Origin of the sequence: Sphingomonas sp. NFX23, assembly GCF_049887795.1 — a bacterium.
GTDB lineage: Bacteria > Pseudomonadota > Alphaproteobacteria > Sphingomonadales > Sphingomonadaceae > Sphingomonas.
The window spans coordinates 563,876-620,478 of record NZ_JAGEKH010000003.1; the positions used below are offsets into that span (position 1 = coordinate 563,876).

Below are 56,603 nucleotides of genomic sequence, written 5' to 3' on the forward strand. Positions count from 1 at the left end.
TCCTCGGCATAGGCGCGCGCGGTGGTCGCCAGCGTATCGCTCCAGGTGAGCGGCGCCACGCCGACGGCGGCGCGCGCGGCATTGTGGCCGTCCATCATCGCGGTCTTGAGCAGGCTCGCACCGCGCGGTGCCGGCGCCATCGTATCGCGACGCTCGACGACACGCTCGGGGCCCTGCGCGCAGCCTGCCATCAACAGCGCCCCGGCGATCGCCAAACCCATCCGTGCCGTCATTGCGCTTCCTTCGGCCGCCCCGTGCGACCATATGCGCGAGATAATGCCCGTCTTCGAAACACCAAGCCCCCGGTCCGATTCCCCCGGCGACCTCGCGCTGTACGTCCACTGGCCGTTCTGCGTGTCGAAATGCCCGTATTGCGACTTCAACAGCCACGTCCGCGAGGAGGTGGACCAGGCAGCGTGGCGGGAGGCGCTGCTCACCGACCTTGCGCATGAGGCGCGGGTATTGCCGGGGCGCAAGTTGCAGTCGATCTTCTTCGGGGGCGGCACGCCGTCGCTGATGCCGCCGTCGACGGTCGCGGCGGTGCTGGATGCGGCGGAGAAGGCCTGGGGATTCGCCGAAGGGATCGAGATCACGCTGGAGGCGAATCCGTCTTCGGTGGAGGCGGCGCGGTTTGCGGATCTGGCGCGTGCCGGGGTGAACCGGGTGTCGCTGGGGCTGCAATCGCTCGACGATCAGGCGCTGAAATTTTTGGGGCGTTCGCATGACGTGAACGAGGGACAAGCCGCACTGGCAACCGCGCAGAGCGTGTTTCCGCGCGTCAGTTTCGACCTGATCTATGCGCTTCCCGGCCAACGGCTCAACGATTGGCGCGCAGAACTGGCGCGCGCGTTGAGCCTGGGGACGGAACATCTCTCACTGTATCAGCTGACGATCGAAGCCGGCACACGGTTCGCGACCGAGGCGCTGGCGGGGCGGATCGTGATCCCGGATGGCGATTCGGCCGCCGATCTGTTCGAGGCGACGCGTGCGGATACCGCCGCGGCGGGTCTTCCCGCATACGAGACGTCGAACCATGCGCGGCCGGGGTCGGAGAGCCGCCACAACCTCGCTTACTGGCGGTACCAGGATTATGCTGGGATCGGGCCGGGGGCGCATGGGCGACGCGGCGGGCTGGCGACGGTGCGGCGGAAGAAGCCGGAGAACTGGCTGGCGGCGATCGAGCGTAACGGCCACGGAATGGAGGTGGAGGACCCGCTGACGCCCTCGACCCGCGCGACCGAGGCTTTGCTGATGGGGTTGCGGTTGGCGGAAGGCGTCGATCTGGAGCGGATCACGGCGTTGAACGCGGGCGTGGTGCCGGTGGATCTGGCGGCGGTGGCTCAGCTGGAGGAGCTGGGGCTGATCGTGCACTCCCCGGGCCGATTGCGGGTTACCGAAGCGGGGGCGCTCCTACTCGACGCGATCCTGCCGGAAATCGTCACCGCGTAGGCTGATCTTCGATCATCCCCCTCCCTGGAAGGGAGGGGTTAGGGGTGGGTCGGCCAGTTGGCTATCGGTGCGCCCGCCCCATACCGACCCACCCCCTACCCCTCCCTTTCAGGGAGGGGGAAGCTTACTTCCCGAACCCGGCCGGTGCGGGCGAGACCACCGTGGTCGTGCCGCCGCGGATTTCCTTAACCTCGAGCGCGCGCTCGGCGACGCTGTCCTTGCCGAAGCGGAACGCCCCATCGATGCCGGCGAAGCCATCGCCGTCGCGCAGGCGGTTGACCGGGAACGGCGTACCGGGCTTCCAGTCGCGCGCGATGCGGACCGTCAGCAGCACCGAATCATAACCAAGGCTCGACAGACGGTATGGCCCTGCCCCGAACCGCGCGCGGTATTTGGCGGCATATTGGCGGTACAGCGTGTCCGAAACGCTCGCATACCAGGCGCCGTTGAGCGCTGCCTTGGCGGCGATCGCGGTGTCCGAATTCCAGAGTTCGGTGCCTAGGATACGCGTCGAAGCGCCGCTGCCACGCTTGACCATCGCGGCCGCGGAGGCTGCGTTGGCGCCGCCATCGGCGATCAGGACCGCGTCATAGGGGGCCTTCGCCGCAAGCCGCGTAACTGCGCCTGAGATACCGCCGGGGCCCCGCGCGTAGGTCTGGAGCGAGACGACCTGACCGCCCGCGCCTTCGACTGCGCGAAGGAACGCGGTGGACGCACGCTCGCCGTACAGGCCGTTGGGGACGAGGCCGGCGAAGTTGCTGACGCCGCGCTCCTTGGCGAAATCGACGACGCGCGCGATCGACTGGGTCGGGACATAGCCCATCAGGTACGTGCCGCTGCCCGCCACGCCGAGATCGTTGGAGAAGCTCAGCACCGGGATGTTCGCGGCGCGCGCAATCGGCGCGACCGCACGGACGTCGTCGGCGAGCAGCGGCCCGAGGATCAGCTGAGCGCCCTCGGCGATCGCGCGCTGCGCGGCAGCGGCGGCACCGGTCGCGGTGTCGTAGTTGGTAATCCGGACGCGCTGGTTCTGCGTATCGAGCAGCGCGAGCATCGTCGCGTTGGCGATAGAGGTGCCAACGCCGGCATTGCTGCCCGACAGCGGCACGAGCAGCGCGACCCGGTTACGCTCGGCATCGCGCGGGATGCCGGTCTCGACGCCGATCTCGGGGCGATCGACGGGACGCGTGGTCGGGCGCTGCTGCGTCGGCTCGACTGGACCACGCGGGACGATTGTCTGGCACGCGCCGAGCAGGCACGCCGCGACAAGGGTCGCCCATCGCCCTGCAGTACGTGCGGATTGCCCTATCGTCGTCGCGTCTGCCATGACCGTCCCCATGAACCCTGAAACTCTTCTCGATCCCGGCCTCTACATCGTCGCGACCCCGATCGGCAATCTTGGCGATCTGTCGCCGCGCGCCGCCGACATCCTCCGCCGCGCGGACGTGATCGCGGTCGAGGACAGCCGCGTCACCGCCGGTCTGCTCCGCCACATCGGCACGAAGACGCCGATGGTGCCGTATCACGATCACAGCGCGGAAGGCGTGCGCCCGGCGCTGATCGCGCGTATGGCGACGCAGGCGGTGGCGCTGGTGTCGGACGCGGGGACGCCGCTGATCTCGGATCCGGGGTTCAAGCTGGTGCGTGATGCACGCGCGGCGGGGCATCTGGTGGTGACGATCCCGGGGCCGTGCGCGGCCGTGGCGGCGCTTACGCTGGCGGGGCTGCCGACCGACCGGTTCTTGTTCGTGGGGTTCCTGCCGTCGAAGATGCACGCGCGGGCGGAGGCGATCGCGGAGGTGGCCACGATCCGCGCGACTCTGGTGATGTATGAGTCGGGGCCGCGGCTGGGGGCGTGTTTGGCGACGCTGCTCGAAGGTCTCGGCGACCGAGAGGCGGCGGTGACGCGCGAGATCAGCAAGAAGTTCGAGGAGGCGGTGACGGGGACACTCTCGACGCTCGCCGCGCGTTATGCGGATGCGCCGCCGCGGGGGGAGATCGTGATCGTCGTCGCGCCGCCGGGGGAGGCGCCGCCAGCGAGTGCGGAGGATGGCGATGCTGCGCTGGTGGAGGCGTTGACGCGCCTGTCGACCGGGCAAGCTGCGAGCGAGGTGGCCAAGAAGCTCGGGCTCGACCGCAAGGCGCTGTATGCTCGGGCGCTGGAATTGAAGCCCAAGCCCTGATCTCCCCTCCCGCTTGCGGGAGGGGTCGGGGGAGGGCATGCCATAGACGTGCCGCCCCCGCCCTCCCCTAGCCCCTCCCGCAAGCGGAAGGGGACACACGACCGAAAGGCTGCGGAGGCGACCGGCCGTCGCGGCGAGCGGATGGCAGGGTGGTGGCTCCGCCTCAAGGGCTGGAGCATCCTCGATCGCCGAGTCCGCACGCCCGCCGGCGAGGTCGACCTCGTCGCCCGCAAAGGCAACCTCGTTGCCTTCGTCGAAGTGAAAACCCGCGCGACCGCCGCCGAACTCGACTTCGCGATCGACGAGCGCCGCCTCGCCCGCGTCGCAGCAGCCGCGGAGTATCTGATGCCGCGCTACGCCGGACCCGGCGACGACATCCGCGTCGACGTCATCCTGCTCGCCCCCGGCACCCGCCCGCGCCATATCGAGAATGCCTGGATCGGGTGACGCCGCCCGGTGACTTCGCGCCCGCCCGCGCCTACATGCGCTCGACCGAACAGAAGGAAGACGCATGAGCCTCACCGTCGCCGTCCAGATGGACCCGCTCGACAGCATCAACATCGCCGGCGATTCGACCTTCGCGCTGATGTTGTCTGCGCAGGACCGCGGGCACACGCTCTTCCATTACTCGGCCGAGGATCTGAACTACCGCGACGGCCGGGTCTGGGCGAAGGCGCATCCCGTCACCGTGCAGCGCGTCGTCGGCGATCACTTCAGCGTCGGCGAGCCCGTGAACCTCGACCTCGGCGACGAGGCGGACGTCGTTCTCATGCGCCAGGATCCCCCGTTCGACCTCGGCTACATCACCGCGACGCACCTGCTCGAGCGGATCGCCGACAAGACGCTGGTCGTGAACGATCCCGCGCAGGTGCGGAACGCGCCCGAGAAGGTGTTCGTCCTCGATTACCCGCAGTTCATGCCGCCGACGCTCGTCACCCGCTCGCTCGACGAGGCGCGGAAATTCCTCGCCGAGCACGGCGCGATCGTCATCAAGCCGCTGCACGGCAATGGCGGCAAGGCGATCTTCAAGGTCGAGTCGGACGGCGCGAACCTGTCGGCGCTGATGGAGGTCTTCAACATGACGTGGCGCGAGCCGCACATGGTCCAGGCGTTCCTCCCCGACGTGGCCAAGGGCGACAAGCGCATCGTGCTGATCGACGGCGAAGTCGCGGGCGCGATCAACCGCCTGCCGGGCGAAGGCGAGATCCGCTCGAACCTCGCGGTCGGCGGCTCGGCGGAGAAGTCGGTGCTGACCGACAAGGAGCGCGAGATCTGCGCGGTACTCGGGCCGGAACTGAAGAAGCGCGGGCTGTTGTTCGTCGGGATCGACGTGATCGGCGGCACATGGCTGACGGAGATCAACGTGACCTCCCCGACCGGGATCGTCGCGATCTCGAACTTCGATGGAACGGATCTGGCCGCCATGATCTGGGATGCGATCGAGGCGAAGGTCGCGGCGCGGTAACCGTCCGAATCTGTTCGGCACTTACCCCCTGAAACAGGGGAAGCTTGTTTCCCCGCGAAGGCGGGGACCCAGACTGGGCTCCCGCCTTCGCGGGAGAACAAGGAAGTGCAGACGGTCATTCAACTATTGTCGGTGATCGATCATGCGGAACGGTGGATGCCGGAACACATCCGGCATACCGGCAGTATGTGATACCCATGACTGAATTCATCCTCGATCTCATCGCCTGGGGCGGATATTTCGGTATCTTCCTGTTGATGGCGCTCGAGAATATCGTGCCCCCGGTGCCGTCCGAGGTGATCATGGGCCTCGGTGGCATGGCCGTCGCGCGCGGCGACATGAGCGTCGTGCCGCTGATCGCCTGGGGCACCGCGGGCTCGGTCGTCGGCAATTACTTCTGGTATTATATCGGCCGCAACATCGGCTACGAGCGTTTCCGTCCGTTCATCGAGCGCAACGGCCGCTGGCTGACGATGGAATGGTCGGACGTCGAGAAGATCCACCGGTTCTTCATGAAGCGCGGCGGCTGGGTAATTTTCGTGTTCCGGTTCATGCCGACCTTCCGCACCGTCATCTCGCTCCCCGCGGGAATGACGCGCATGCCGATCTGGCAGTTCGTGATCTGGACCGCGGCGGGCAGCGCGATCTGGAACACCGTGCTCACCTATGCCGGCATCCTGCTCGGCTCGCATTTCGAAGAACTCGATCGCTATGTCGGACCGGTCGCGGTGGCGACGTTCGTCGTCATCATCATCGGTTATGGCTGGCGCGTGCTGACCTGGAAGCCGAAGGGCTAGACGCCGCCATGCGGGTGGGCGTTGCGATAGACGTCCATCAAATGCGCGGCATCGACCTGCGTGTAGACCTGCGTCGAACTCAGGCTCGCATGGCCGAGCAACTCCTGTAGCGCGCGCAGGTCCGCCCCCCGCCCCAGCAGATGAGTCGCGAAACTATGGCGCAGAGCATGCGGCGTCGTCCGATCGCCCAGTCCCAGCCGCGCCCTCGCTGACTGCACCGCCCGGCGGATCATCACCGGCGACAACGCCCCGCCCTTCGCCCCGCGGAACAGCGGTTCGCCGCGCGTAACCGGCCACGGCGTCTGCGCGACATACGCTTCGATCGCCGTACGAACCTGCGGTAACAAGGGCACGACGCGCGTCTTGGCGCGCTTGCCCGTCACCCGGATCGTCTCGCCGAGCGGCAGGATATCGCCCCGCAGCGTCAACGCCTCGCCGATTCGCAAGCCTGCGCCGTACAGCAGCATCAACACCGCCCAGTCGCGCGCGCTGATCCACGGCTCGGCCGCATCGTCCGCCACCTCCTCCGCCAACGCGACCACCTCGGCCGGCGAGATCGGTCGCGGCACGCCCGCCTTCACGCGCGGCCCCCGCATCCGCGGCTGCTCCGCGCCTTCGTTCGCCCAGGCGAGAAACCCGCGCACCGCGGACAATTCCCGCGCCGCCGACGCGTTACCCAACCCGGCTTCTCGGCGTTGCGCCAAATACGCTCGCAGGTCTGTCGCGGTTACTCGTGCGAGCGCCCCGCGCGTGATCCGCTCCCCCCAATGTCCGACCAGGAACGCCGTCAGCCGTTCGGCCGACGCCCGATAAGCCCGGATCGTGTGGACCGATCGCCGACGATCGCGCTCGAGGTGCTCCGCCCAGAGCATCGACGGCGGCAGAATTTCCAGCGTCTGGTCTTTATCGGTGGGCATGTGTGGACAGTAACGCCCCGAACAGGCAAAGAAAATTAACCCAGCCGCTATATTCGAGTTTCATGTCGCCTGTCGATCTCATCACAGACAACTTTTCAGACGAAGCACGGCGCGTGGCTGCGCTTCAGGCCTTGGCGTTGCTCGATAGCGAACCCGAGCTTGAATTCGATGCATTGGTCGCGTTGGCCGCAGAAATGCTGGGTTGCCCTAACGCTTTGCTAACACTCGTCGACAGCAATCGGCTCTGGATCAAGGCGGCGAGCGACGGCGAACGCGGTGAGATCTCCCGCGAAATCGGCATGTGCAATTACACGATCCTCGGCAAAGAACCGATGGTCATCGAAGACGTGTCGAGCGATTTTCGATTCGCGGCCAATCCTCGGACGCAACCGCCTGACGGTATTCGGTTTTACGCTGGCGCGCCGGTTAATGCGCGCGACGCGAGCGGTGAATATTATGCGATCGGCTCGATCTGCGTCGTCGATACTGTACCGCGCTCGCTGAACGATGCCGGGCGCAAGGCGCTGACTCATCTGGCGACCCTGGCAGAGGCGATGATCGCCGCGCGGTCCGCTGCACGCGAGGCCATCGCGATTGCGACGACCGCGGATCGCCAAGCGGCTGCGCTGGCCCGTCAGGACCGCGTTTTCCGGCAGGCGGAACGGATGGCGGCGATCGGATCGTGGCGCGTGTCGCTGGCCGACGACAAGCTGCAATGGTCGGACGGCGTCTATCACATTCACGGCCTGCCGATCGGCGACCTGCCCGAGATGCCGGTGGCGATGGAATTCTATCCGCCGCATGCCCGCGACGAGATGAACGCATCGCTTCGGCGGACGATCGAAACCGGTGCGCCGTTCGATATCGAAGTCGATTTCAAGAACGCGCAGGGTGAACAGCGCCGTGTCCGCGTGCTCGGCGAGTGCGAGACCGTCGACGGCCAGACCATAGCGTTGGTCGGCGTCTTCCAGGACGTAACGGAACGCCACGCGCTCGAGGTCAATTTGCGACGCTCGGCGAATACCGATTCGCTGACCGGCATCGCCAATCGGGCGGCGTTCGATCGTACGCTCGATGCAGCCATGACGCGGTCGCATGCCGACGGCACGCCGTTGTTGCTCGCGCTGGTCGATCTCGACGGGTTCAAGGCGATCAACGACACACTTGGCCATACCGCGGGCGACGACGTGTTGCGCGGCGTCGGCCGGATCCTGAAGGCTCCCTGGCTCAAGAACAGCTTTGCCGCCCGCGTCGGTGGTGACGAATTCGCGATCCTGATCGAGGATCCCGGCATGGCCGCGAACCCTGGCTATATCTCTGCCCGGCTGGAGGAAGCGTTACGCTTTCCGATCGCGCTGAACGGCCTCGCGATGGTCAGCGCGGGCACGGTCGGCATCACCGCTTTGGACCGCGACTGCCTTTCGGTGCGCGATTTCATCCACCGCGCCGATACGATCCTGTACCAGGCGAAGCGCGCGCGTGTCGGCGAACGACGCCGTCCGAACCGCGACGCTGCGTAAGGCGGCATCGACCGACCCGACGTAAGCGGTTCACGCGGAGTCGATCTGTCCCCATATACCGACACGATGTCGTCCCGCGCCCGTGTCCTGATCCTCAACGCCGCCCTCGGGCCGCTCGACTACCGCGTGCCCGCCGGCATGAGCGTCGAGCCGGGCTCGATCGTGGTCGCCCCCCTCGGACCGCGCCAGCTGCTTGGCGTGGTGTGGGAGGCGGAGCGGATGCCATCCGATGCGGAGGTCGGCGACAACCGGTTGCGCAACCTGCTCGCGGTCGCCGACGTACCGCCGCTGGGAGCGCCGCTACGGCGACTGGTCGAGTGGACCGCGGACTATTACCTCGCGCCCGCGGCGTCGGTGTTGCGGATGACGCTGGCGTCCACCTCGGCGCTGGAGGGGGCACGAACCGCTGTCGAGTATCGTTCTACCGGGGTCGTGCCCCCTCGCCTGACGCCACAGCGCGAGCAGGCGCTGGAGCGGATCGGTGACCGCCAAGGCCTCATCCGCGAACTAGCAACGCTGGCGGAGGTCAGCGACGCGGTGATCCGCGGGCTGGTGAAGGTCGGCGCGATCGAGGCGGTCGAGGTCAGCATCGACGTCCCCTACCCCGTACCCGATCCGCAGCATCATGAGCCGACTTTGTCAGAGGACCAGCGGGCAGCAGCCGATGTCCTGGTCGCTGGCGTCGCAGAGCACGCGTTCCACCCGACGTTGCTCGACGGCGTTACGGGCTCGGGGAAGACCGAGGTGTATTTCGAGGCGGTGGCCCAGGCGATCCGCGACGGCCGCCAGACGCTTGTCCTGCTCCCCGAGATCGCGCTGACCGAACCCTTCCTGAAGCGCTTCCACGACCGCTTCGGCTGCGAGCCGATCGCGTGGCATTCGGGGCTTCGATCGACCCAGCGGCGGCGCGCGTGGCGCGCGATCGCGAGCGGCGAGGCGCTGGTGACGGTCGGCGCGCGGTCGGCGCTGTTCTTGCCCTACCACGACCTCGGGCTGATCGTGGTCGACGAGGCGCACGAGACCAGCTTCAAGCAGGAAGAGGGCGTGCATTATCACGCGCGCGACGTGGCGGTGATGCGCGGCAAGTTCGAGGGGTGCCCGGTCATCCTCGCCTCCGCAACACCGGCGATCGAGACTCGGCAACAGGTCGCGACCGGGCGCTACGCGGAGCTGAAGCTGCCCGGCCGGTTCGGCGCGGCGGAGATGCCGACGATCGAGCCGATCGACTTGATCAAGGAACCGCCGGAACGCGGCCGCTGGCTGGCCCCGCGCCTCGTCAAGGCGATGCAGGAGACGCTGGAACGGCGCGAGCAGTCGCTGCTGTTTCTCAACCGGCGGGGCTACGCACCGCTGACGCTGTGCCGGACGTGCGGGCACCGGTTCCAATGTCCGAACTGCACTGCCTGGATGGTCGAGCACCGCCTCACGCGCCGCCTCGCCTGCCACCATTGCGGCCATGCCGAGCCGACGCCGCGCGTGTGTCCCGAGTGCAAGGGCGAGGATACGCTGGTCGCCTGCGGGCCGGGTGTGGAGCGGATCGCCGACGAGGTGACGGCGCTCTTCCCAGAGGCGAAGACGGCCGTCGTTACGTCCGACACGATCTGGTCGCCGGCCAAGGCGGCGGAGTTCGTCGGGCGGATGGAAGCCGGTGATATCGACATCGTCGTCGGCACGCAGCTCGTGACGAAGGGGTATCACTTTCCAAACCTCACCCTGGTCGGCGTCGTGGATGCGGATCTAGGCCTCGACGGTGGCGATCTGCGGGCGGCGGAGCGCACGTTCCAGCAGATCCGGCAGGTGTCGGGGCGCGCCGGGCGTGGCGAGAAGCCGGGGCACGTGTTCATCCAGACGCATAGTCCAGGGGCACAGGTGATGCAGGCGCTCATCACCGGCGATGCCGACGCGTTCTACGCCGCGGAAACGGACGCGCGAAAGGATGCAGGCGCGCCGCCGTTCGGTCGGTACGCAGCGATCGTGGTGTCGTCGGAGGACCAGTCCTGCGCGCACGAGACGGCCAAGCTCGTCGGGCGGAGCGCACCTGAAGTCGACGGCATGCACGTCTACGGCCCCGCCCCCGCCCCGCTGGCGATGCTGCGCGGCCGGCATCGCTACCGGCTGCTCGTCCATGCGCGGCGCGCGCTGGATGTGCAGGACGTCATACGGGACTGGCTGGGGAAACTGGAATGGCCATCCAAAGCGCGCGTGACGGTGGACGTCGACCCGTATAATTTCCTCTGATCGTGCGGGCAACGCGGCCTTAACGCTCGGCCCGGTATGCGTGCCGGATGACGCCGTCCCGCATCGCACCCATCCAGTGGCTTCGCGCACTCGCAGCCACGCTCGTGTTGCTGATGCACGCGTCCGACATGATCGATTCCGGGCCGGTCGCGCTAACCGGCAAGTTCGTACCGTCGGTCCCCAATCTCTCGATGTTCGGCGCGAGCGGGGTCGATCTGTTCTTCGTCATCAGCGGGTTCGTCATGGCGCAGTCGCTGGCGACCGCGGACGCTGATTCGTGGCGGTTCCTGGCAAAGCGATGGTTGCGGATCGTACCGTTGTTCGCGTGCGTCAGCGCAGTCTACATGCTGATCATGCACGACCCCTTGACCGTGCCGGCGGCGTGGATGTCGATCACCGTGCTGCCCGTTCTCGACGGAGCGGGCTACCATGTTCCCGCGCTGTATCCCGGCTGGACGCTCGGGTTCGAATTCGCGTTCTACGCCATCGTGGCGGTTGCCATGCGGGCGCCGCAGCGCCGTGTTGAAATGCTGCTAGCCCTCACGGTGGCGCTGGCGGTGATCGGCAGCGTCGTTCATCCCGGCTGGGCACCTTTGAGGCTGCTGCTGAACCCGCTCCTGCTCGAATTTGCGCTCGGCGTAGGTGTGTGGATGGCTTGGCGCAGCGGGATCAGCGCACGTTATGCGACGCCTGCGCTCGTCATCGGGACCGTGCTGCTCGTGGTCGGGATCGCCTTCGGACTGGGCGTGCCGCTATCGCTTCAGATCGAGGTTGCCGTTGCCGGTACCTCGGGCCTCGCGCGGACCTGGACGTGGGGCATTCCCTGGGCACTGGTGGTAGTCGGGGTGATCGACACATCGGCGGACGGACGGTTCGAACGGATTGTCGCGCGCGTGGGCGATGCGTCCTATTCGACGTACCTGACCCATCCCTGCCTGATCGCGCTGCTGTGGATGGTCGGAGGCTATGCCCCAACCATGTCACCCTATCTGTTCGCGCTGGCGTTCATCGTCGCATCGACGATGCTGGGATTGGCGGTGCATCGGTGGATCGAGCGGCCGCTGCTGGCGCGGTTGCAGCGTCGGCCGTCGGTATCGATCGGGCGAGCACCGGCGCTCGCCTGACAGGCGTTACTCGCCAGCATGTTCGGCGAGGACGGTCAGGCCCTTGGCGTTGACCTCGGCGAAACCGCCCTTGATCGCGATGATCTCGGGGGTGCCATTCTGCGTGCGGAAGATCTGGACACCGCCGTCGCGGACCGTCGACATGAAGGGGGCGTGGCCTTCGAGGACGCCGAAATCGCCTTCGGTGCCGGGGACGACGACCATGTAGACCTCCTCCGAGCGGACGAGCTTTTCTGGCGTGACGAGTTCGAAATGCAGCATGTCTATCTTCTCACTCCCTCCCCTTCAGGGGAGGGTCGGGGTGGGGGAGTGCGGCAGGCGCGACGCGCGCAGTCAGGCCCCACCCCAACCCTCCCCTAAAGGGGAGGGAGCTAAGCTTAAGCCTCGGAAGCCATCTTCTCGGCCTTGGCGACGGCTTCGTCGATGCCGCCGACCATGTAGAACGCCGCCTCGGGGAGGTGATCATACTCGCCCTCGACCACGGCCTTGAACGACCGGACCGTATCCTCGAGCTGGACGAACTTGCCGCTGATGCCGGTGAAGACCTCGGCGACGTGGAACGGCTGGCTCAGGAACTTCTGGATCTTCCGCGCACGCTGGACGGTGAGCTTATCCTCTTCGCTCAGCTCGTCCATGCCGAGAATCGCGATGATGTCCTGCAGCGACTTGTACTTCTGCAGCGTCGACTGGACGGCGCGTGCAGTGTCGTAATGCTCCTGGCCGACGACGCGTGGCTCGAGCAAACGCGAGGTCGAATCGAGCGGATCGACGGCCGGGTAGATGCCCAGCTCCGAGATCGCGCGGTTGAGGTTGGTCGTCGCATCGAGATGCGCGAACGACGTCGCCGGGGCCGGATCGGTGAGATCGTCTGCGGGAACGTACACGGCCTGCACCGAGGTGATCGAGCCCTTGTTGGTCGACGTGATGCGCTCCTGCAGCGCGCCCATGTCGGTCGACAGCGTCGGCTGATAGCCCACCGCCGACGGGATACGGCCGAGCAATGCCGAAACCTCTGCGCCCGCCTGCGTGAAGCGGAAGATGTTGTCGACGAAGAACAGCACGTCCTGGCCTTCGACGTCGCGGAAATACTCTGCGATCGTCAGGCCCGACAGCGCGACACGGGCACGCGCGCCTGGCGGCTCGTTCATCTGGCCGAACACGAGCGCGACCTTCGAGCCTTCCGACTGCGGATTGCCGTCGGCATCCTTGGCGATGACGCCCGCGTCGAGGAACTCGTGGTACAAATCGTTGCCCTCGCGGGTACGCTCGCCGACGCCCGCGAACACCGAGGTGCCGCCATGGCCCTTGGCGATGTTGTTGATCAGTTCCTGGATCAGCACGGTCTTGCCGACGCCGGCGCCGCCGAACAGGCCGATCTTGCCGCCCTTCGCATAGGGTGCGAGCAGGTCGATGACCTTGATGCCGGTGACCAGGATCGCGCTCTCGGTCGACTGGTCGACGAACAGCGGCGCCGAGGCATGGATCGGGGCGGTCGTCTCTGCGCCGACGGGACCACGCTCGTCGATCGGCTCGCCGATGACGTTGAGGATGCGGCCGAGCGTCTTGGGGCCGACCGGTACGCGGATCTGCGAGCCGGTGTCGGTGACGGTCTGGCCGCGGGTCAGGCCCTCGGTTGCGTCCATCGCGATCGTGCGAACGGTGTTCTCGCCGAGATGCTGCGCGACTTCGAGGACGAGCCGGTTGCCGTTATTGTCGGTTTCGAGCGCCGACAGAATCGCGGGCAAATTGTCGGGGAAATGCACGTCGACGACCGCACCGATGACCTGCGAGATGCGGCCGGTGTTGTTGGTGGCCTTGGGGGCGAGCGTGGTTCCGAGGGTCTCTGGGGCGGTTGCCATTGTCTGCTTCCTTGGACTTACTTGAGCGCTTCGGCGCCCGAGATGATTTCGACCAGCTCGGTCGTGATCGCGGCTTGGCGGGTACGGTTATACTGGATCGAGAGGCGCGTGATCATGTCGCCAGCGTTGCGCGTGGCGTTGTCCATCGCGTTCATCCGCGAGCCCTGCTCCGACGCCGCGTTTTCGAGCAGCGCGCGGAAAATCTGGATCGCGACGTTGCGCGGCAGGAGATCGGCGAGGATCGCTTCCTCGTCGGGCTCATACTCGACCACGGCTTCGGCGGGCGCACCCGGCTTGGCTTCCGCCCCGGGGATCGCCGAGAGCGGAATCGGGATGATCTGGATGCCGGTCGGGACCTGCACCAGCGCCGAGACGAACTTCGCGTAGAACAGATGCGCAACGTCGAACTGACCTTCGCCGAAGCGCTTGATCAAGTCCTCGGACACGGCCTGCGCGTCGCTGAACGCGAGCCGTTTGATCTGCCCCATCTCGTGATCGGCGATGATGTCGTTCGGATAGAAGCGCTTGATCACGCGCCCCTTCTTGCCGGCGACATAGAACTTCACGGTCTTGCCGGCCGCGATCAGTTCCTCGGCCTTGCGACGCGCCGCGCGGACGATGTTGGTGTTGAACGCGCCCGCGAGGCCACGCTCGGACGTCGCGATGACGATCAGGTGGACCTGGTCCTTGCCAGTGCCCGCGAGCAGCGGCGACGCGCCCGGCGCGATGCCGACGCGCCCCGCGAGGCTCGCCATCACCGCTTCGAGACGCTCGGCATACGGACGCCCGGCAACCGCCGCGTCCTGCGCACGGCGCAGCTTCGCAGCGGCGACCATCTTCATCGCCTTGGTGATCTTCTGCGTCGACTTCACCGAGCCGATGCGGATCTTGAGGGCCTTAAGTGATGCCATTCTAGTTCGTCACCGTCCCTAAACCGTCATGCCGGACTTGTTCCGGCATCCACTCCTCCACCAGTCCTACGGGATCTGAGGCACGGTGGACCCCGGAACAAGTCCGGGGTGACGGTGTGTGTATGTCGTTTTCTACGCAGCTCAGGCGAAAGTCTTCGCGAACGCTTCGAGCGCTGCCTTCAGCTTGTCCTTCGCCTCGTTACCCAGGTCGCGGGTATCGCGGATCAGCTTCAGCACGTCGGCATGGTTCGCACGCATGTCGGCCAGCAGCGCCTGCTCGTAGCGGGTCACGTCGGCGACCGGCACCTTGTCGAGATAGCCGCTGGTACCGGCGAAGATCGACACCGTCTGCTCTTCGAACGGCAACGGCGAGAACTGGGCCTGCTTGAGCAGCTCGGTCAGTCGCGCACCACGGTTGAGCAGCTTCTGCGTCGACGCATCGAGATCCGACCCGAACTGCGCGAACGCCGCCATCTCGCGGTACTGCGCCAGCTCGAGCTTGATCGAGCCCGACACCTTCTTCATCGCCTTGGTCTGTGCCGCCGAACCGACGCGCGACACCGACAGGCCGACGTTGATCGCCGGGCGCACGCCCGAGAAGAACAGGTCGGTCTCGAGGAAGATCTGGCCGTCGGTGATCGAGATCACGTTGGTCGGGATGTACGCCGAAACGTCGCCCGCCTGCGTCTCGATGATCGGCAGTGCGGTCAGCGAGCCGCCGCCATTCGCGTCCGACATCTTCGCCGCACGCTCGAGCAGGCGGCTGTGGAGATAGAACACGTCGCCCGGATACGCCTCACGGCCGGGAGGGCGACGCAGCAGCAGCGACATCTGGCGATACGCGACCGCCTGCTTCGAGAGATCGTCGTAGCAGATCAGCGCGTGCATGCCGCGATCGCGGAAATACTCGCCCATCGCGACGCCGGTGTAGGGCGCGAGATACTGCAGCGGTGCGGGGTCCGACGCGGTCGCGGCGATGACGATGGTGTATTCCATCGCGCCATTCTCTTCGAGCGTCTTGACCAGCTGTGCGACGGTCGAGCGCTTCTGGCCGATCGCGACATAGACGCAATACAGCTTCTTCGACTCGTCGTCGCCGGCGTTGGCGATCTTCTGGTTGATGAACGCGTCGATCGCGACGGCGGACTTGCCGGTCTGGCGATCGCCGATGATCAGCTCGCGCTGGCCGCGGCCGACGGGAACGAGTGCATCGATCGCCTTGAGCCCGGTCTGGACCGGCTCGCTGACCGACTGGCGCGGGATGATGCCCGGCGCCTTCACTTCGACGCGGCTGCGCTCGGTGGTGTGGATCGGGCCCTTGCCGTCGATCGGGTTGCCGAGGCCATCGACCACGCGGCCGAGCAGCTCCTTGCCGATCGGCACGTCGACGATCGTGCCGGTGCGCTTGACGATGTCGCCTTCCTTGATCTCGGAATCGCTCCCGAAGATCACGACGCCGACGTTATCGGCCTCGAGGTTGAGCGCCATGCCCTGCACGCCGTTCGAGAATTCGACCATCTCACCGGCCTGGACGTTGTCGAGGCCAAAGATGCGCGCGATGCCGTCACCGACGCTCAGCACCTGGCCGGTCTCGCTGACCTGGGCCTCGGTGCCGAAATTGGCGATCTGATCCTTGATGATCTTCGAGATTTCTGCGGCGCGGATATCCATTAGCTTAGCCCTTCATCGCGTGCGCGAGAGTGTTGAGACGCGTCTTGATCGACGAATCGATCATCTGGCTGCCGACGCGGACGACGAGTCCACCCAGCAACGATGGGTCGACGCTGAGGTCGACGGAAACTTCACGGCCGACCCGCTGGCGGAGCTGATGCTTTAGCTCGATCACCTGCTCGTCGGTCAGCGGATGCGCAGACGTCACCTCGGCGGCGATCTCGCCGCGATGCTGCGCGGCAAGTGTCCGGAATGCCTTGATGATCTTCGGCAGCGCGCCGAGCCGGTGGTTCTCGGCGAGGACACCGAGGAAGCTCTTGGTGGTCGCATCGACACCGAGCTCGTCGGCGACCGCTGAGACAGCCTTCACGGCCGCGCCACGCGACACCATCGGGCTGGACGTCAGCGTGCGGAAGTCCTCCGACTGCGCGAGCGCGTCACGCACGTTCGCCAGGCTCGACTCGACCGCGTCGATCGTCTTCGCGTCACGCGCGAGTTCGAACAGGGCCAGCGCGTAACGCCCGCCTAAGCTCGCTTGAATACCGCCGGATGTCTCCACGGACCTGTCAATCCTCGCCTGAAACCGAAATAGTGCCGTCCCACAGGGGAAGAGGGCGCGAAAGCACCTCTCATGGGACGCGGCGCGGGTAGCATCGGGTTCGCGGATTGGCAACCCGGCGGGAAGGTCGTGGGGACGGGTTTGTGACTGTTCTGTCATTGATCAGGGGTTGAAAGGCCACGATTCCTCTCCTCTCCGTCATCCGCGCGCAGGCGGGGATCCTTATCTCCCGGAATCGGCGCTTTCCCCGCACGGCCTGCCACTATGGGTTCCCGCCTCCGCGGGAATGACGGTATTGGCAGGCGTTACGACCAATCGACGAGGACGAGAGAATGACCGGCACGATGGAAACGATGACGATGTCCGACGGCGCGACCGTCGCGGTCTATCACGCGCAGCCGACCGGCGAGCGCCGCGGCGGCCTCGTGCTGGTGCAGGAGATCTTCGGCGTGACCGACCATATCCGCGACCTCTGCGACGAGTACGCGGCCGATGGCTACGAGGTCCTGGCCCCCGCGCTGTTCGACCGCGAGCATCCCGGCTTCGAGGCGGACTATTCCGGCGAAGGCCTAGCGCGCGGCGTCGAACTCGCGCGGCAACTTCACCCGTTCGACCTGTCGCTGAAGGACGTCCAGACCTGCATCGACACGCTCGCCCCCGCCGGGCCGGTGTTCGTGGTCGGCTATTGCTATGGCGGCTCGGTCGCGTGGTTCGCCTCGACCAAGCTCACCGGCGTCGCGGCGGCGAGCGGCTATTATGGCAGCATGATCCCGGCGGCGGCGGACGAGGAACCGAAGGTGCCGGTGATCCTCCACTTCGGTCGCCACGACCATGGTATCCCGATGGAGGGGGTCGAGCAGGTCATCGCCAAGGATTGGCCGAACGCGACGGTGTATGTCTACGAGGCAGGGCACGGGTTCAATTCGGACCGGCGGAAGGATTACCACGAGCCGAGCGCGGATTTGGCGAAACAGCGGACGCTGGACCTGTTCCGCGCCAACGGGGGCTGATCGGCCCCTTCCCATTTGCACCACCCCGGCGAAGGCCGGGGCCCAATTGGAAAGGTGGCAATAATTGAGGGATGCGTTCCGTTAGCAACGTCCCCCAATTGGACCCCGGCCTTCGCCGGGGTGGCGGCTTTGGTAGAAGGCCTCACGCAGGCTAGCGCTGTAGACGTGAAGCCAACCTCTGCTCCCTTGTTCTCCCGCGAAGGCGGGAGCCCAGTCTGGGTCCCCGCCTTCGCGGGGAAACAACTCTCTCTCGCGCTGCTCCGAGATTATTCCTCCGGAAAATCCGCCCCAAGGCTATCCGCCTTGTGCGCCTCAATCTCCTTCAGCCGCTCAGCCAGCTTCTTCGTCACAGCATCATACCCCCAGGCCCCCAGCACCAGATGCCGCGGCGGGTTCGCATCCTCGGTCAGCGCAATCATAGCTTCACCGGCCCGCACCGGGTCACCCGCCTGCGTCCCGCTAACCTCCCGAGTACCATCCAGCCGCTTGCCCGCCGTATCGGCGTAGTCCGCGATCTTCACCGGCGTCTGCTTCAGCGAACGCCCGGCCCAATCCGTCCGGAACGGCCCCGGCTCGACGCACGTCACGTCGATCCCAAGCGGCTTGACCTCGGCAAGCAACGCATCCGACCAACCCTCCACCGCATGCTTCGACGCGGCATAATACCCCGAGCCCGGAAACCCGACCTGACCCGCGACCGACGTAATATTGATGATGTTGCCGCTCTTCTGCGCACGCATCACCGGCAGCACCGCCCGCGTCAGCGCGAACAACCCGAACACGTTCGCATCGAACTGCGCACGGATTTCGGACTCGACGCCCTCCTCGACCGATGCCTGATAGCCGTAGCCCGCATTGTTCACGAGCACGTCGATCCGACCGAACTTGGCCTTGGCTTGCGCGACCGCATCGTCGATCTGCGCCTGCTCCGTCACGTCGAGCGACAGCGCGAGCACACGATCCTCGGCGCCCTCCGCCAGATCGGCGACGCGATCCGCATCCCGCGCGGTCACCACCGCACGCCAACCGCGCGCGAGCACGAGCTTGGCGAGTTCGCGACCGAAACCGGTCGAGCAGCCGGAAATGAACCAGACGGGCGTGTCGGAGGCCATGAGACATCTTTCGTTAGGGGGTATGCACAAGAGAACGGCCGGGTCGGCGATTGGCTCCGCTTTGACCGCAAGCCACGGGATGCACGCGCGGCAACAGGGCCTATAACCACGCGATGACCACCGCCCCTGCCCTCGACGACGACATCGCCTGGACCGCGTTCGAAGCCCGCGACCGCGCGTGGGACGGCCGGTTTATCGTCGGCGTGAAGACCACCGGCATCTACTGCAAGCCGAGCTGCCCCGCGCGGCACCCCAAGCGCGAGAACGTCACCTTCCACCCCAACGCGCCAAGCGCCCGCGCCGCCGGGTTTCGCGCATGCCTGCGCTGCACCCCGGACGAAGTCGGCCGCGACCGCATCGCCGTCGCCGCAGCCATTGTACTGCTCGAAGCCGCCGAAGATCGCCTTGCGCTGGACGAGGTCGCCGCCAGAGTCGGCTACGCGCCGCATCATTTCCACCGCCTGTTCAAGCGCGCCACCGGCGTTACCCCCGCCGCCTATGCCCGCGCTTTGCGCACCGGGCGGGCGCGCGACGCCTTATCGGAGGACTCGACCGTGACCGAAGCAATCTATGACGCCGGCTATTCCGCTCCCAGCCGCTTCTACGAAGCCGACGCCAAACGGCTCGGCATGGCCCCCAGCGCGTGGGCGCGCGGCGGCGAAGGCGTCACGATCCGCTGGACCATCGCCGACACGAGCCTCGGCGCCCTGTTCGTCGCCGCCACCGACAAAGGCCTGTGCCGCGTGTCGTTCGACGAAGACGCGGACGAACTCCGCCGCCGCTTCCCCAGCGCCACGATCGAGCCGGGCGACGAAGCCCTCGCGGACCTGGCAGCGCACGTCGTCGCGGCCGTCGAATCCCCCGACCGCGACCAAGACCTCCCACTCGACGTCCGAGGCACCGCGTTCCAGGAAGCGATCTGGCAAGCCCTACGCACCATCCCGATCGGCGAAACCCGCACTTACAGTGAACTCGCAGCGCTCGCCGGCCGTCCTGCCGCAGTCCGCGCCGCCGGCACCGCGTGCGGCCAGAATCCAGTGTCGATCGTCATCCCCTGCCACCGCGCGCAGCGGATCGGTGGCGCGCTCGGTGGCTACGCCTACGGGCTGGACCGCAAGCGCGCGCTACTCGCCTCCGAAGCTCAGCGCGCCGACTTGCAGGAATAGACCAGCTTCTCGTTCGGCAACGGTGGCAACACCGCACGCACCGCAGCCTGCTGCCCCGCAAGCCGACTCAACGCCGCCTCATCCATGTTGCACACGTTCGGCACGACGCCGCGCGCGGTCCGCGCTGCCTCCATCCCCGCCGCCGACATCAGATAGCGCGTGTTCGAATAGACGCGCGTCGCCGGGTCGAACGATAGCACGGAGACGGTCTGCTCGACGTCGGGCACCAGCACGCGGTCCCAGCGGCCATTCGCTCCTACATATTGCGTCTTGCCGTTCACACACCCCTTCGCGCCCCAGTCGATCGGCACGTCCTCGCTGGACGAGATCGTAATCCGGCTGCGCTCCGGGATCAGCGTGCACATCAGCTTGCCGAGCGCCGCATCGGGCGTCGATATCCGCGTCTTGGGCAGCGCGGACAGCGGCACGTCGACCTCACCCGACGGGCGCAGCACGAACACGACAATCGCAACCAGCACGCTCAGGCCGCCGATACCCAGCGCCCACACCGCCTGCCGCCGCTGCCCCCGCGATTCGAGCAGCCCTGCACTTCCGATCACCAGCGCCCCTGCCACCAGTAGCAGCCCGGCAAGCGCCATGACGTTCTCGCGAGCCCGCCCGGCCTCGGTCCGCGCCTTCTCCAGTGCGACCTCGCGAGTCATCGCATCCTGCGTCGCCGCATCGCGCTTGGCCGACGCCGCATCGGCGGTCGCCTTCGCATCCGCGTCGGCGTCCTGCCGCAAGCGATCCTCGATCGAGGTACACCCCGTCCCGATCGATGCGTAAGGCTGTTTCGCATCGTGGAGAAAGCCAGCCAGCTCGGTATCCGCAATCGCGAACCCGAACGTCGAATCGCCCTCTTCGCCGCGCGTGATCGCCGAGTTAACCCCGATCACCCGCCCGCATCGATCGAGCAACGGCCCGCCCGAATTGCCGCGCGCGATACTCGCCGTGTGCAGCAGAACCTCGACGCTACTCAGCACGCGGCGACCGGAGAGCACGCCCTCCGACCGCACCGGCGTCATCGGCCGGATATAGTCCGCCGCCGACCGCGCCGTTGCCAAGTCGACGTTCCCCGGGAAGCCGAGCGACACCACCGGATCGCCCTCGGTCATCGGCCCGGTATAGAGCGCGCTCGGCGGCAGGCGCGCGCCGGTGAACTCGATCAGCGCCAAGTCACGCTGCGAATCATACGCGATCACCTTGCCCTGATAGGATTTGCTCCCCTCTGTCGGGACGATCCCGACGACGACGTTGTCGGGGTAGCGTTCGGCGAGATCGACGACGTGCGCGTTGGTGACGATCCGGTTGGGCGCGATCGCAAAGCCGCTGCCGTGCCCGAAGCCGACCACCTGATCGTCGACCACCGCGATCGTCACGACGCGCACGACGCCACGCCCGGTGGCGGCGATGTCGTCCGCAGATGCGGAGCTCGCCAACCCGAAGGTGAGCGCGAGAAGAAGCAGCAGGCGGATCATGTGCCTGCCTTCGGGGAGTTCGCGGCGGCGATCAACCCTGACCATCGCACCGCGCGACAGCGGCCCTTTCACGCGCCTGTTTTGGTTAGCAAATTATCAAGCCTTCGCGCCTAACCCGGTCGGCATTCATCCAGGGATACAGGCATGAGCGCATTCGGGCGTCGTAATGGCATCAGCGGGGGGCAGTCGGCCCGTCCCGCATTCGGCGTCGCGCGTCCGATGCAGGGAAGCTCGGGCAGCAATCCCGTGGCGCGCGCGGAACCCGAGGGCGGCGCGCAATTTCCGCCGATCGATTCGCTGCCGATGCCGGGGGAGACCGACGGATTCAGCTCGGGCATGATGCCCGCCGGCCAGCTGGACGCGATGCAGCGCCTGTCCGATCGCCAGAATGCGAGCGGGGAAGCGGGCAACAGCCGAACCGAGGGCTTCGAACAGTCGATCCACAAGATCAAGGAACAGGTCCTGCCGCGCCTGCTCGAACGCGTCGACCCGGAAGCCGCGGCAACGCTCAACAAGGACGAGCTGGCCGAGGAATTCCGCCCGATCATCGGTGAAGTGCTCGCCGAGCTGAAGCTGACGCTCAATCGCCGCGAACAGTTCGCGCTGGAAAAAGTGCTGGTCGACGAGCTGCTCGGGCTCGGACCGTTGGAAGAGCTGCTGGCCGATCCGAACATCACCGACATCATGGTGAACGGGCCCGACCAGACCTATGTCGAGCGCAAGGGCAAGCTCGAACTCGCGCCGATCCAGTTCCGCGACGAGGAGCATCTGTTCCAGATCGCGCAGCGGATCGTCAATTCGGTCGGCCGTCGCGTCGACCAGACCTCGCCGCTCGCTGATGCGCGTTTGAAGGACGGCTCCCGCGTCAACGTGATCGTGCCGCCGCTGTCGCTGCGTGGCACCGCGATCTCGATCCGTAAGTTTTCCGCCAAACCGATCACGCTCGACATGATGGCGGGGTTCGGCTCGATGTCGCCGAAGATGGCCACCGCGCTGAAAATCGCGGGGGCGTCGCGGTTCAACGTCGTGATTTCGGGCGGTACCGGTTCAGGCAAGACAACGATGCTCAACGCGCTGTCGAAGATGATCGACCCGGGCGAGCGCGTGCTGACGATCGAGGACGCCGCCGAGCTCCGCCTGCAACAGCCACACTGGCTCCCGCTCGAAACGCGCCCGGCCAATCTGGAAGGCCAGGGCGAAATCTCGATCCGCGATCTCGTCAAGAATGCGCTGCGTATGCGGCCGGACCGGATCATCCTTGGCGAAATTCGTGGCTCGGAGTGTTTCGACATGCTCGCGGCCATGAACACCGGTCACGATGGCTCGATGTGTACGCTCCACGCCAACTCCCCGCGCGAGGCGCTCGCCCGTATGGAGAACATGGTGATGATGTCCGACATCAAGGTGCCGAAGGAAGCCATCTCGCGCCAGATCGCCGATTCGGTCGAGCTGATCATCCAGGTGAAGCGCCTCCGCGACGGCTCGCGCCGCGTGACCAACATCACCGAGGTGATCGGCATGGAAGGCCCGGTGATCGTCACGCAGGAGCTGTTCAAGTTCGAGTATATGGACGAGTCGGCGGACGGTAAGATCCTGGGCGAGTACCGGTCGATGGGGCTGCGACCGTATACTCTGGAGAAGGCGAAGCAGTTCGGGTTCGACCAGGCGTATCTGGAGGCGTGCCTGTAGGGGAGTCGCCGATTGCACCCACTTCCTCGACTGTTACCGTCCCTGTTAAGCCGATCACCTGGGCGTAGGCCACCACCCCGGCGGAGGCCGGGGCCCAGTTGGAAAGGTGGCAATGACGGAGCGCGGTCCGCTGTCATCACCGTCCCCCAACTGGGCCCCGGCCTTCGCCGGGGTGGCGGCCGTTGCGAGCGTTGAGTGCATCCCGAACTGTTCTAGGCTGGTCTCGGCACGCTAGTTCGCCGGGCTGATTGCGAGACTGGTTCAAGCCACTGCACGCCCCTTCTACCGTTCCCTCGCGAACGCGGGGGGCCAGGAGTCACGAACGCCCCCGCCTGTGACCCTGGACTCCCGCGTTCGCGGAAGAACAATTATTGTTTCGCCAGGCCAGGCTTAACTGGATCAAGATAAAGCGCACCGTGCCAAGCGGATACTGTCTCGCAGGCAAGCACGCCGCATCGCTATCCACCCCGTCTCCGCCCCGCCCCGGCGAAGCCCCCGCTTGTACCCGTCCCCCGACCCGCTAGGGGACAGCGCCACATGCGTCGTGCCCTGCTCACCCTCGTCCCGCTGATCGCGGTCCTCTTCGTCTCAGCGCGCGAGCCCTCGAAATCCGCTCCGGCAACCGCGACCTCCCCCGCCGCACGCGAGCGCGGCGTGTACCATCTCGCGGCGGACGCCGAAGCGCGCTGGATCGCGTTCGACCTCACCCCCGGCAACCAGATCCGCTTCAAGATGCAGCTCGACGGCCGCGACGTGACCGCGATCCTCGACACCGGCGTCAGCTACACGCTGCTCGCCAAGGCCTCTTCTGCGGTCGATCCCGCCAAGCTGGTCGCGGGTGGCAGCGCGACCGCGATCGGCGGGTCGGTCGCACTCGGCTGGATGCCGACGCGCTTGGTCGCGCTCGGCGGCCTCGCGCGGACCGGTGGCGGCGTGACAGTCGCCGACCTACCCGCGATCGCCACCGGCAGCGCCTCCGCGGTCGACCTGCTGGTCGGTGCCGACATGCTCGCCGGCCATGCGCTCGACATCGATTACGCCGCCAAGCGCTTCCGCCTGCTCCGCTCCGGCCGGCTCCCGTTCAAGGGCGAGAGCGCACCGCTGCGCGTCTCCGCCGAGCGCAGCGTCTACGAAAGCGCGCTCACGCTGGGCGGCCGGCGCCTCGCGCCGATCGTGGTCGATACCGGCGACGGCTCGTCGATCACCGTCACGGCGGCGGGATGGCAGGCGGCAAACCTGAAGGCGTTGCGCACCACCAGCGCGATCGCGTTCGGGCTCGCTGGCCCGGCGGTCAGCGGCCTTGCGATCGTTCCCGAGATTGGCGTCGGCGAGATGATCGCGCGCGAGGCAGAGGTCCGGATCGAGCCGGCCGGCGGCTTCTCGCAGGCGATCGGCACCGCCGGGCGGATCGGCTCCGGCTTCCTTCAGAACTACCGCGTCCTGCTCGATCCCGGCGCGCGGCGGATGGTGCTCAGCCGAGGTCCCAAGGCCGACCTGCCGCCGCCGCGTTCGACCAGTGGCCTGCTCATCGGCATCGAGAAGGACCGGCTGAAAGTCCTTCACGTGATGCGTGGCGGCCCGGCGGCGGGATCGGGCTGGAAGGACGGCGACCTGATCTGCGCGATCAACGGCACACCCGTCACCAGCGGCTATCCGACGAGCCCGATCGCATCATGGACGGCGGGCATGCCCGGCCGCGTCGTGACGCTCGGACTGTGCGACGGCACCATACGCAAGCTCGAATTGACGCATTTTTATTAGGACTGCCCATGTTTAGCCTGCGTCACCGATCGGGGCAGGCAATTCTGCTGCTCCTCGTCGCCTTCGCGCTCCGTAGTCCGTTCTTCGGCAATCCGGTGATCCATAGCGACGAGCAATTCTACCTGCTCGTCGGCGATCGCCTGCTGCACGGCGCATGGCCATTCGTCGACATCTTCGATCGCAAGCCGGTCGGCCTGTTCCTGATCTTCGCCGGCATCCGCAGCGTCGGCGGCGATGGCGTGCTGATGTACCAGCTTGCCGCGACGCTCGTCGCCACCGCCACGGCATTCCTGGTCGCGCGGATCGTCAGCCGCCTGTCTTCTGATGATGCGAACCCGTTGGCGAGCGTCGGCGCGGCGCTGATCTATCTCGTCTGGATCATCGTGTTCGACGGGGCGGGCGGGCAGTCGGCAATATGGGGCAATGCCTTGATGGCGGCCGCCGCGCTGCTGGTGCTCGATACGACGCGCGGCCACCGGCATATCTCCTTGCGCGGTGCCGGTGCGATGCTGCTGATCGGCCTGGCGATGCAAATCAAGTACACTGCCATGTTCGAAGGGATATTCTTCGGCCTGACGCTGGTGTGGGCCGCGTATCGCGAGGGGCGGTCGATCGGTCGCCTAGCGGCCGATGCCGCCTTGTGGATCGGCGCAGCGCTGTTCCCGACCGCGCTTGCCTGGATAGTCTATGCCGCGGCGGGCCACGGCGACGCCTTCGTCTTTGCCAATTTCCTGTCGATCTTCGGTCAGCAGGACGACGACACGCTCAGCTCCAACCTGCTGAAGCTGTTGGGCGGCGTGGGCATGAGTCTGCCGCTCGCCTGGCTTGCGTGGCGTGGCCGTCGCACGGGAAGCTTCGCGCTCGGATGGCTTGCGGCGGCGGTGATCGCGATCCTCATCATGCACACGTTCGAGCTGCTCTACCTGCTGCCCCTCGCGCTGCCGCTGTCGGTCGCGGCCGGCACGGGGCTGAGCGGCCCGACCGTTCGCACGACCATGGTCCGCCTTGCCGCCGTACTGGTGTTTGGCGCACTGGCGGCGACCGTCATGACGAGTATCCGCATCGGACGGCGTGGCAATGCCCACCAGATCGCGCAACTCGTCCAGATGATCGGCCAGCAACCCCGCAGCTGTATGTTCGCCTATGGCAGCGAACCGATCCTATATTTCCTGACCCGGTCCTGCCTGCCGACGCCCTATATCTTCCGCAGTCATCTGGGCCAGACGGCCGAGTCGCACGGCACGGGGATCGATCCGGTCGTGGAAGTCGCGCGGTTGCTCGCAGCGCGTCCTGGCGTGATCGTCGTACGCGCGCCCAAGCCCAGCACGAACCTCGCGACCCAGGCGCTGGTACTGCGCGCGATCGCCACGCGGTATCGACTGGTCGGCTCGGTGAAGATCGGCGGGTTGCCGCAGAGCGTCTATCGCCTGCGCACCGACGCTGCCCGTTGACGAGGCGCGGTTACCTCAGGTCTTGAACGCGAGGCCGATCGTCACCGCGAGTCCGATCAGCGCCAGCATCTGGACGGTCGGCCAGTCGACCCAGCCCACCGAATCCGGATCGCGCCGACGGCGGCGTCTACGTTCGCCTAGCCCCGCCACAACAGCAAGCGCGGCGAGACCTGCGCTCAAACTCCACAGAACCGGGGCCATCGTTCAGCCGAGCTTCTCGACCTTTTCCTGCAACTTGGCGAGTTCGTTGCGCAGCGCAGCGATCTCGTCGTCCTTGCTGGCGGCGGGTGCAGGCGCAGGTGCGGGCGGCGTCATCGCCTGTGTTGCGGCGTCGAACATCTCGAGGTTGCGCTTGGCGATGTCGGCGAAGGGCGAGTTCGCGAACGCGCCTTCGACTGCGGACTTGAACTGGTCGTGGTTGCGACGGAAGCTGTCCATCGACGCCTCCAGATAGCCGGGCACCATCGTCTGCATCGAATCGCCGTACATCGAGATCAGCTGGCGCAGGAAGTTCACCGGCATCATCGTCTCGCCGCGGCTCTCCTCCTCCATGATGATCTGCGTCAGGACGTTGTGCGTGATGTCCTCGTCGGTCTTCGCATCGACCACCTTGAAGTCGCGGCCCTCGCGAGTCATCGTCGCGAGATGATCGAGCGTGATGTAGGATGACGACTCGGTGTTATAGAGCCGCCGGTTGGCGTACTTCTTGATGATGACGATTCCGTCGGCAGCCTTTTGCTTCTTCATGGATCCCCCGTCTTATGTTTGAAACGGAAGCTACAGTCTTTGATGACGCACCGCAACAAGGTCCGAGGCCCTTACCCTTGTTCCTTTCCGTGCTGCGCAACGAGACTGCAGCATCGCCGGAACGCATGGCCCGCGCGCTAGCGGGATTGCGCGCCTATCAGGCCGCAATGCGAGAGGAACGCCCCGTTCCGCGGCCTGCGATCCACCGCGCGGGCCGGGTCGCGTTGCGCGATTATGGCGGCGAAGGGCGTCCCGTCGTGTTCGTCCCATCGTTGATAAACCCGCCCGATATCCTCGATCATTCGCCCGAGTCTTCGCTGGTGCAATGGATCGCCCAGCAAGGATTCCACGTTTGGCTGGTCGACTGGGGATCACCCGGCGACGCGGACCGCGACCTCGATCTGGCGGCGCATGTCGAGCGGTTGCTGGTTCCGCTGTTCCAGTCACTCCCCGAGCCACCGGTGTTGGTCGGCTATTGCCTCGGCGGCACGCTCGCACTGGGCGCCGCTGCGATCACGCCCACCGCCGGTGTCGCGACGATCGCCGCCCCGTGGCACTTCGCCGGTTATGGCGAAGGCCGTCCCACGCTCGCCGCGACCTGGGCCGCGGTCCAGCCCGCCGCCGCGATGCTCGGCCTGCTCCCGATGGAAGTGCTCCAAGCGGGCTTCTGGCAACTCGACCCTGCGCGTACGATCGCCAAATACGAAGCGTTCGCCGACCTCCCCCCCGACAGCGACGCGGCCCGCGCGTTCGTCCGGCTCGAGGACTGGGCCAACGCAGGCGCCCCCCTCCCCTACGCCGCCGCCGCCTCGCTGTTCGAGGACTGCATCGCCAACGACCTGCCCGGCAAAGGCCGCTGGGAGATCGCCGGCACCCCGATCGACCCGCTCACACTAGCCTGCCCCACGGTCGAGTTCGTATCGCTCAGCGACCGCATCGTCCCCGCCGCCACCGCGATCGGCCTCGCCGACCGCCGCGACCTCGGCGCAGGCCATGTCGGCATGATCGTCGGCCGCTCTGCGCGCGCGCGCCTTTGGGAACCGCTCGCCAACTGGATCGCCGCGCTCGGCTGACCTACATGGGGTCCAACCATAGAGGATCCCGACATGACCGACCTGAACCCCCACGACGTCGTCATCACCGCCGCCAAGCGCACCCCCGTCGGCAGCTTCCTCGGCGCGTTCGCGAGCGTACCCGCGCACGAACTCGGCCGCATCGCGATTGAAGCAGCGCTCGGACAGGCGGGCGTGGCGGGCGAAGACGTCTCCGAAGTCATCCTCGGCCAGGTCCTCACCGCCGCCCAGGGCCAGAACCCCGCCCGCCAGGCCTCGATGGCCGCCGGCGTGCCGAAGGAAATCCCCGCCTGGGGCGTCAACCAAGTCTGCGGCTCGGGCCTCCGCGCGGTCGCACTCGCGGCACAGGCGATCCAGACCGGCGACGCGACCATCGTCGTCGCGGGCGGCCAGGAATCGATGTCGCTCTCCGCGCACGCGCAGTCGATCCGCGGCGGCCAGAAGATGGGTAATCTCAGCCTCGTCGACACGATGGTCAGCGACGGCCTGACCGACGTCTTCAACGGCTATCACATGGGCATCACTGCCGAGAACCTCGCCGAGCAATACCAGGTCACGCGCAGCGAGCAGGACGCCTTCTCGGTCGCCTCGCAGAACAAGGCCGAGGCCGCGCGCGGCTCAGGCCGCTTCAAGGACGAGATCGCGCCGGTCACCATCAAGGGCCGCAAGGGCGACACGGTGGTGGCCGATGACGAATACATCCGCGCTGGCGCGACGATCGAGAGCGTCTCCGGTGTGAAGCCCGCGTTCAAGAAGGACGGCACGGTAACGGCGGCTAACGCCAGCGGCCTAAACGATGGCGCCGCCGCCCTCGTCATGATGCGCCGCGACGAAGCCGAACGCCGCGGCTCGACCATCCTCGCGACGATCAAGAGCTGGGCCTCCGCCGGCGTCGACCCGTCGATCATGGGCATCGGCCCCGTCCCCGCCACAAGGCGCGCGCTGGAGAAGGCCGGCTGGACGCTAGCCGACCTCGACCTGATCGAGGCGAACGAAGCCTTCGCCGCCCAGGCACTGTCCGTCGGCAAGGAACTCGGCTGGGACGCATCGAAGGTCAACGTCAACGGCGGCGCGATCGCGATCGGCCACCCCATCGGCGCCAGCGGCGCCCGCGTCCTGACGACGCTGATCTACGAAATGCAAAAGCGTGACGCGAAGCGCGGGCTGGCGACGCTGTGCATCGGCGGCGGCATGGGCATTGCGATGTGTCTGGAACGCTGACGTACTTTCGAAGGTAACTTTATGTCGGGGTGATACGCCATATGACCATATTGTGACGATTTTGTCACAATTGGTTACAAACGGAACGACGGGCTGGTCTGAACCTTAACGCAGGCTTGCCACTAGTCGCCATTCGCGGTTGTAAGGTCCTCATAACGGCGAAAGTGCCGGTAAACGGGGGACTTTAGTTGAACAGAGCGTATCACCTTCTATCCGCGACGATCCTGGCAACGGGCGCGATGACGCTACCGAATTCCGTAGCTGCGCAGACCGCGCCATCCGCTACGGATGGCACCGCCATGGAAACCGGCACTCAGGTCGCGGCCGAGGCCGCTGCCGCGCCGGAAAACGAAACGATCGTCGTCACGGGATCGCGCATTGCCCGTCCCAATCTCGATTCGCCGTCGCCGATCACGTCGCTCAGCATTCAGGAACTGACCCAGACCGGCGAAGTCTCGCTCGGCGATACGCTGAACAAGTTGCCGTCGCTGCGCGCGACGTTCAGTGGCTCGAATTCGACTCGGTTCATCGGCACGGCCGGTATCAATGCGCTCGACCTGCGCGGTCTAGGCACGAACCGGACTCTGGTCCTGGTGAATGGCCGCCGTCACGTCACCTCGACTCCCGGCGAAAGCCGCGTCGACATCAACACCATTCCCGTCGATCTGATCGAACGCGTCGATGTCGTAACAGGCGGCAATTCGGCGGTCTACGGGTCCGATGCGGTCGCTGGCGCCGTGAACTTTGTCTTGAAGCGGGACTATGAAGGCTTCCGCCTTCGCGGCCAGAGCGGTGTGACGTCGCGCGCCGATCGCCCATCGTATTTTGGCAGCCTGACGGCCGGCAAGAACTTTGCCGATGGTCGTGGCAACATTGCAGTCTCGGCCGAATACAGCGAGTCCGACGCGCTCTATTTCACCGATCGCACCCGGTACAGCACGACCGGCCGTCGCCAATTCAATCTGACCGAAAACGTCTTGAACGAGCCGGGTAGCGGCAATGGCGTTCCCGACACCACCTTCCTGACCAACGTCCGCAACATCGCCATATCCGAAGGTGGCGCGATCACGTCGGCCTGCCCTGCCGCAGTGGCCGGCAACGCGGCCGTCACTGCCCGTCGTGCTTTCAACTGCACCGGCGAGAACAGCAACACGGGCGCGGCACTCGGTCGGGTGTTCGTGTTCGACAATTCGGGCAACCTCGTACCGAACAACGTCATCAAGGACTTCCGTCCGTTTGGTTCAGGCAATGCGATCGGCGGCCTGGGTTCCTCGCAGCGCCTGACCGGTCAGTTGCAGCCCGGCATCAAGCGCTATTCGGCGAACGTCCTGGCGCATTACGACGTCTCGGACGCGTTCCGTCCGTTCGTCGAGGCAAAATATGTCCGCGTCGACGCAATCCAGGAAGGCCAGCCGACGTTCCTGCAGGGCACGCTGCCCGCGATCTACAACGTCAACAATCCGTTCCTAACGGCTCAGGCACGCTCGGTGCTCGCGCAGACGCTGGCGCCTGGTGCCACCACGTTCCAGGCGCAGCGCATCAACGTCGATTTCGGTGCCCGTGGCGAAAACCATCGTCGCGAAACCTATCGTATCGTTGCCGGCGTCGAGGGCACGTTCAACACCGATTGGCGCTATGAGGCCGCCTTCAATTACGGCCATCTGGACACGTTCTATGCGACCCAGGGCAACGTAAACGTCCAGAAGTTCAAGAACTCGCAGGATGCGGTCCGCAACGCCGGTGGCAATATCGTCTGCGGCATCAACGCCGATGCAAGCACAGCCAATGACGACGCGAGCTGCGTTCCCGTCAACCTGTTCGGCCAGGGTGCACCCAGCGCCTCGGCATTGAACTATTTCGTTGTGAACTCGACCCGCCGCCAGCAGGCCGACCAGTATGATGCGACCGCGTTCGTGTCGGGCGACCTTTCGCAGCTGTTCGAACTGCCGGGCGGCCCGGTCGCATTCTCGATCGGCGGCGAATATCGCCGGGAGACAGCCTATTCGGCATTCGACGACGTCACGCGGAGCGGTGCGACCTTCCTCAACGCCATTCCGATCTTCGACCCGCCGGCGCAGGTCGTAAAGGAAGCGTACGGTGAAATCCGTATTCCGCTGCTGAAGGACGTTCCATTCTTCCAGGAACTGACGATCGATGGCGCAGGTCGCGTTTCGGACTATAACATCGGCGCAACCGGCACCGTGTATTCCTACAATGCCGGCCTGACCTGGTCGCCGGTACGCGATATCCGTCTCCGTGGCAGCTATGCCCGTTCGGTTCGTGCACCGACCCAGGGGGATCTGTTCTCGGCACCGAGCCAGACCTTCCTCAATGGCCTGATTGACCCCTGCAGCCAGAATAATATCCGCAACGGCCCGAACCGTGCGGCTAACTGCGCAGCCGCAGGCGTTCCGACGACCCAGACGTTCAACGGTATCACGGAGCCTTTCACCAACGTTCCGACCTCCGGCATCAGCGGTCTGAACGGCAGCAATCCCAATCTGCGCGAGGAAACCGCAGACAGCTTTACTGGCGGTTTCATCCTCCAGCCCAGCATCATCCCGGGCCTTACGCTGTCGGTCGATTACTACAACATCAAGATCACCAACGTGATCTTCGCGCTGGCGCCACAGACGATCATCAACCAGTGCTACGACAGCCCCAGCGGCATCAACAATCAGTATTGCGCGGCATTGACGCGTAATCCCAACGGCACCTTCGCCGGTCAGACCGGCGTCACCAACGGTGGCGCGCAGATCTCCTTCCCGGCGACCGGGCAGTCGTTCCTGTCGGGTCCATTCAACTTTGCCAAGCAGAAGACATCCGGTGTCGATGCCGATCTGAGCTATAGCCATAACGTTGGCGGTGCGAAGGTAACGTTGCGTGGTATCGTCAGCTACCTGATCAACCGCGACAACTATACCGACATCAACACCCCAAGCTTCATCGACCAGCAGAAGTTCGAAGTCGGAGATCCGGAATGGTCGGGTTCGTTCACGGCCAATGTCGACTTCGGTGTGTTCGACCTTAACTACAACTTCCGTTACGTCGGCAAGCAGACAGTCGCCGCCGAGTATGAGACACAGAACTCGGTCCAGGGTCGCCCGGCTCGGGATCCCGACGCGTTCCCGTTCACCTTCTACCCGGATGTGACCTACCACAACATCCGCGTCGGTGCGGACGTCACGGACAAGTTCCGCTTCTATGCCGGCATGGACAACGTGTTCGACCGCCAGCCCCCCTACGACATCACCGGCACGACCGGCGCGCAGGGCATCTACGAGAACGTCGGCCGCTTCATGTACGCAGGCTTCGAAGCCAAGTTCTGATCCGCCGATCTACCAACTGAAAAGGCCGCTCCTTACGGGGCGGCCTTTTTTTTGCTTGGAGCAAGTCCTGATGCCGGCCTGCGGTGCCGCATGATGCGCTTGTTAACGCCAAACTCGCGAATAGCGTCCGCCAAGACTGGTCAACAGTTCGTATTGCGACATCCCCGATACCGCGGCTGCATCGGGCAGCGCGAAATCGAGCGCGAGCCATGTCCCTTCGTGCACTGCTGGTACACTCGTCACGTCGATGGCCACGAGATCCATCGATACGCGACCGATAACGGGCATCGCGATGCCGCCCGCCGATGCGGTTCCACAGTTCGAAAATCCGCGGAAATAGCCGTCGGCATAGCCTAGATTGAGGATCGCCACCTCGGTGTCGGCCGGCGCCGTCCAGATCGCGTTATAGCCTACCGTTTGTCCCGCGCGTACGCGGCGGCACTGGAGGATTTGCGCTTCGATCGTGACCACGAACTTGATCGCATCCGCCAGGCCGGCGCGGGGGACCCCGCCATATAGCGCCAGCCCAGGCCGTGTCAGGTCGAACGCATAGCCGTTGAGCGCGATGCCGGCGGAGTTGGCGAGACTCATGCGCTTTGCCGCCGTCGCGCCCGCAAGCGCAGCGAACCGGTCCCGCTGCTCCGCGTTCATCGGTACATCCTCGTCGGCGCAGGCGAGATGGCTCATCAGCGTTTCGATCTGGAGGCCATCGAGCAGACCGGCCGCAATATCGTCCACCGACACGCCCAGGCGGTTGATGCCGGTGTCGACCATGACGTCGCATGCGCCACCGCCAGTCCCTTTCCAGCGCGCAACTTGTGTCGGGGTGTTGAGGACCGGGCGGGCGAAGCCGGCGGCCGCGGCGGGCATGTCTTCTTCGCGGACGCCGTGGAGGACGGAGACGGTCAGGCCCAGCGGCGCGAGTTCGGCGGCTTCCTGCCAGTTCGAGACGAAGAAGTCGCGGCAACCTGCGTCTGCCAGGCGGTTTGCGACTTCGATCGCGCCGAGACCGTAGCCGTTCGCCTTCACCGCGGCGCCGCACGCTGCGGTGCCGCTCATGCGGTCGAGCGTGCGCCAGTTCTGGACGAGAGCGTCGCCGTCTAGGCGCAGGCGGAGGGGGGCAGGAATATCGATCACCCGGCGCGGGATAGTGCCACGGGCGCGGCGCGTCGACCGTCTATGCTGCTTCGATGCGTCCGACCGGCACGAGCAGGCGGCGGCCATCGTCTTCTAGGGAGGTAACGCGGACCCCAAATACGCGGCCGAGCGTGTCGGCGGTCATGACCTCCGCGACGGGACCAAACGCGACGACGCGGCCATCGGCGAGCAGCAGCGCGTCGTCGGCCGCGCGCTGTGCCTGGACGAGGTCATGGAGGACGATCGCCACCCCTGCCCCGCCGAGCGCATAGCCTCGCAGGCGGGCGAGCAGGTCGATCTGGTGCGACGGGTCGAGGCTCGCGAGCGGTTCGTCGGCGAGCAGCCAACCTGGCTCGCCCGCCAGCACGCGTGCGAGCAGGACACGCGCCCGTTCGCCGCCGGAGAGTTCGCCGACCGGGCGATCCGCGAGATGCTCGGTCTCGGTATCGTGCATCGCGCGGTCGACGGCGGCATGATCTTCGAGCGATGGAGCAGCATGCGCGCCGAGGTGCGGCAGGCGGCCAAGCGCGACGACATCGCGCGCGACGATGTTCCAGTGCACCGTTGCGTCCTGCGGGAGATAGCCGATCGCGCGCGCTCGAGCGCTCGGGTCCATCGCGGCGACGTCCTGCGCGTCGAGGCGGACGCTGCCGGTGCTGCGGTCGACGAGCGCCGCGGCGGCTTTGACGAGCGTGCTCTTGCCAGCGCCGTTGGGGCCAAGGATCGCGGTGACGCGGCCGGGACGGAGGTGTACGGATACGTCGCTCAGGACAGCGCGCTTACCGAGCTTCACGCCCAAAGAGTCGATGATCAGATCCATGCGCGGCCTCGTTCCCTGACCAGCAATCCCAGGAAGAACGGCGCGCCGATCATCGCCATCGCAACGCCGAGCCGGATTTCGCCAGCGCCGGGTGTGAGACGGACGAGGCTGTCGGCAGCGAGTACGAGCGCTGCGCCGCCAAGTGCCGAGGGTAACAGCAAGGCGCTCGGGCGGTGGCCGAAGATCGGGCGTAGGAGGTGCGGCACGACGAGCCCGACGAAGCCGATCACGCCGGTCACCGCGACGCCCGCGCCGACAACTAGGCCGGTGCCCAGCACGACGAGCAACCGGACGCGACCCATCCGTATCCCGAGCGACCTTGCCGCCGCCTCGCCCAGTGCCAGCGCGTCGAGCGAGCGGCCTGTGAGCAACAGCAGCACCGCACCGACCACCATCGGCGGCAGCGCGAGCGTCACGTCGTCCCAGCCGCGATCAGTCAACGCGCCCATGATCCAGTCGATCACCTCGGCGACCGCATAGGGGTTCGGCGCGATCGAGATCAGGAACGCGGTCAGCGCGCCGGCAAGACTCGACAGCACCGTGCCCGCGAGGATGAAGGTGATCGCGCTCGGCGACCGCCATGTCAGCGCCGCGAGCAGCGCGACCGCACCGCCTGCGCCCAGCATCGCGGCGACGAAGATCGCGGGGCCGGAGCCGAGCCCGAACACGATTGCCGCGACCGCCGCCAGCGCCGCGACCGACGACACGCCGACGACTGCGGGGTCGGCGAGCGGGTTGCGGAGATAGCCTTGCAGCACCGCTCCCGACAGGCCGAGCGTGGCGCCGAGCGCAAGCCCCAGCACCGCGCGCGGCAGGCGGAGTTCGAGGATGATCCACCAGCGCGGGTCGCTCGAGAACCACGCGTCTAGCGGCACCCAGACCTTGCCGCAGCCGAGCGACAGGCTGAACAGGAGGACGACCAGGACGGCCAATACGGCAAGTTTCAGCGTGCGGGTCATCAGAGCGCCTCTTCGCCCGTACCGACCACCGCCACCACCCCGGCGAAGGCCGGGGCCCAATTGGGGGACAGTCGTGACAGCGCGCGGCAGGTCATTACTTCGGTCATCCCAATTGGGCCCCGGCCTCCGCCGGGGAGGAGCACGGGCGGTGAGCCGTTCGCGATTCTAAGCGCTCGCATCACAGCCCCGCCCGGATCGCGGCGAGGCGTTCGAGCGCAGGCGGGATGGTAGGCCCGCCGCAATTGATCAGGACGCGCGGGAAGACGGCTTGCGGCGTGTTCGGCAGCAGGCGGTGGCGCAGCGCGGTGCCGCGGCTTTCGCGTTCGGAAGCGATCACGACGGCGGGGGGCTGCGTCACGATCGTCTCGGCTGACAGCGTGCCGGTATGCGTCAAGCCGTAGCTCGCGGCGGCGTTTCGGAAGCCGACGCGCGTCATCATGTCGTTCAGCAACGTGCTCCCCCCCGTCGCGAGATCGCCGCTGATATAGAGCAACGCGCTCGGCGACCGTCCATCCTTGTGGCTCCAGCGGGCCACCGCGCGGTCGATCTCGGCATTGATCCGCGCGCCGCCCATCGGCGCTCCGGCAGCATCGGCGATCTGCGTGACCTGCGCCTGGCTCTCCGCGATCGAGTCGGGAATGCCGACGAGCAGCGTCTTCAGACCGGCCCGCGCGTACGCCGCCTGAGTCGCGGGCGGCGTGTAGGTGCTGGCGATGACGAGATCGGGGTGGAGCGCGATCACCTCCTCGGCGGTCCCCGCGATGCCGCGAAACCGGCGCGCGACGGCGAGCGGGATCGATGTCGCGGACGGATCTTGCGAATAGTGGCTGATCCCGGCGATCCGCGCGGGCGGCAGGATCCGGACCAGCACCGAATCCACGCACGGATTGGTCGAGACGATCCCCCCGCCACCGCCCGCTCCGGGGGATTGCGCGCAGCCCCCGAGCAGGAGCGCGAGGAGGATCGCCCCGCGCCTCACTTCAGCCGCAACCGTACGCCGCCATACGCCGCGCGACCGTAATTGCCGTAGCCCGCGACCGTCTCGTACCGCGAGTCGGTGAGGTTATCGACGCGGCCGTACAGTGCAATCTGGTCGGTGATCGGCATTTCCACGCGGACGCCCGCCAGCGCATAGCCGTCGAGTCGCACGGTGTTGGCGGCGTCGTCGAAGCTGTCGCCGACCATCGTCACGGTGCCGCCGACCGACAGCCCGAACGCGAACCGGTAATCGGCGTCGACGCTCGCGGTCTGCTTGGGACGGCGCGCGAGATCGTTGCCGAAATCGCTGCCGATCGAGCGGTTCTCGGTGTCGATATAGCTGTAGTTCGCGGTCAGCGTCAGCGCGTCGACCGGGCGCAGCGCCAAGGTGAACTCGACGCCGTCCGCCTCGGCGCGGGCGATATTGTCGTAGACGCCGAACGGGCGGTCGACGCAGATCGAACCGGCGGTCGTCTGCTCCGCCGGACTGCAGTCGCGGAAGTCGATCTGGTTGCGCGTACGCCGGTTGAAATAGGTCACCGCGACGCGCGCGCGGTTGTCGAGGAACGCCTGTTCGACACCGACGTCGAAGTTGCGCGCGGTCTCCGGATCGAGGCCGCGATTCCCGTAGTCGGAGAAGAGCTGGTACAAGGTCGGCGCCTTGAAGCCTTCGCCATAGCTCGCGCGGACGGTGGTTCCGGTCCGCAACGCCAGCGCGGCGTTCGCGCCGAACGTCGTGTGGCTGCCGAAATCGTCGTGGTCGTCGTTACGGACGCCGCCGGTGATCGTGAGGACGTCGAGCGGCTTGACGATCAGCTGGCCGTAGACGCTGGTGATGCCGGTATCCGCGAAGGTGAAGCCGTCGTTGAAGCGGCTGTTCTCGCGCTCGACGCCTGCGACGACGCGCACTTGGTCGAGGGGGCGGAAGTCGCCCTGATACTCGTAGCGTTCGCTGCGGCCGCGACCGATGAACGACGGATCGCTGCCGAAGCTCGGGTCGTAATTGTCGCGGTTGATGTCGGCGATCGTGAAGGCCACGCGGTTGTTGAACCGACCGTCGGCGAAGTTCGCATGTAGCCCCGCGTAACCATAGGCTTCGCGCGTCTTCGAATATTCGGCGGTGTCGACGAGCACGTAATCAGGGGCCGGGAAGCCGTCGATCGCGACGCGACTGTCGGCGAAATAGCCGCGCAGGTCGAGGCCGATGCCCGGCGCGAACTCGACGCCGACCCGCCCGGTTGCGCCATATTGGCGATAGCCGTCGCGCTCGGTGCCGCTGGCCGCCGACGAGATGCCGTCGGTGCGCAGATATCCGCCGGTCAGCGATCCGGACACCTGACCCGACTTGCCCGACACGCCCGCGCTCGCGAACACGCTGTCGGCATAGCCATATTCGGCGTTGGCGCGCGCCTGGACGCCTTCGGTCGGTGCGGCGGTGATGATGTTGACGACGCCGCCGATCGCCTGGCTGCCCCATGGCACCGAGTTAGGACCGCGCAATATTTCGATCCGCTCGACCGAACTCGACAGGAGGTTGCCGAAGTTGAAGCCGCCGCCGGTCGACGAGGGATCGTTGACGCGCACGCCGTCGATCACGACGAGCGTCTGATCCGCCTCGGCACCGCGGATGCGGACGCTGGTCAGCGCGCCGACCGTGCCGTTACGCGTGACGGTGACGCCAGGCGTGGTCGCGAGCAGGTCGGAGACGATGGTGGTCTGGCGGCGCTCGATCTCGGCGCGGTCGATCACGGTCACGGCCTGGCCGATCTCGCTCAGCGGTTGCGCAGCGCGGGTCGCGGTGACGACGATTTCGGGGGCGTCTGGGTTGGATATGGTCTGAGAATAGGCGGGCGATGCGATCGCCGCGGCACTCAGGAGAAGGAAGAATTTCGTCATTCGGCTGCGTCCTAACCAGAACCGCCAGCGACCATTCGCCGGGCGGCCAGACGTCTCTCGCTCGAGGAAACCCGGCTGGACCGGAGCACTCGTCCGCGCCGGACACCCGCCCGCGCAGTGGATCGACCGTGACAGGCAGGTCTCCTGGCTTCCGGGTCGCCGCGCCCACCCCACCTTCCCAGGCCGAGACCCAGTGGCATATCGGGGTGGCCGCTATCCGGTCACAGTTGCGGGTACAGCGCCGGTCTTGCGGATTTGGATCGTGACGACCCGGCCCGCGCACCGACTTCCCTTTTGATCCCGTTGCGGGGAACCCTTCACGTACGCGGCATTAGTCGTGCGCCAGGCACGGGTCAACGCGGGGCCTGCTGATCCTCCCCCGCCAGGGGGAGGTGGCTGGCGCTTGCCAGACGGAGGGGGCGGACACGGAAACGGGGGTGATCGCATGCCTCCCCCTCCGTCACCTTCGGTGCCACCTCCCCCTTGCGGGGGAGGATCGTAAGCTCCCTCACCGTCCACCGCACCACCCCGGCGGAGGCCGGGGCCCAGTTGGGGAATGTCACTAACTAAGCGCGGTCCGTCGTTACTGCGACCTTGCCAACTGGGCCCCGGCCTCCGCCGGGGTGGTGGCGTGTTAGTCGGGACGTCGCTTTCCCTCCGTTGTTCTCCCGCGAAGGCGGGAGTCCAGTCTGGGTCCCCGCCTTCGCGGGGAAACATGATGTCTTCGTTTTCCTTAGCAGAAAGAATATCACCGCCCGCCGTAGCGCAGCCCGACCCAGATCGTCCGCGGGGTGGCGCGCTCGACGATGTTCGCGCCGCTGACCCCTGCCTCGACCCGCTCGTTGAGGAAATTCTCGGCCCGAAACTCGGCAACCAGCGACCGCAGGATCGGCAACGCTGCATACGCATCGAGCGTCGTCGCAGCCCCAAGCACGCGCGTATTCTGGTCGTCGTCGAACTGCTGGCCGATATGCCGCACCGTCAGTGACAGCGTCGCCGCGTCGCGTCGCCAGTCGACCGTCCCAGAAACCTGGTCGCGAGGGGTCTGCGCCGGTCGCACGCCGTCCAGCGCAGCCGTGATCCCCGATCCCTCGACCTTTGAGTTCGTGTGCGACCACGACGCCTGAACACCAAACGGACCCGGCCGATACGCCGCATTCAACTCGAACCCATGCGCGCGGATCGCGTCGAGGTTCTGGCGAACGCGGTAGGTCGTCACCCCCGGCAACACCTGCGTCGGCGTGGTCGTCGTGACGTTCGCCACCGCATCCTTCAGCCGGTTGTAGAAATACGTCGCGGCGATGCTCACGCCCGGCGCAGGCGTCAGCGTCACCCCGCCCTCGACCCCGGTCAGCCGCTCCGGCGACAACAGCGCATTCGCCGCGGTCGCATCGTTGCCGACGCGAAACGGCCGATACAGCTCGTTGAGCGTCGGCAGCCGCCACCCGCGATACCCGGCCGCGCGCAGCGTGATCGCCTCCACCGGCTGATACGCTACGCCCGCCCGGCCGGTCGTCTCGCTGCCATCGCGGTCCGCATATCGAAGATTGGTCAACGCCGCGCCGCCGGCCAGCGGCCGTTCGGACAGATAGCCGCCGTCGATCGACCACCAGTCAACCCGGCCGCCAAGACTGAACGTGAAGTCGCCAGCAACCAAGCTCCCATCGGCAAACACGCCGGTTGTCGTCGTGCTCCCGCCGGCCTCGCGCCGCCGCGTCGGCACGGTGTTGACGAACGTATACAGCTCCTGCGTCTTGCCGCTGACATCGCGAACATCCGCGCCCAGACGCAGCGTGATGCTCTCGCCCAGCGGCGGAGCGATCTCGATCCGTCCGCCAAGCCCGGTGGCGGGCGTATTATACTGGTTCAGCGACTGGATCGCGGTCGTCCGCGCGGCGTTGATGCTGTTGAAGCTGCTCGCGAACGCGCGCGTTTGCAGATACGCCAGCGCCGAATACCCCCAGCGCCCGCGCCCGATGAGCCGGACGCTCGCGTCCGCGCCTTCGCTCTTGTTGTCGGTAAAGTCGCTCCCCCGGTCGCGCCGATCGGTGAACGCGCTCGCATTCATCTGCAATTCGGTCTTCGAGCCGATCCCGACGACGGTCCGCAGCGCGCCCGACGCCTGCTCGTACGGCGCGGCGCGATCGACGATTCCCCGGCTTTCCTCGACGGTCGGCGTGAAGCCGTCCCCGCGCGCATAGGCTCCGGACAAGGTCGCAAACCCAGACCCGTGCACCAGTGCCGCAGAGCCCTGTGCATCGACCGAATCCCGGCTGCCATACGCGACACTGCCCTGGAAAGGCGCCGCCTGGTCCGGCGTCGCGCTCTCGAGCTCGACCGTCCCCGCCAACGCCCCCGGCCCCTGATACCCGCTCCCGCCGCCGCGCGTCACGCGAATGCGCCCGAGCCGCCCCGTCGCATACGCCGGAAACGCGACCCAGCCGCCGAACGGATCCGCCTGCGGCACGCCGTCGAAGATCAGCAGCGCGCGACTGGAGGCATTGCCGCCGATCCCGCGCAGCGAAATCCCCTGGCTGGTCGGGTTGGCGCTGCGCGAGTCCGACCGACGAAACTGCTGGAGCCCCGCGACGTCGGCCAGCACGCTCTCCAGCCGATTGCTCGCATTCGCCTGGATCCGCGCACGATCGATAGTGACGACGTCGTACGCACGATCGCCGGGCGCATCGGCCAGCCCGCGCCCGGTGACGACGATGTCAGCCTGCTGGTCGCTAGGCGCGACAGTCGTCTGCGCGACCGCACCCCCGGACGAAATCAATACGAAGGCAAGCGTAGAGAGCGAGATACGGATCATCGCCGCCGCATGGCAGCTTTTCGGCCCGCCCGGAATACACGTCCGGCGTCAGGCCGCGCCAAGCTTCGCCGCGTTGCGCGCAATCGCCGCCGCGCCGCCAAGAACCACCGCATCCTCGACGAAACCCGTCGGCGTCTGGCCGTACTGCGACATCGCCGCCATCCGCGCACGCCAGCCCGGATAGGACGCGGCCACCGCCGTCAGTCCGCCGACCGCTGCACCGATCCACCGCTGCCGCCGCGGGACGAGCGACGCGCCCGCGATAGCCGACGTGACGAACCGCGCGGCCAGGCCGATCGCGACGATCCGGTCGGGCGCGGTCTTCTGCTTGTCCCCCGCCATCTCGCCGATCGCGAGCGCCAGCGCACCCGCCGCGACGACGGGATGCGACAGCAGCTTCGGCGCACCATTGTCGGCGGGCAATTCGTCACGAGCGGCAGCGATGGCGACCGCGGCGAGCGGCGTCATCGCGCGCTGGCCACCGACGAGGCCCATCAGGAAGGATGCGAGCATGATGATCTCCGGTAAAAGCAGGTTCGAGCGCATCAACGCACGCGAGACCGGCCAGGGTCCGCCGTTGGGACTGACCGGCGATCTCCTTGATTCAGCAAGGAAACCGGTACGCGCGTCGGTCGTTCATCGCGTTATCTCCCAAAGCTTCAGGACACAGATCGATGAGATTCGATGGTAAGATCGTAGTGATCACCGGCGCCGCCTCCGGCATCGGCGAAGGCGCCGCGCGTCGTTTCGCCGCGGAGGGCGCGACGCTCGTACTCGGCGACAAGGACGCGGACGGCCTCGCGAAGGTCGCCGCCAGCCTCGACGGCACGACCGTCGAAACGCTCGAAACCGACGTCTCTGACATGGCCGCCTGCGAGGCGCTGGTGGCGCATGCGATCGACAAGTTCGGCCGAATCGACGTGCTCGTCAACGACGCCGGCGTGGACCATCTCGGCAAGCTCGACGAGGGCGACCTCTCCGAATTCACCAAGGTCATCGAAACCGACCTCTACGGCGTCGTCCACATGAGCCGCGCCGCGATCGCCACGTTGCGCGCAAACAAGGGCTGCATCGTCAACGTTTCGTCCGTATCGGGCCTCGGCGGCGACTGGAACCACAGCTTCTACTGCGCCGCCAAGGGCGCGGTGACCAACTTCACCCGCGCGCTCGCGATGGACGAGGCGAAGCACGGCGTCCGTGTCAACGCGGTCAACCCGTCGCTGACCTACACCGCGCTGACCGCGGGCATGAAGGACCAGCCCGACCTTATCGCGAAGTTCGAGGAACGCATCCCGATGGCACGCGGCGCACAGCCCGAAGACATCGTCGGCGCCATCGCGTTTTTGGCTAGCGCCGACGCGCACTATATAACCGGGGTCAACCTGCCGGTCGACGGCGGCCTGTCCGCCTCGAACGGCCAACCGGCGCTCTCCTGAGCGCGAGAGGATCACCATGACCGACTACAAGAAGACCGACGAGGCGATCGCCAAGCTCACACCCGAGCAGTTCCACGTCACGCAGCAGAGCGGCACCGAGCGGCCCGGCACCGGCGAGTATCTCAACACGCGCGAGCCCGGTCTCTACGTCGACATCGTCTCGGGCGAGCCGCTGTTCGCGTCCGCGGACAAGTTCGATTCGCATTGCGGCTGGCCGAGCTTCACCAAGCCGATCACGCCCGAGCACGTCGCCGAACTCCACGATCGCAGCCACGGCATGGTCCGCACCGAGATCCGTTCGGCAGGCGCCGACAGCCATCTCGGCCACGTGTTCGAGGATGGCCCGCAGGACAAGGGCGGCCTGCGCTACTGCATCAACTCGGCGTCGCTGCGGTTCGTCCCGCGCGCCGAGATGGAAGCCAACGGGTATGCCGCCTACCTGCCGCAGGTCGACGCGGCAGGCTGACGATAGCGCATGATGGTGTGCCGCACGGGCACACCGTCACGCCCTAAAGAGACTTCCGTTCAGCGCCGGGTCGCGAGCTTCGCGCCCAGCGCCGTGACCAGCCCGAACGCCGCATGGTTCACGCTGTGCATGCCGATCGTCTTCGCACCGGCCTGCCACTCCGGCGGCTTCACGCCAAGCAACGGCCCCGTAATCCAGTGCATCGCCGCATAGAATGCCGCACCGAACATCAGGCCCGAGCCGATGACCGACGCTTCCTCGTCGACGGTCGCGGCGTAGACCGCACCCGCCGCCGCAGACAGCAACAGGTGACCGCCCTGCGTGACCGCTTGCTCGCGCGACGACGGCAGGGCATCCGCGGCAGGCGTGTCGATGCCCAGCTTCTCAGCGGTCTTGCGTTCGAGCGTGACGATCTCGGACGGTTCGCCGCTCTTGCGCTCGCCCGCCATCAGCAGCGCGGTAATGCCCAGCCCGGCCACCACGCCACCTGCGACCGCACCGGCCATCCGTCGTGAATCCGCCCTACTTAAATCCATCGTCGTGCTCCTGAAGTTCTGCGATCCACAACGCGCGGATCGCAATTCGGCCCACCACGTCGCGCCGCCCGATCATCTTTGCGGATCATTGGCTTAGCCGCCGGAACAGCAGCCTCCCGAGACTGTTTCGATACCAGGACCCTTTCGCGTCGGCCCGCTCCACCATGAGCTTCCACAACGAGTCCGACGCCCCGATCCGACGAGGACCATCATGCCGATCCAGACCACCGACGATCTCGAACTCGCCTACGCCGATACCGGGCCGCGCGACGGCCAGCCGGTCCTGCTGATCCACGGCTGGCCCGACGACGCATCGACCTGGGACGAGGTCGTCCCCGCGCTCAACGCAGCCGGGTTGCGGACCATCGTGCCAACCTTGCGCGGCTTCGGCGAAACCCGGTTCGTGCGTGATGCACCGCGCACCGGCAACAGCGCGATCCTGGCGATGGACATGATCGCGCTGATGGACGGGCTAGGGATCGAGACGTTCATGGTCGCCGGGCACGACTGGGGCTCGAACACCGCGGAGGCGCTCGCGGTTGGCTGGCCAGGCCGTGTCGAGCGGATGGCGATGCTCGCCACCCCGCCCCGGCTCGGCGGCATGCCGACCCCGCCGTTCGAGCAGGCACAGCGCCAATGGTATCACTGGTTCATGGCCACCGCGCGCGGTGCGCAGGCCGCTCGCGACGACCGCAAGGGCTTCGCGCACATCCACTGGGTCAACTGGTCGCCCCCCGGCTGGTTCGACGAAGCGACCTTCGCCCGCGTCGCACGCTCGTTCGAGAACCCCGACTGGGCCGACGTCACGCTGCACAGCTACCGCGCGCGCTGGAACGAGGCCGAGCCCGATCCGCGCAGCCAGTGGCTCGAGTACAAGGTGAAGGCGACCAGGACGCTCTCCTTGCCGACGATGTATTTCCAGGGCGCGGTCGACGGCGTGAATCCGCCGTCGGCGAGCACCGCGGTACCGGCCAAGTTCACCGGCCCGTTCGCTTTCGTGACGCTCAACGGCGTCGGCCATTTCATCCAGCGCGAAGCCCCCGACGCGGTCGCGCGCCATCTCATCCAGCTTTTCACCGGCAACCCCGCCGACCTGTCCGACACCACCGACCGGAGCCTTATCATGTCCAAGACCAAGCCCTTCCTCGCCGGCGCTGCCGCGATCGCCGTCGTCGCCGCCGCCGCGATCGGCGTCGCCAGCGCGCAGACCGCATCGCAGACCGGCGGTCGCCCGCTCACCCAGGTCGCGCAGTTCGATCACCAGGCGACCGGCGTCGCCGTCACCGCCGACGGCCGCCGCTTCGTCAACTTCCCGCGCTGGACCGACGACGCGCCGATCTCGGTCGCAGAAGTCATGAAGGACGGTTCGCTCAAGGCCTATCCGGACGCCAAGTGGAATAGCTGGCGCAACGCGAAGTCGGCGGAAATGCCGGTCGGCGATTATTTCGTCTGCGTGCAGTCGATCGTCCCCGACGGCCACGGCAACCTCTGGGTGCTCGATCCCGGCGCGCCCGGTAACGAGAAGATCCTCGAAGGCGCACCCAAGCTGGTGAAGGTCGACCTCGCCACCAATCGCGTGACAAAGGTCATCAAGGTGCCGCTCGATGTCGCGCTTCAGGGCACCTACCTCAATGACATCCGCTTCTCGCCCGACGGCAAGACCGGCTACATCACCGATTCCGGGACGCGTGGCGCGATCATCGTCATCGATCTCGAAACCGGGAAGGGTTTCCGCGCGCTCGACGGCCATGGCTCGACGCAGATCGACAAGACCGTGAAGGTGATGACCGACGGCAAGCCGCTCGTCCGCCCCGACGGTCGCCAGCCCGCCTTCGCCGCGGACGGCATCGCGATCTCCAACGACGGCAAGACGCTCTATTACCAGGCGCTCACCGGCAAGACGCTCTACTCGATCGACACCGCGCTGCTGCGCGACGGCGTTAGCGAGGCAACGCGTGCGGCAGGCGTGAAGACGGTCGCGCAGACGCACGTCGCCGACGGCCTGTGGATGAGCAAGGCGGGCACGCTCTACCTGACGTCGCCGGTCAACAACGGCATCACCCGGCTGGTCGGCGATCATGTCGAGCCGGTACTGACCGACGCCCGCCTGCGCTGGCCCGATACCTTCTCGGAAGGTCCGGATGGCCGCATCTACGTCACCGCCAGCCACATCCAGGATACCAACTGGTTCAAGCCCGGTGCGCCCGCGTCGCTCAAGACCGAGCTGTTCTCGTTCGTACCCGCAAAGTGAGGGCCGACATGACCTATCTCCGCTACAGCGACGACATCGAGACGATCCAGCCCAACGAGCAGGAATCGATCGACGGCATCATCCAGGGCATGTCACAGCAGACGCAAACCGTCGAGAAGCGCGAGGGCCATGCGGTCCGCGCGAGCCACGCGAAGAGTTCGGCGTGCGTGATCGGCGAACTGACGATCGCGCCCGGCCTGCCGCCCGAACTTGCACAGGGCGTGTTCGCGACGCCCGGCACGCACCCCGTCGCGATCCGCTTCGCGCAAGGGCCGGGCGAGACGCTCGGCGACCGCGTCTCGACGCACCGCGGCATGGCGATCAAGATCTTCGACGTACCCGGCGAAAAGCTGTCGGGCCATGATGCCGACACGCAGGATTTCGTGTTCGCGACAGGCACGACGTTTCCGTCCGGCACCGCGCAGGGCTTCCTGAGCGACGCCAAGAAGATCGGTGCGGCCGTACCCTTGCCGGAGGGCTTCAAGAGCGCGGTGTCGAGCCTCGCGCGCAACGTGAACAAGGCACTGCACGCAGTCGGCACCGAGAGCCCCAAGGCGGACTTTTTCGGCCACCCGTTCAGCCATCCGCTCGCCGAACCGTATTTCAGCCAATGCCCGATCCGTTACGGCGATTACGTCGCCAAGCTCGGTGCCTTCCCCGCCTCGCCCGAACAGGCCGCGCTGAAGGACTGGGAACTCGACCCCAAGCAGGATGAGGACGGTTTCCGCCACGCCGCCGTCCGCTATTTCGGCGAACACGACGCGGTCTTCGAACTGCGCGTACAGCTATGGGCGAACGCCGAGACGCAGCCGATCGAGGATACGTCGGTCGACTGGCCCGAGGAGGACAGCCGCTACCTGACGGTCGGAACGATCCGCATCCCCCGGCAGGAAGCCTATAGCGCCGCCCGCGTCCGGTATTTCGACGATGTGATGACGTTCCGCCCCGCGCACGCACTCGCGGCGCATCGTCCGCTGGGTTCGGTGATGCGCGCGCGCCTACAGGTCTATCAGGCGCTGTCGAAGCTGCGGCACGGCGAGAACGGCATCAAGGCCGAAAACACCGCGAAAATCGACCAGATACCCGCCTGAGGCGAGGGTCCCTTCGGGGACCCCGCTTGCGCTCCGGGCAAATAAAAACCCCGCTAGTCCATGGGACTAGCGGGGTTTTCAATGGTGGGCGTGGCAAGGATTGAACTTGCGACCCCTGCGATGTCAACACAGTGCTCTACCACTGAGCTACACGCCCGCCGGAGGGCTCCACTAGCCGCGCTCTTCGCGCCGTGCAAGCTCTCAATGCATGCCCGTCACATTATCCATCTCGAACAGCCGGTCGACCTCGGCGACCAGGTCGCGCAGGTGGAACGGCTTGGACAGCACGCGTGCCTGCGGCATCGCCCGCCCGGCCTTCAACGTGACCGCCGCAAAGCCGGTGATGAACATCACGCGCAGGTCCGCGCACATCTCGCCCGCCTTCTGCGCCAGTTCGATGCCGTCCATCTCGGGCATGACGATATCGGTCAGCAGCAGATCGAACGTCTCGGTTTCGAGCAAGGGAATCGCCGCCGTCCCGCGGTCGACCGCGGTCACGGCATAGCCCGAGCGTTCGAGCGCCCGAGTCAGATACTCGCGCATGACCTGATCGTCCTCGGCCAGCAGAATTCGTAACATCGATCTAAAGTCCCGTTTTCACACGCACATTCCGCGGCCGCCCTACCCTGAAAATGGTTAACATATCCAGGTCGATTGCCCATGCCCGGTGCTGGCCCTAGCGTGGTGCGATGCAGTCTTCTCCCTTCGAGCGCCTGGGCGCAATGCCGCCCGTGAGCCCGGTGGTCGTGTCCGTCCCGCACGCAGGCCGGGACTATCCGCTTGCGCTCAAGACGGCGTTGCGCGTGCCGCTTGCCGGGCTGCTGCCGCTCGAGGACCGGCTAGTCGATGCGGTGGCGCGTGCCGCACGGACCGACCAGACGACGATCGTCCAGACCCGCGCGCGCGCCTGGATCGATCTCAACCGGCGCGAGGACGAGCGCGATCCGCTGCTCGACGAGGGTGCGCAGTCGCTGCCGCTCGCCCAGCAATCCGCCAAGCTGCGCAGCGGGCTCGGGCTCGTCCCACGCCGCGCATCGGGGGCGGGCGATCTCTGGGCGCGGCGGTTCACCGATGCCGACGTCACCGCGAGGATCGCCAACGATCACCGTCCTTACCATGCGGCGCTCACGGCGGCGCTGAAGGCGGCGCACGACCGATTCGGCGTGGCGGTGTTGCTCGACGTGCATTCGATGCCGCCGCTCGGACCGAGTGGATCGCGAATCGTGATCGGCGACCGGTTCGGCCATTCCGCCGAGCCGCGCTTCGTCGCGCGGATCGAGGCGGAGTGTGTCGCGCGCGGGTTCTCGACCGCGATCAACGCGCCCTATGCGGGCGGCCATATCCTCGAACGCCATGCGTGCCCGGCCGCAAACGTTCACGCGGTTCAGTTCGAACTGGATCGCACCCTGTATCTCGATCGCAAACTCCACGCGCCCGGCGCCGGCTTCGCGCGCGTGGTGGACCTGGTACGCGCGATTCTGGCGGCGCTCACAGACGAGGCCTTGCCCGTCCCGCTCGCCGCGGCCGCCGAATGACCGAACACGCCTAGCCGATCAACGCGTCCAGCAGTTCCTCGATCCGCCCTGCCCGCGTGATCGGGTCGGCAATGCCCTCGGCGGCGATCCACCGCCCGTTCTTCTCGACCAGGTCGTCGAGCGGTTTCGCCGCAGTCCGGTCGTGCGGCGTGAACGCGATCGCCGCGGGACCGGCGTCGATCTGTCGTACGCCCGCCTCGCGCGCCATCATCCGGATACGCGCCACCTGCAACAGTCGCAGTGCCGCCTCTGGCGCCTTGCCGAACCGATCGTCGAGCTCGGCCTCGAACAGATCGAGCGCCGAGACGTCCTCCAGCCGCGCAAGGCGACCGTAGAGCGACATCCGCACCTCCATTTCGGGGATCCACGCTTCGGGAAGGCTGCCGCCCAGTTCGAGATGAAGTTCGGGAATCCAGTCGTCGATTGGCGCCCCGCCCTCGCGGTCGATCCGTGCCAGCCGCAACGCGCGACCGAACAGATGCTGGTACAGGTCGATCCCGATCAGCTTCATGTGACCAGCCTGCGCCTCGCCGACCAGATCGCCCGCGCCCCGCAGGTCGAGATCGCGCGCGCTGATCGCAAAGCCCGCGCCCAGGCGGTCGAACGCTTGTAGCGTGCGCAACCGCTTGAGCGTCGCCTCGGCGATCGTCGCCTCGCCATCGGTCAGCAGCATCACCTGCCCCCGCCGTCCGCTGCGACCGACGCGGCCGCGAAGCTGATGCAGCTGCGACAACCCGAACCGGTCCGCGTGATGCACGATCATCGTGTTCGCGCGCGGCACGTCGAGCCCGGCCTCGATGATGTTGGTCGCGAGCAGCACGTCGCCGTCGCCCGCCGCAAACGCCACCATCGCCTCGTCGATCTCGCCCGCCGGCATCTTCCCATGCGCCTGCACCAGCCCGAGTTCGGGCACGAGCTTGGCCAGCTTGGCGGCAAGCGGCGCCATGTCGTCGATCCGCGGCACGACGACGAAGCTCTGTCCGCCTCGCGCCCGCTCGCGACGCAGCGCCGCGCGCACCGTCGCGTCGTCGAACTGCGCGACCGACGTGCGGATCGGCTGGCGACGTGCCGGCGGGGTGGCGATGACCGACAAGCCCTGCAACCCGATCATCGCGGATTGCAGCGTGCGCGGGATCGGCGTCGCGCTAAGCGTCAGGACATGCCCCGCCCCCAGCGCATGCATCTTGGCCTTGTCGGCCGCGCCGAACCTTTGCTCTTCATCGATCACGACGAGCGCGAGATCCTTGTACGCGACGCCCTTGCCGGCAATCGCCCCCGTGCCGATCACGACGCCGATCGATCCGTCCGCAAGCCCCGCCCGAACCCGTGCCTTCTCCGCAGTGCTCGACAGCCGCGACAGGCCGGCGACGGCCACGCCGGTCCCTTCGAACCGCTTCGAGAACGTCTCGATATGCTGACGGACCAGCACCGTGGTCGGCGCGGCGATCGCCACCTGGCGCCCGGCCAGTGCGACGGCAGCAGCGGCACGCAACGCGACCTCGGTCTTGCCGTAGCCTACGTCGCCGATGATCAGCCGGTCCATCGGCTTGCCGCTCGCCAGGTCCGCCAGCGTTGTCGCGATCGCCTTTGCCTGATCCGGCGTCTCGGTGAAGGCGAAGCCGGCGGCGAATTTCTCGTACCGGGCACGGTCGGGCTCGATCGGATCGGTCGTCCGTGCGTCGCGTTCCGCAGCGATCGCTGCGAGGTCTCGCGCGCTTTCGGCAATCGCGGCATCGATAGCGCCTCGCCGCTTCTGCCACGACGCGCCGTCGAGCGAATCGAGCGTGACCGCGTCGATCTCCGCGCCATACCGCCAGATCCGGTCGGCCTCGCGCACCGGCACCAGGCGGCGGCCTTCCTTGGCATATTCCAGGACGATCGCGTCGCCGTCGGTCCCCGGCAGCATCTCGAGCCCGCGGACGACGCCGATCCCGAACTCCTCGTGCACGATCACGTCGCCGCATCGCAGCTCGCTCGTCAATCCCGGCAACATGCCCGCGCTGCCGCCTGCGATCTCGTCCCCACGCGCCCGCCCACCGAGCAGGTCCGCGCCAGCAACGACCGCGGTCTCACTCGCGACGAACCCGCGATCGACCGGGGCGACCAGCAACATCGCCGTGCCGGGCTTCGCCGAAACGACGTCCGTCCAGCGATCGACCGACGTGAAGCTGATCTTCGCCGCTCGCTCGAGCCTGGGCTGGAGGAACCGCAGGTCGCGCGGCGATCCCACGACGAGCAGACGCCCATCCGCAAGCGCGTCTTTGGCAAACCGGGCAAACGCGCGCGCCGGATCGCGCCGCTCGATGAACCGCGGGGGCATTTCGTCGCCGACGTCGAACGCGGCCGTTTCACGTTTCCCGATCTCGGTTGCCCAGACCTTGTCGAGGACCAGGTCGGCGGAGGCACGACGTCGGGGTAGGCCATCCGCGGCGATGGCAAGAAACCGATCGCGCCGCTTTTCCGCATCCCGGTCGAACGCGATCGCTGCATCCGGTAGGTGCGCGAGTATCGACACGCCCTTCTCGACCACAGGCTCGGTCGCGCGGCCGATCTCGACGACGTCGACGTCGCCCAAGCCGAGTTGCGACACCGGATCATAGTCGCGCAGGCCGGTAATGCGGCCATCGGCAAACTCGATGCGGACCGGGGTTTCGCGATCGGCGGGGAACACGTCGATCACGCCACCGCGTACCGCGATCTCGCCGGGTTCGTCGATCCGATCGTCCGTCAGGTAGCCGACCTCCTCGGCGATCGCGGCAAACGCCTCGATGTCGATCGGATCGCCGACCTGCAGCCGCGGTGGCGCCACGTCGAACATCGGTGGCGGCGGATAGCGTACCGCAGTCGCCTCGGCAGTCGTCACCACCAGGATCGGTGCCGCCTTACTCTCAAATCCCGCGCGCAGCCGCCGCAACGCCGCAACGCGACGTCCGACATTGGCAGGCGATGCCGGCGCGTCATCGCCCGGCAGCGCATCGCTCGACGGCACGTGGACGACCAAAGCATCGGGCGCGAGCGCCGCCGCAATGGTCGCGATCTCCGTCGCACGCTGATCGTCCGCCGCGACGTAGACGAGGTTCCCGTCAGACAAGCGCTCGACGATCGCCGCCGCCAGCGGCGCCACCGCCGCGCTAGGCTTCGCCGCTATCGCTGGCGCGATATCCGCATTCTCGACGTCTTGACTGACCTGAAGCACCGATACGCATCCTTCTTTCGAGGATGAACGTGATGTCGGCAGCGTGCGTTCCGGCGATACTATCCTCGATCAGGGTATTCGATCACCATTCGAAGGCAGGAACGATCGTGCGCTGTCCGACCAGGAACGCGTCCGCCACAAGCCGCAGCGGTGTTACGTCCACGTCACGGGAGTGCGAACCGACGAGCGCCGCGAACTTGGCATAGAGCCCGGGATATTCGGCGTCCGTCGCCTCGGTGACCGTGCCGTCGATCTCCAGGATCGCGCCGCCCATGCTCAGCTTTAGCGTACCGCCGTCGGTCTCGACGACGATGTCCCACTGCTGCGGGCCTTCGTGCAGGAAGTCGAACGCCGCCGTCACGGGGATGTCGCCGCAGGTGAGATCGATATCGGCAGCCAGCGGCGACATGCGGCCTTCCGGCACCTGCAGGTCCGCACGATGCACGACCCAGTCGCCGGGGAGGATCTCGGTCACGATCGACAGCGCGTTGATGCCCGGATCGAACACGCCGAACCCGCCCGCTTCCAGGATCCAGTCCTGGCCGGGGTGCCAGCGCCGGATATCCTCGCGCCATGCGATCGTGACGCGCTCGACCGTGCGATCGGCGAGCCACGCCCGCGCCGGCGCCACGCCGGCCGCTTCGCGCGAATGCCAGGTTGCGAACAGCGAGCGGCCCGCGGCAACCGCATGTGCCTCGATCCGCGCGACCTCGGAAAGCGTCGCGGCAGGCGGCTTCTCCATCATCACGTCCAGCCCGGCATCGAGCGCCGCCATCGCGATCGCGGACCGTCCGACCGGCGGCGTGCAGATCGAAACGGCATCGAGGTCATGCCCGGCCGCGAGAAGCTCGGCGATGTCGTGATAATTATCGACGCCGTCGACCACCGCATTCCGGCTGACCGCCGCGACCAGTTCGAAGCGCGGATCGTTCGCGATCGCCGGCAGATGCTGGTCGCGCGCGATCTTGCCAACGCCGATGATCGCCAGCCGGATCGGCTTTGCGGACTTTGCCTCGGTCGCCATTAAAACCCTCTCAGTTACAGTATAACGGTGCTTACTCGTCGCCGATCAGCGTCAGCACGTCGCCGATGATCCGCGTCATCGCGATCCGCGCCGCAGCGGGGTCACGTGCGATGATCGCGTCCGCAACCGCGGCGTGATCGGGGATATTGGCGGAACGGCCCTTGATCCGGTTGGTGAAGCGGATCGACGTCCGCAGCGCGGTCGAGACAACCGACTGGAACTGCGCGTAGAACGGGTTCTTCGACGCCCGGAGGATCGCCATGTGAAACGCGATGTCGGCCTCGAGCGGATCGGCCGTCCCCGCCTCGCCCGCTTCCATCTGCGCCAGTCCGTTGCGGATCGCCGCCTCATCCGCGGCGTCGCCGAACCGCGCCGCCAATGCCGCGGCCTCCGGCTCGATCGCGACGCGCAACTGGTTGAAGTGCCGCAGCAACTCGACCGAGAACTTACGCTCCAGCGTCCAGCGTAGCACGTCAGTATCGAACAGATTCCACGAGCTCGCCGGCTGTACAACGGTCCCCTGCCGCGGCCGTGCGCTGACCAGGCCCTTCGCAGTCAGCATCTTGACCGCCTCGCGCGTCACCGATCGGCTCACGCCGTGCGTCTTGGCGATCTCCGCTTCGGTCGGGAACGGACGGTTTTCGTAGCGTCCGGTGACGATCGCCCGCCCGAGCGTGTCGAGCATCCCATGCGTCAGATTACGGCCCAAGATCGCGGTGGCCGGAAGAACGTCGGTGTCTGTCGTATCGGTCGCCATCGGCCGGGTTTTGGCGCAACGCGCTCCTGGTGTCACGCGTCTTGCAACGTGCCGCATCGATATCCGGTGGAAGGCTTGCGGCAATCATCCTACAATTGGCGACGATGCGGGCGGATACAGGCGAAACCGTCAAGCTCGCGACGACGTCGAGGTAGAGTTATGCAGCCTTTCATTGCAGTCGACTGGGGCACCACCAATCGGCGCGCGTTCCGGATCGAGGACGGTACCGTCGTTGCGACCGAGCGCGACGACCGCGGCGCCGCGACCGTGGCGACCGACGAGTACGGCGCCGAGGTTGCGGGTATCCGCGAACGGCTGGGCGACCTGCCGATGCTGCTGGCGGGGATGGTCGGATCGAACATCGGCTGGCGTAGCGTGCCCTATGTCGCCGCCCCCGCAGGACTTGCAGAAGTCGCCGCCGCGCTCGACCGGGTCGACGATCGGACCGCGATCGTCCCCGGACTGTCGTACCGCGATGGGGTGCACGCCGACGTGATGCGCGGCGAGGAAGTGCAATTGCTCGGCGCGGTCGCCGCCGGGCTGGTGTGCCAGCCGGGCACGCATTGCAAATGGGCGACCTTGGACAAGGGGCGGATCACGCGGTTCACCACGGCGATGACCGGCGAGCTGTTCGCCCTGCTCCGCGCGCACGGTGTCCTGTCGCGACAACTCGGCCATCCGGTCGAGCCGGGCGCGGCGTTCCTCGAAGGCGTTGCGGAAGGGGCCAAACGCGATCTCGCCGCCAGCCTGTTCGCGATTCGCGCGCGCGGCGTACTCGGGATCGCCGACGACGCCCACGCCGCCTCGTTCGCCAGCGGCCTGCTGATCGGCGCGGATACCGCCGCGCGGATCGAACCCGGCGCGACCGTCCACATTCTCGCCGATCCCGCCCTCGGCGCGCTGTATGCCAGCGCGATCGATGCTCTCGGCGGCGCGTCGCACCATATAGACAGTCAGGCCGCGTTCGTGGCCGGCATCACCCGTATTCAGGACCTTGCAGCATGACCACACATCGCCAAGCCTTTGACGACGCCTTCGCGAAATGCCCGCTGATCGCGATCCTCCGCGGCGTAAAGCCCGACGAGGTCGAGGCGATCGGCGAGGCTTTGGTCGAGGCGGGCTTCACGATCCTCGAAGTGCCGATGAACTCGCCCGATCCGCTCGACAGCATCGCCCGACTGGCGCGCCGGTTCGAGGGCCGCGCGGTCGTTGGCGCAGGCACGGTGTTGCGCTTCGAAGACGTCGAGGCGGTCGGCGCGGCGGGCGGCACGCTGATCATCGCCCCGAACGCCAACGTGCGCGTGATCACTGCAGCCGCGGACAAGGGCTATGTCGCGCTCCCCGGCATCGCCACGCCCACCGAGGCATTCGCGGCGCTCGACGCCGGGGCCGCTGCGCTGAAGCTGTTCCCCGCCGAAGCCGCCGGCCCCACGGTGTTGAAGGCGATGCGCGCAATCCTTCCCAAGGATGCGCGCGTGTTGCCGGTCGGCGGGATCGTGCCGGAGCTGATGGCGGATTGGCGGAAGGCCGGCGCTGCTGGCTTCGGTCTGGGCTCCGCCCTGTTCGCGCCCGGCATGACCGCAGCGGACGTCGGCGCACGCGCGAAGACGTTCATCGAGACGTGGAACGCTGGTTAGACCCAAGACTCGAAGCAGGGATCGTCTTCGCGGCGCGCAAGGTTTAGGGCGGCGCGATGATGTTCGCCGAACAGGAACGAGACCTCGCCAGACTGACGGCTGCCGACCGGTACCGATCGCTCCGGCCGCGTACGGGCGTCGACTTCGCTTCGAACGACTATCTCGGACTCGCCGGATCGGACCGGCTCCGCGCGGCGATGACCGATGCGTTGCAGCGCGGCGTCCCGGTCGGTTCGGGCGGGTCGCGGCTATTGCGCGGCAATGCGCCCGAGCATGAAGCACTGGAGGCGGATGCCGCGCGGTTCTTCGGGAGCGAGGCCGCGCTGTTCTTCGCGAGCGGGTATGTCGCCAACACGATCCTGTTCGCGACGCTGCCACAACGCGGCGACCTGATCGTCCACGACGCGCTGATCCACGCCAGCGCGCACGAGGGCATGCGTCTCGCTCGAGCAACCTTCGTCGCCGCCGCGCATAACGATGCCGATGCGTTCGAGGGCGCGATCGCCGCATGGCGCGCGTCGGGCGGCACTGGCCGCGTGTGGATCGCGGTCGAGAGCCTCTACAGCATGGACGGCGACCAGGCTCCGCTCGCGGCTTTATCCGAAATCGCGGACCGCCACGACGCCGTCCTGCTGATCGACGAGGCACATGCGACGGGTGTGTTCGGCACCGATGGTCGCGGGCTAGCCGAAGCGCTCGACGGGTGCGAAAACGTCATTACCTTGCGGACCTGCGGCAAGGCGCTGGGGTGCGAGGGCGCTCTTTTGTGTGGCCCCGCGGTCATGCGCGAATTTATCGTCAACCGCGGAAGCGGGTTCATTTTCTCGACCGCACCGTCGCCACTAATGGCACTGGCGGTTGGCGAGGCACTGCGGATCGTCGCGGACGAACCGGCGCGCCGGGAGAGGCTCTGGACGTTGATCGCCAAGGCAGAGCGCGCGCTCGCACCCTACGGTGTCGCGGCGACGGGGTCGCAGATCCTGCCGCTGGTGCTGGGGGACGCCGCGCGGACGATGCATGTGGCGGGCGCGATCCAGGCGGCTGGGTTCGACGTGCGCGGGATACGTCCGCCGACCGTGCCCGAGGGCGGATCACGGTTGCGGATTTCGTTGACGCTCAACGCGAAGGTCGCGGATATCGAGGCTCTGGCTGACGTCATGGGAGAGGCATTGCAATGACGATCGTCGTTACCGGAACAGACACCGATATCGGCAAGACCGTGTTCGCCGCCGCGCTCACCGCCGCACTCGGCGCGCGGTATTGGAAGCCGGTGCAGGCCGGACTTGCAGATGGCAGCGACGCAGCCTCGGTCGTGACGCTCGGCGTGCCCGCGGACCACGTG

At 66.8% G+C, this 56,603-nt stretch carries 50 protein-coding genes, 1 tRNA gene and 1 riboswitch (2 of these 52 running past the window's edge); of the genes, 26 read left to right on the top strand and 25 right to left on the bottom strand.

Features of this window, described 5'->3' with window-relative positions; translation table 11 throughout:
- A protein-coding gene (locus J4O76_RS10210) for a CAP domain-containing protein (protein ID WP_056065155.1) crosses the window boundary here: on the bottom strand, positions 1–233 show its beginning. 325 nt of this gene lie to the left of the window's left edge; the window shows 233 of its 558 coding nt (coding positions 1–233); the start codon lies at positions 231–233; the stop codon falls past the left edge of the window.
- A gap of 43 nt (positions 234–276) precedes the next feature.
- On the opposite strand from J4O76_RS10210, the gene hemW reads away from it, so the two are divergent.
- Positions 277–1,449, top strand: a complete 1,173-nt coding sequence (gene hemW, locus J4O76_RS10215; protein ID WP_426281644.1) for a radical SAM family heme chaperone HemW — start codon at positions 277–279, stop codon at positions 1,447–1,449.
- A gap of 124 nt (positions 1,450–1,573) precedes the next feature.
- Here hemW and J4O76_RS10220 read toward each other — a convergent pair whose 3' ends face one another.
- A complete protein-coding gene (locus J4O76_RS10220; RefSeq protein ID WP_426281645.1) occupies positions 1,574–2,776 on the bottom strand; it encodes a penicillin-binding protein activator in 1,203 nt (400 codons plus the stop codon).
- Positions 2,777–2,786: 10 nt separating this feature from the next.
- On the opposite strand from J4O76_RS10220, the gene rsmI reads away from it, so the two are divergent.
- The 4 genes from rsmI to J4O76_RS10240 all read left to right on the top strand — a co-directional run bounded on the left by rsmI (position 2,787) and on the right by J4O76_RS10240 (position 5,894).
- Positions 2,787–3,632 (top strand): 16S rRNA (cytidine(1402)-2'-O)-methyltransferase, encoded by an 846-nt coding sequence (gene rsmI, locus J4O76_RS10225; RefSeq protein ID WP_426281646.1) that lies wholly within the window; start codon positions 2,787–2,789, stop codon positions 3,630–3,632.
- A 141-nt stretch (positions 3,633–3,773) separates the two neighbouring features.
- On the top strand, positions 3,774–4,079 hold the full coding sequence (locus tag J4O76_RS10230; RefSeq protein ID WP_426281857.1) for a YraN family protein: 306 nt from the start codon (positions 3,774–3,776) through the stop codon (positions 4,077–4,079).
- A 64-nt stretch (positions 4,080–4,143) separates the two neighbouring features.
- Positions 4,144–5,097, top strand: coding sequence for a glutathione synthase (gene gshB / locus J4O76_RS10235; RefSeq protein ID WP_426281648.1), 954 nt, complete (start codon positions 4,144–4,146; stop codon positions 5,095–5,097).
- Positions 5,098–5,294: 197 nt separating this feature from the next.
- The gene (locus tag J4O76_RS10240) at positions 5,295–5,894 is read left to right on the top strand and encodes a DedA family protein (RefSeq protein ID WP_093399762.1); all 600 of its coding nucleotides are present in this window, start codon (positions 5,295–5,297) and stop codon (positions 5,892–5,894) included.
- On the opposite strand, the gene J4O76_RS10245 is transcribed toward J4O76_RS10240, so the two are convergent.
- Positions 5,891–6,766 carry a tyrosine recombinase XerC gene (locus tag J4O76_RS10245; protein ID WP_426281858.1) on the bottom strand — a complete coding sequence of 292 codons (876 nt, stop codon included), beginning with the start codon at positions 6,764–6,766 and terminating at the stop codon, positions 5,891–5,893. The two genes, J4O76_RS10240 and J4O76_RS10245, sit on opposite strands and share 4 nt — an antisense overlap.
- A gap of 107 nt (positions 6,767–6,873) precedes the next feature.
- Here J4O76_RS10245 and J4O76_RS10250 point away from each other — a divergent pair, with 107 nt between their 5' ends.
- From J4O76_RS10250 to J4O76_RS10260, 3 genes are all read left to right on the top strand, one after another.
- A complete protein-coding gene (locus J4O76_RS10250; protein ID WP_426281649.1) occupies positions 6,874–8,331 on the top strand; it encodes a diguanylate cyclase domain-containing protein in 1,458 nt (485 codons plus the stop codon).
- Positions 8,332–8,397: 66 nt separating this feature from the next.
- Entirely contained in the window at positions 8,398–10,569 is a 2,172-nt protein-coding gene (locus J4O76_RS10255) for a primosomal protein N' (protein ID WP_426281650.1), read from the top strand.
- Positions 10,570–10,616: 47 nt separating this feature from the next.
- Positions 10,617–11,693, top strand: coding sequence for an acyltransferase family protein (locus J4O76_RS10260; RefSeq protein WP_426281652.1), 1,077 nt, complete (start codon positions 10,617–10,619; stop codon positions 11,691–11,693).
- 6 nt (positions 11,694–11,699) lie between these two features.
- Here J4O76_RS10260 and J4O76_RS10265 read toward each other — a convergent pair whose 3' ends face one another.
- The 5 genes from J4O76_RS10265 to J4O76_RS10285 all read right to left on the bottom strand — a co-directional run bounded on the left by J4O76_RS10265 (position 11,700) and on the right by J4O76_RS10285 (position 16,693).
- Positions 11,700–11,954, bottom strand: coding sequence for an ATP synthase F1 subunit epsilon (locus J4O76_RS10265; RefSeq protein ID WP_056488477.1), 255 nt, complete (start codon positions 11,952–11,954; stop codon positions 11,700–11,702).
- Between the two features lie 116 nt (positions 11,955–12,070).
- Complete coding sequence (gene atpD, locus J4O76_RS10270) at positions 12,071–13,552, bottom strand: F0F1 ATP synthase subunit beta (RefSeq protein ID WP_056488474.1); 1,482 nt, start codon at positions 13,550–13,552, stop codon at positions 12,071–12,073.
- 17 nt (positions 13,553–13,569) lie between these two features.
- Complete coding sequence (locus J4O76_RS10275) at positions 13,570–14,463, bottom strand: F0F1 ATP synthase subunit gamma (protein WP_426281655.1); 894 nt, start codon at positions 14,461–14,463, stop codon at positions 13,570–13,572.
- 141 nt (positions 14,464–14,604) lie between these two features.
- The gene (gene atpA / locus J4O76_RS10280; protein WP_055873607.1) at positions 14,605–16,134 is read right to left on the bottom strand and encodes a F0F1 ATP synthase subunit alpha; all 1,530 of its coding nucleotides are present in this window, start codon (positions 16,132–16,134) and stop codon (positions 14,605–14,607) included.
- A 4-nt stretch (positions 16,135–16,138) separates the two neighbouring features.
- Positions 16,139–16,693, bottom strand: coding sequence for a F0F1 ATP synthase subunit delta (locus tag J4O76_RS10285; RefSeq protein WP_121905252.1), 555 nt, complete (start codon positions 16,691–16,693; stop codon positions 16,139–16,141).
- Between the two features lie 332 nt (positions 16,694–17,025).
- Between J4O76_RS10285 and J4O76_RS10290 the strand changes: the two genes are divergently transcribed.
- Entirely contained in the window at positions 17,026–17,703 is a 678-nt protein-coding gene (locus J4O76_RS10290; RefSeq protein WP_426281658.1) for a dienelactone hydrolase family protein, read from the top strand.
- 266 nt (positions 17,704–17,969) lie between these two features.
- On the opposite strand, the gene J4O76_RS10295 is transcribed toward J4O76_RS10290, so the two are convergent.
- Positions 17,970–18,815: an oxidoreductase gene (locus J4O76_RS10295; protein WP_426281660.1), complete on the bottom strand. Its 846-nt coding sequence runs from the start codon at positions 18,813–18,815 to the stop codon at positions 17,970–17,972.
- 113 nt (positions 18,816–18,928) lie between these two features.
- Here J4O76_RS10295 and ada point away from each other — a divergent pair, with 113 nt between their 5' ends.
- Positions 18,929–19,981 (top strand): bifunctional DNA-binding transcriptional regulator/O6-methylguanine-DNA methyltransferase Ada, encoded by a 1,053-nt coding sequence (gene ada, locus J4O76_RS10300; RefSeq protein ID WP_426281662.1) that lies wholly within the window; start codon positions 18,929–18,931, stop codon positions 19,979–19,981.
- Here the strand turns inward: ada and J4O76_RS10305 are convergent.
- Entirely contained in the window at positions 19,957–21,459 is a 1,503-nt protein-coding gene (locus tag J4O76_RS10305) for a S1C family serine protease (protein WP_426281859.1), read from the bottom strand. The two genes, ada and J4O76_RS10305, sit on opposite strands and share 25 nt — an antisense overlap.
- 144 nt (positions 21,460–21,603) lie before the next feature.
- Between J4O76_RS10305 and J4O76_RS10310 the strand changes: the two genes are divergently transcribed.
- The 3 genes from J4O76_RS10310 to J4O76_RS10320 all read left to right on the top strand — a co-directional run bounded on the left by J4O76_RS10310 (position 21,604) and on the right by J4O76_RS10320 (position 26,360).
- Positions 21,604–23,148 carry a CpaF family protein gene (locus tag J4O76_RS10310; protein WP_056065184.1) on the top strand — a complete coding sequence of 515 codons (1,545 nt, stop codon included), beginning with the start codon at positions 21,604–21,606 and terminating at the stop codon, positions 23,146–23,148.
- Between the two features lie 537 nt (positions 23,149–23,685).
- Complete coding sequence (locus J4O76_RS10315; protein ID WP_426281664.1) at positions 23,686–24,909, top strand: hypothetical protein; 1,224 nt, start codon at positions 23,686–23,688, stop codon at positions 24,907–24,909.
- Between the two features lie 8 nt (positions 24,910–24,917).
- Positions 24,918–26,360 (top strand): hypothetical protein, encoded by a 1,443-nt coding sequence (locus J4O76_RS10320; protein ID WP_426281666.1) that lies wholly within the window; start codon positions 24,918–24,920, stop codon positions 26,358–26,360.
- 15 nt (positions 26,361–26,375) lie between these two features.
- Here the strand turns inward: J4O76_RS10320 and J4O76_RS10325 are convergent, their stop codons facing one another.
- The gene (locus J4O76_RS10325) at positions 26,376–26,561 is read right to left on the bottom strand and encodes a hypothetical protein (protein WP_426281668.1); all 186 of its coding nucleotides are present in this window, start codon (positions 26,559–26,561) and stop codon (positions 26,376–26,378) included.
- 3 nt (positions 26,562–26,564) lie between these two features.
- Positions 26,565–27,107 carry a polyhydroxyalkanoate synthesis repressor PhaR gene (gene phaR / locus J4O76_RS10330; protein ID WP_056065197.1) on the bottom strand — a complete coding sequence of 181 codons (543 nt, stop codon included), beginning with the start codon at positions 27,105–27,107 and terminating at the stop codon, positions 26,565–26,567.
- Between the two features lie 77 nt (positions 27,108–27,184).
- Between phaR and J4O76_RS10335 the strand changes: the two genes are divergently transcribed.
- The 3 genes from J4O76_RS10335 to J4O76_RS10345 all read left to right on the top strand — a co-directional run bounded on the left by J4O76_RS10335 (position 27,185) and on the right by J4O76_RS10345 (position 32,730).
- Complete coding sequence (locus J4O76_RS10335) at positions 27,185–28,180, top strand: alpha/beta fold hydrolase (protein WP_426281671.1); 996 nt, start codon at positions 27,185–27,187, stop codon at positions 28,178–28,180.
- A 33-nt stretch (positions 28,181–28,213) separates the two neighbouring features.
- The gene (locus J4O76_RS10340; RefSeq protein WP_426281673.1) at positions 28,214–29,401 is read left to right on the top strand and encodes an acetyl-CoA C-acetyltransferase; all 1,188 of its coding nucleotides are present in this window, start codon (positions 28,214–28,216) and stop codon (positions 29,399–29,401) included.
- Positions 29,402–29,700: 299 nt separating this feature from the next.
- Entirely contained in the window at positions 29,701–32,730 is a 3,030-nt protein-coding gene (locus tag J4O76_RS10345; RefSeq protein ID WP_426281675.1) for a TonB-dependent receptor domain-containing protein, read from the top strand.
- A 102-nt stretch (positions 32,731–32,832) separates the two neighbouring features.
- Here J4O76_RS10345 and alr read toward each other — a convergent pair whose 3' ends face one another.
- From alr to J4O76_RS10380, 7 genes are all read right to left on the bottom strand, one after another.
- The gene (alr, locus tag J4O76_RS10350; RefSeq protein WP_426281860.1) at positions 32,833–33,858 is read right to left on the bottom strand and encodes an alanine racemase; all 1,026 of its coding nucleotides are present in this window, start codon (positions 33,856–33,858) and stop codon (positions 32,833–32,835) included.
- Between the two features lie 49 nt (positions 33,859–33,907).
- Entirely contained in the window at positions 33,908–34,687 is a 780-nt protein-coding gene (locus J4O76_RS10355) for an ABC transporter ATP-binding protein (RefSeq protein ID WP_426281677.1), read from the bottom strand.
- Positions 34,678–35,646 (bottom strand): FecCD family ABC transporter permease, encoded by a 969-nt coding sequence (locus tag J4O76_RS10360; RefSeq protein WP_426281679.1) that lies wholly within the window; start codon positions 35,644–35,646, stop codon positions 34,678–34,680. Before J4O76_RS10360 ends, J4O76_RS10355 begins: the two co-directional genes overlap by 10 nt.
- 178 nt (positions 35,647–35,824) lie before the next feature.
- On the bottom strand, positions 35,825–36,625 hold the full coding sequence (locus tag J4O76_RS10365) for an ABC transporter substrate-binding protein (protein WP_426281681.1): 801 nt from the start codon (positions 36,623–36,625) through the stop codon (positions 35,825–35,827).
- Positions 36,622–38,520 carry a TonB-dependent receptor plug domain-containing protein gene (locus J4O76_RS10370; protein ID WP_426281683.1) on the bottom strand — a complete coding sequence of 633 codons (1,899 nt, stop codon included), beginning with the start codon at positions 38,518–38,520 and terminating at the stop codon, positions 36,622–36,624. Before J4O76_RS10370 ends, J4O76_RS10365 begins: the two co-directional genes overlap by 4 nt.
- A gap of 117 nt (positions 38,521–38,637) precedes the next feature.
- Positions 38,638–38,853, bottom strand: a riboswitch (cobalamin riboswitch).
- A 415-nt stretch (positions 38,854–39,268) separates the two neighbouring features.
- Positions 39,269–41,332, bottom strand: coding sequence for a TonB-dependent receptor (locus tag J4O76_RS10375; protein WP_426281686.1), 2,064 nt, complete (start codon positions 41,330–41,332; stop codon positions 39,269–39,271).
- A gap of 48 nt (positions 41,333–41,380) precedes the next feature.
- Positions 41,381–41,845, bottom strand: coding sequence for a DUF4126 domain-containing protein (locus J4O76_RS10380; RefSeq protein ID WP_426281689.1), 465 nt, complete (start codon positions 41,843–41,845; stop codon positions 41,381–41,383).
- Between J4O76_RS10380 and J4O76_RS10385 the strand changes: the two genes are divergently transcribed.
- Genes J4O76_RS10385 through msrB form a run of 3 tightly spaced genes read left to right on the top strand, consistent with a single transcriptional unit; the run spans position 41,844 to position 43,234 of the window.
- Complete coding sequence (locus tag J4O76_RS10385; protein WP_426281692.1) at positions 41,844–42,023, top strand: hypothetical protein; 180 nt, start codon at positions 41,844–41,846, stop codon at positions 42,021–42,023. The genes J4O76_RS10380 and J4O76_RS10385 overlap by 2 nt on opposite strands.
- On the top strand, positions 42,007–42,768 hold the full coding sequence (locus tag J4O76_RS10390; RefSeq protein WP_426281695.1) for an SDR family NAD(P)-dependent oxidoreductase: 762 nt from the start codon (positions 42,007–42,009) through the stop codon (positions 42,766–42,768). Before J4O76_RS10385 ends, J4O76_RS10390 begins: the two co-directional genes overlap by 17 nt.
- A gap of 16 nt (positions 42,769–42,784) precedes the next feature.
- The gene (gene msrB, locus J4O76_RS10395; RefSeq protein ID WP_107961427.1) at positions 42,785–43,234 is read left to right on the top strand and encodes a peptide-methionine (R)-S-oxide reductase MsrB; all 450 of its coding nucleotides are present in this window, start codon (positions 42,785–42,787) and stop codon (positions 43,232–43,234) included.
- A gap of 59 nt (positions 43,235–43,293) precedes the next feature.
- Here msrB and J4O76_RS10400 read toward each other — a convergent pair whose 3' ends face one another.
- Positions 43,294–43,770, bottom strand: a complete 477-nt coding sequence (locus J4O76_RS10400) for a hypothetical protein (protein WP_426281699.1) — start codon at positions 43,768–43,770, stop codon at positions 43,294–43,296.
- Between the two features lie 211 nt (positions 43,771–43,981).
- Here J4O76_RS10400 and J4O76_RS10405 point away from each other — a divergent pair, with 211 nt between their 5' ends.
- Together J4O76_RS10405 and J4O76_RS10410 are read left to right on the top strand one after the other, a co-directional pair.
- Complete coding sequence (locus J4O76_RS10405; protein WP_426281702.1) at positions 43,982–46,021, top strand: L-dopachrome tautomerase-related protein; 2,040 nt, start codon at positions 43,982–43,984, stop codon at positions 46,019–46,021.
- Between the two features lie 8 nt (positions 46,022–46,029).
- Complete coding sequence (locus tag J4O76_RS10410; protein WP_426281705.1) at positions 46,030–47,112, top strand: catalase family protein; 1,083 nt, start codon at positions 46,030–46,032, stop codon at positions 47,110–47,112.
- Positions 47,113–47,194: 82 nt separating this feature from the next.
- Here J4O76_RS10410 and J4O76_RS10415 read toward each other — a convergent pair.
- Positions 47,195–47,269 (bottom strand) — tRNA-Val (locus tag J4O76_RS10415).
- Between the two features lie 44 nt (positions 47,270–47,313).
- On the bottom strand, positions 47,314–47,691 hold the full coding sequence (gene cpdR, locus J4O76_RS10420) for a cell cycle two-component system response regulator CpdR (RefSeq protein WP_056065257.1): 378 nt from the start codon (positions 47,689–47,691) through the stop codon (positions 47,314–47,316).
- 110 nt (positions 47,692–47,801) lie between these two features.
- Here cpdR and J4O76_RS10425 point away from each other — a divergent pair, with 110 nt between their 5' ends.
- Positions 47,802–48,647 (top strand): N-formylglutamate amidohydrolase, encoded by an 846-nt coding sequence (locus J4O76_RS10425; RefSeq protein WP_426281707.1) that lies wholly within the window; start codon positions 47,802–47,804, stop codon positions 48,645–48,647.
- A gap of 10 nt (positions 48,648–48,657) precedes the next feature.
- Here J4O76_RS10425 and J4O76_RS10430 read toward each other — a convergent pair whose 3' ends face one another.
- The 3 genes from J4O76_RS10430 to J4O76_RS10440 form a co-directional block, all read right to left on the bottom strand.
- The gene (locus tag J4O76_RS10430; RefSeq protein ID WP_426281709.1) at positions 48,658–51,843 is read right to left on the bottom strand and encodes a TRCF domain-containing protein; all 3,186 of its coding nucleotides are present in this window, start codon (positions 51,841–51,843) and stop codon (positions 48,658–48,660) included.
- Between the two features lie 82 nt (positions 51,844–51,925).
- Entirely contained in the window at positions 51,926–52,867 is a 942-nt protein-coding gene (locus J4O76_RS10435; RefSeq protein ID WP_426281711.1) for a Gfo/Idh/MocA family protein, read from the bottom strand.
- Positions 52,868–52,898: 31 nt separating this feature from the next.
- Positions 52,899–53,624 carry a FadR/GntR family transcriptional regulator gene (locus J4O76_RS10440; protein ID WP_426281713.1) on the bottom strand — a complete coding sequence of 242 codons (726 nt, stop codon included), beginning with the start codon at positions 53,622–53,624 and terminating at the stop codon, positions 52,899–52,901.
- A gap of 159 nt (positions 53,625–53,783) precedes the next feature.
- Between J4O76_RS10440 and J4O76_RS10445 the strand changes: the two genes are divergently transcribed.
- The 4 genes in view from J4O76_RS10445 to bioD are tightly spaced (at most 56 nt apart) and all read left to right on the top strand, a layout consistent with a single transcriptional unit that may run on beyond the window.
- Positions 53,784–54,629 (top strand): 2-dehydro-3-deoxygalactonokinase, encoded by an 846-nt coding sequence (locus J4O76_RS10445; RefSeq protein WP_426281715.1) that lies wholly within the window; start codon positions 53,784–53,786, stop codon positions 54,627–54,629.
- Complete coding sequence (locus J4O76_RS10450) at positions 54,626–55,261, top strand: 2-dehydro-3-deoxy-6-phosphogalactonate aldolase (protein WP_426281716.1); 636 nt, start codon at positions 54,626–54,628, stop codon at positions 55,259–55,261. Before J4O76_RS10445 ends, J4O76_RS10450 begins: the two co-directional genes overlap by 4 nt.
- Positions 55,262–55,317: 56 nt before the next feature.
- Positions 55,318–56,439 carry an 8-amino-7-oxononanoate synthase gene (locus J4O76_RS10455; protein ID WP_426281717.1) on the top strand — a complete coding sequence of 374 codons (1,122 nt, stop codon included), beginning with the start codon at positions 55,318–55,320 and terminating at the stop codon, positions 56,437–56,439.
- A protein-coding gene (gene bioD / locus J4O76_RS10460; protein WP_426281719.1) for a dethiobiotin synthase crosses the window boundary here: on the top strand, positions 56,436–56,603 show its start. 450 nt of this gene lie beyond the right edge of the window; the window shows 168 of its 618 coding nt (coding positions 1–168); the start codon lies at positions 56,436–56,438; its stop codon lies off the right edge, out of view. Before J4O76_RS10455 ends, bioD begins: the two co-directional genes overlap by 4 nt.

What these genes read in the sequence shown, in the direction of transcription:
- gshB (WP_426281648.1), top strand. Translation starts at nt 4,144, where the DNA reads ATGAGCCTCACCGTCGCCGTCCAGATGGACCCGCTCGACAGCATCAAC.
- J4O76_RS10450 (WP_426281716.1), top strand. Translation starts at nt 54,626, where the DNA reads ATGACCACACATCGCCAAGCCTTTGACGACGCCTTCGCGAAATGCCCG.
- J4O76_RS10355 (WP_426281677.1), bottom strand. Translation starts at nt 34,687, where the DNA reads ATGGATCTGATCATCGACTCTTTGGGCGTGAAGCTCGGTAAGCGCGCT.
- J4O76_RS10405 (WP_426281702.1), top strand. Translation starts at nt 43,982, where the DNA reads ATGCCGATCCAGACCACCGACGATCTCGAACTCGCCTACGCCGATACC.
- J4O76_RS10295 (WP_426281660.1), bottom strand. Translation starts at nt 18,815, where the DNA reads ATGGCCTCCGACACGCCCGTCTGGTTCATTTCCGGCTGCTCGACCGGT.
- J4O76_RS10275 (WP_426281655.1), bottom strand. Translation starts at nt 14,463, where the DNA reads ATGGCATCACTTAAGGCCCTCAAGATCCGCATCGGCTCGGTGAAGTCG.
- J4O76_RS10385 (WP_426281692.1), top strand. Translation starts at nt 41,844, where the DNA reads ATGATGATCTCCGGTAAAAGCAGGTTCGAGCGCATCAACGCACGCGAG.
- J4O76_RS10375 (WP_426281686.1), bottom strand. Translation starts at nt 41,332, where the DNA reads ATGATCCGTATCTCGCTCTCTACGCTTGCCTTCGTATTGATTTCGTCC.
- J4O76_RS10370 (WP_426281683.1), bottom strand. Translation starts at nt 38,520, where the DNA reads ATGACGAAATTCTTCCTTCTCCTGAGTGCCGCGGCGATCGCATCGCCC.
- hemW (WP_426281644.1), top strand. Translation starts at nt 277, where the DNA reads ATGCCCGTCTTCGAAACACCAAGCCCCCGGTCCGATTCCCCCGGCGAC.
- J4O76_RS10265 (WP_056488477.1), bottom strand. Translation starts at nt 11,954, where the DNA reads ATGCTGCATTTCGAACTCGTCACGCCAGAAAAGCTCGTCCGCTCGGAG.
- J4O76_RS10455 (WP_426281717.1), top strand. Translation starts at nt 55,318, where the DNA reads ATGATGTTCGCCGAACAGGAACGAGACCTCGCCAGACTGACGGCTGCC.
- J4O76_RS10340 (WP_426281673.1), top strand. Translation starts at nt 28,214, where the DNA reads ATGACCGACCTGAACCCCCACGACGTCGTCATCACCGCCGCCAAGCGC.
- J4O76_RS10245 (WP_426281858.1), bottom strand. Translation starts at nt 6,766, where the DNA reads ATGCTCTGGGCGGAGCACCTCGAGCGCGATCGTCGGCGATCGGTCCAC.
- atpA (WP_055873607.1), bottom strand. Translation starts at nt 16,134, where the DNA reads ATGGATATCCGCGCCGCAGAAATCTCGAAGATCATCAAGGATCAGATC.
- rsmI (WP_426281646.1), top strand. Translation starts at nt 2,787, where the DNA reads ATGAACCCTGAAACTCTTCTCGATCCCGGCCTCTACATCGTCGCGACC.
- J4O76_RS10230 (WP_426281857.1), top strand. Translation starts at nt 3,774, where the DNA reads ATGGCAGGGTGGTGGCTCCGCCTCAAGGGCTGGAGCATCCTCGATCGC.
- J4O76_RS10220 (WP_426281645.1), bottom strand. Translation starts at nt 2,776, where the DNA reads ATGGCAGACGCGACGACGATAGGGCAATCCGCACGTACTGCAGGGCGA.
- J4O76_RS10425 (WP_426281707.1), top strand. Translation starts at nt 47,802, where the DNA reads ATGCAGTCTTCTCCCTTCGAGCGCCTGGGCGCAATGCCGCCCGTGAGC.
- J4O76_RS10440 (WP_426281713.1), bottom strand. Translation starts at nt 53,624, where the DNA reads ATGGCGACCGATACGACAGACACCGACGTTCTTCCGGCCACCGCGATC.
- J4O76_RS10400 (WP_426281699.1), bottom strand. Translation starts at nt 43,770, where the DNA reads ATGGATTTAAGTAGGGCGGATTCACGACGGATGGCCGGTGCGGTCGCA.
- J4O76_RS10435 (WP_426281711.1), bottom strand. Translation starts at nt 52,867, where the DNA reads ATGGCGACCGAGGCAAAGTCCGCAAAGCCGATCCGGCTGGCGATCATC.
- J4O76_RS10360 (WP_426281679.1), bottom strand. Translation starts at nt 35,646, where the DNA reads ATGACCCGCACGCTGAAACTTGCCGTATTGGCCGTCCTGGTCGTCCTC.
- J4O76_RS10445 (WP_426281715.1), top strand. Translation starts at nt 53,784, where the DNA reads ATGCAGCCTTTCATTGCAGTCGACTGGGGCACCACCAATCGGCGCGCG.
- J4O76_RS10240 (WP_093399762.1), top strand. Translation starts at nt 5,295, where the DNA reads ATGACTGAATTCATCCTCGATCTCATCGCCTGGGGCGGATATTTCGGT.
- J4O76_RS10320 (WP_426281666.1), top strand. Translation starts at nt 24,918, where the DNA reads ATGTTTAGCCTGCGTCACCGATCGGGGCAGGCAATTCTGCTGCTCCTC.
- J4O76_RS10390 (WP_426281695.1), top strand. Translation starts at nt 42,007, where the DNA reads ATGAGATTCGATGGTAAGATCGTAGTGATCACCGGCGCCGCCTCCGGC.
- ada (WP_426281662.1), top strand. Translation starts at nt 18,929, where the DNA reads ATGACCACCGCCCCTGCCCTCGACGACGACATCGCCTGGACCGCGTTC.
- J4O76_RS10315 (WP_426281664.1), top strand. Translation starts at nt 23,686, where the DNA reads ATGCGTCGTGCCCTGCTCACCCTCGTCCCGCTGATCGCGGTCCTCTTC.
- J4O76_RS10325 (WP_426281668.1), bottom strand. Translation starts at nt 26,561, where the DNA reads ATGGCCCCGGTTCTGTGGAGTTTGAGCGCAGGTCTCGCCGCGCTTGCT.
- J4O76_RS10345 (WP_426281675.1), top strand. Translation starts at nt 29,701, where the DNA reads ATGGAAACCGGCACTCAGGTCGCGGCCGAGGCCGCTGCCGCGCCGGAA.
- atpD (WP_056488474.1), bottom strand. Translation starts at nt 13,552, where the DNA reads ATGGCAACCGCCCCAGAGACCCTCGGAACCACGCTCGCCCCCAAGGCC.
- cpdR (WP_056065257.1), bottom strand. Translation starts at nt 47,691, where the DNA reads ATGTTACGAATTCTGCTGGCCGAGGACGATCAGGTCATGCGCGAGTAT.
- J4O76_RS10250 (WP_426281649.1), top strand. Translation starts at nt 6,874, where the DNA reads ATGTCGCCTGTCGATCTCATCACAGACAACTTTTCAGACGAAGCACGG.
- J4O76_RS10310 (WP_056065184.1), top strand. Translation starts at nt 21,604, where the DNA reads ATGAGCGCATTCGGGCGTCGTAATGGCATCAGCGGGGGGCAGTCGGCC.
- J4O76_RS10255 (WP_426281650.1), top strand. Translation starts at nt 8,398, where the DNA reads ATGTCGTCCCGCGCCCGTGTCCTGATCCTCAACGCCGCCCTCGGGCCG.
- phaR (WP_056065197.1), bottom strand. Translation starts at nt 27,107, where the DNA reads ATGAAGAAGCAAAAGGCTGCCGACGGAATCGTCATCATCAAGAAGTAC.
- J4O76_RS10380 (WP_426281689.1), bottom strand. Translation starts at nt 41,845, where the DNA reads ATGCTCGCATCCTTCCTGATGGGCCTCGTCGGTGGCCAGCGCGCGATG.
- J4O76_RS10290 (WP_426281658.1), top strand. Translation starts at nt 17,026, where the DNA reads ATGACCGGCACGATGGAAACGATGACGATGTCCGACGGCGCGACCGTC.
- msrB (WP_107961427.1), top strand. Translation starts at nt 42,785, where the DNA reads ATGACCGACTACAAGAAGACCGACGAGGCGATCGCCAAGCTCACACCC.
- J4O76_RS10260 (WP_426281652.1), top strand. Translation starts at nt 10,617, where the DNA reads ATGACGCCGTCCCGCATCGCACCCATCCAGTGGCTTCGCGCACTCGCA.
- J4O76_RS10410 (WP_426281705.1), top strand. Translation starts at nt 46,030, where the DNA reads ATGACCTATCTCCGCTACAGCGACGACATCGAGACGATCCAGCCCAAC.
- J4O76_RS10305 (WP_426281859.1), bottom strand. Translation starts at nt 21,459, where the DNA reads ATGATCCGCCTGCTGCTTCTTCTCGCGCTCACCTTCGGGTTGGCGAGC.